The organism is Enterobacter cloacae complex sp. GYL001, from assembly GCF_049237125.1.
Taxonomy (GTDB): domain Bacteria; phylum Pseudomonadota; class Gammaproteobacteria; order Enterobacterales; family Enterobacteriaceae; genus Enterobacter; species Enterobacter hormaechei_C.
In genome coordinates this window covers 1-53422 of the sequence record NZ_JBMKGW010000021.1, presented here as the reverse complement: position 1 = coordinate 53422, position 53422 = coordinate 1, and the positions used below count along the sequence as shown (strand labels likewise).

Below are 53422 nucleotides of genomic sequence, written 5' to 3'. Positions count from 1 at the left end.
GATAACATCGCTTTTAGCGCGTTACCCACTCCGCCAAAGGAATCACGCAGCTGACCACCCTGCTGGATAGCGACCATATAAACCGGCATACCGGAGGCCAGTGAAGTCACAATATCCGTCATTTGCATTGGCAGGTAACGCATGGCATTACGGTACTGCCCCGCACTGATAGCTCCAGATTTCCAGGACTCTTCCTGCTCTTTTAGTCGGGCAATTATTGGCGCAGCGCGGTCCGACACGCCAAGCTGGGCCGCCTTCAGTTCGAGTAACTCTGCACGGGTTTTTCCGATAGCTGCAACCTGGTCCTCAAGTGAGTCGATAAAAGTTTTGCCTGCGGCAGTTGCCCGTTGCGCTGCCTGTGCCTGCTCAATGCGAGCTCGGCCCTCTGCTGTTTCAGATTCCATGACCTGCGCCAGTTTCGCGCGGGTCGTCTCAAGCACGCTGTTGTAACGAGTAAAATCCTCGTCACCCACCAGACCTTTGCTCCGGAATTTAGACAGGCTTTCCTGAATGGTATCCAGCTCGTCCAGCGCCTTGTTAACAGGGCTGATTTTATTCAGCAGGTTTTGCAGTTCCTGCCGTTGCTGTTTCAGGCTTTCGCTGTTTTTTTTCTGGTTGTCGATCCCGGTGCGGAACGTACTGTTCAGGTCATCCGCTTTACCTGCCGCGGCGGACGCAGTCTCCTGAAAGCGATCCAGTGCCTGGTTACCACGCTCCAGCTCAGTGGTATTTACGCGCAGGGAAATCGTGGCGATGTCGTTACTCATTCCGCCCTCTCTTTATGCATAACTTTTAGTGCGGCGCACTCCATGATTCGGATGTCCGAAAGCGCGGTTGCCTCGTCGTCGACGTTGTGCAGGCGCATCACCCAGGGCAGCACGTTGTAATCAAGACCTGATGCGCCTCCCATGCCCGTGCGCCACTGCGTGCTGACAGCCTGAAACACCAGGAATGAAGGCCATACATCTGGCCAGACGTCGATGTATTGATCGTCATAGTCATCCGGCGTAAGCCCATAGGGTGCCAGGTCTGCCGCTGTGGGTTCAGGCGTATAGAATGCAGAGGCAACCGCTATCAGTTTTTTTCGCGCTGCCCCATCAACTCTCGGTAGTAGGTTTCCGGGATTGCCTTCATTGCCGCCGGATAGTTTTCCAGCAGCACCGACAGGTTTTCCGCGTTGAATGCATCGGGAAGTGCCCAGCCAGCAATGATTTCCATCAGAAAATCAGTGGCGGTTTTGCCTTCCATTTTCTCCAGATCCGCCAGTTCTTTGAGTGGCTTGTGATTGAATGTGAATGTCAGCACGCCATCCTCATCGCCAGCGCGCGGGATCGAGACGTTGGCCTTAAAAGTTGGTTTGGGCTGAAGGGTGAATTTAGTCGCCATCGTTGCCTCTTAGTGAAAGAAAGCCTCCATGGAGGAGGCTTAGACTATCGTTATGCCTGGCTTATGCCGCGGCGCCTGTGATTTTGTAGAACGTCATTGCTGGCGATTGCAGGTTCAGCACGACGCTTACCGTTTCGACTTCGTTCACCGCCGTGGTCGGCGTGTCGTCAAAAGATGCCGTGGCCGCCCAGTAACGATTCTCCTTCGCCTTCGGAACGTACATATAAGCCGCCACAGTCTCTTCGTCTTCATCCAGCTGGCGCAGCAACGGATATACCGGGAGACTTGAATCGTGAGCGATCGAGTAAGTCTGAGAGACGGCAGATTTATAGGTATTCAGGTTGCGCTGACGGTCATCGCTGAGGAACTGAATCTGCGTGGTGTTCTGATCACCACCGGATTTCGATACCTCAGTGATTTGTGGCAGTTCGGTCCATTCTTCAATTTTGCGAATAGAGCCGGAACCGCCGCCAGCCGCGTATTTGTTTTTGTTGGTGGTATTGATGTTGCGAAGAGTGACAGCATTCTCCGCAATCGCGTCGATTTTCGCGATAACGTTATCAATACCCGACCAGTTGCAGTTCACGTGAACGATATCACCGACCGCGATATCGTCCGCGGAGCTGACGGTGATCACCGCGTGCTCAGCATTCGTCGCGCCGGTGAAAGTAATGGCTGGGCCGTAGCCCGAGGCCAGATAAACATGAGCGCCGTTAGGCAGTGCGAAGCCCATAATGGTTACTCCTGTGAAATTAGAAAACCGGCACAATGGCCGATGATTTTGACGGGGTCAGTTAATGATGTCGGCCCGGTAGTTCAGGCTGATGGGAATGGTGTAGGAAACAGCTGTCGGGATACCGCGAAAAATTGCTGGCGTGCTGGTGATCCAGCAGGTGAAGTCACTTCCTGCAATTTCCTGCCCCTCAGGGAACAATTCCACTAATCTGCCCGCCAGAGAAACGACTGAGGTACGGCCTAAGCCGGCTGGCGCCACGACATTGATCTGGTACACGCCTGAATAAGTCCGGCAGCGCAATCCGAGATCGATTGTCCGCGGCGTAACGGGCATATCGTGTACGGCCAGGTATATGTCGTTAGCAGGAGGTGTAAACGGCACGTTCTCCCATGCAACTGAAATGCCCTCGGCATCGGCCCAGGTACCCAGTCTGGCGGCCAGTGCAGATGCAATATCAGGAATCACCAGGACACCTCCTTGATAGCTTCCTCAAAGAAGCGTTGAAACTCAGCAGCGGTTATACGGACCATTCCGCCCGGTGCCTGTGTGGAATGCCCCATTTCAAGCGGGTATGCATACGGGACGTTGTTGCAGAAATAAATGGCCTTCATCCCGACTTTGAACAGTGACAGCGTGTAGTTCCCGGCTGCTTTTGTCAGGTCGCCGGTCTTGTCTATTCGTCCCGTTTCATCAGTTGTCGGAGCATCAAACGATACCTGCCAGTTACCGCGAAAGCGTCCGCCCGTATACCCCGGCGGTGCTTTGATATCCATCCCATCCACCACCCGGGCTTTTTTCTTCAGTCGCCCGGTTTTGGTCAGGTTGTCGGGATTTGCCCGCTGCGCCTCGTTATGGTCGTAAACAGCGCGATTATAGGAAACGGCTGTCTGGTTAACTTCCCACAACTCCGGGTTGCCCACTGGGGACATCACCACCAGCTGGTTAAGAATTTTGATTCCGACGGCGCGCACCACTGCTTCCTGATTCGTTTTCGCCTTATTGACGAATGCTGTGATTTCAGCGAGGAATGCCGTGTTCTCTCCCATGCTATGCCCTCAACTGCGCTTTGTAGCAGAGTACCAGCGAGGCAGGTTTTGCCGGGTTGGGTTTGATAACTCGGTGGGCTGTGCCATCAATATCGACTACGTCGCCGATTTTAATTTCCTGCTCTGCCGTAAAAACGATCTGCACGTCGCCGTTAACGATGACCGTTCCATCTATTTCGCCGGGTGCGTATTCCGTTTTAACGCCGATCGCAGTGAACTGAACATCATCCGTTTTATGCTCGACTCCACCGATAACCGTTACTGAACCCTTGCGGGTGACGTTGTATAACGCTCCGTTCTGCCTGAGCATGCGCGTTGTTCTGGCCTGCATACGTAGGTAATCAATCGCCATATCAGACCCTCTCTGCAAATGCATTGATGGCGAAACCTCGACCACCAGCAAGGTCGCCTAACAGCGCCATGACAGCAGGATAGGACGGCGTGAAAACTTCACCATCTGCGACCGCATAGGTCATGGTGACAGCACCTTCCACACGTTCAGTTTTCACAGCGGCTTCGCGCACGCTGGAGAGTAAATCTCCGTCGATTGCCTCTACCGCCAGCATGCACTGCGCGGTTAAAACCTGCCGTGGAACTTCATCCGGCGGGAAATCATGTTCATCCAGAACGACATTCACGCGTGGCCATGCCAGAGCCTGTCTCGGGTCAGCTTTTGAGCCTACCCAGTCCAGCCCCTCCAGGTAATCCATTGCCTTAATCAGCAAAGGTGTGAGCTTGCCAGGCAGTTCAATGCCGCGTATTTCCGCAAATGAGGCAAGATCCTCTTCACTGACGTAGCTGTTGGCATCAGGAGAGGTGATATCGGTATTGATCATCGAATCATCCTGTTTATGGGGCTTTCGCCCCATTCGTTATTCTCCGGCAGGCGCAGTGAAGGTGATCTCATCAGTGGTTTTCGCCACTCCTTCAACCGTGCTGGTTACCGTGAAGGTGCCAGCAACGTCTGATGTGAGTTTCACCGTTGCACCACCAGCAGAGCCGGTTTGAGAACTGGCCGTGCTAAGCGTGCCGCCTGTGGAAGTCCACGCGACGGTTTTACCGGATACACCGGAGCCATTCAGCGTGTACTTAAGAGAAACAGTTACCGCGTCTGTGCTGTCAGCAGTTGCGGAGGTTTTATCCGCTGACAGAGTTACTCCCCCACCGCGGATTCCAGTTTGATGAGAACGCCCGCAGTGGATTTGTTACTGGTGAAGTGTTTCTTCCAGTTGCCCGCGGTACCGATGGCGGTCAGGTCAGGATTATCACCTTTGGCGGTATCCCAGCTGTAGCCCAGCAGTTCAACGTTCACGGTACCTTCAGCGCGATAGCCAATCGCAAGGTTTTCCTGATCGTTGATATCGTAGGAACGGAAGCCTGGTGCCTGAGACTCGGTAACAGTCACTGCGCCGGCCACCAGCCCAAGGATCGCATCAGCGTCCATGGTGTCGGTTACCAGCACAGGTTTACCCAGCGTGCCAGGCTGCCCGCCGTAAACCACCACGCCAGCTTCTTCGTAGATTTTGTTGGCAATCGCCTCATCAACAATGTCGAAGTAGGTCGCAGAGTGCATCACGAACAGAGCCACGCGGTTAAACTTGTCGCCGTATTTACGCAGGCCACGCGTCAGGGTCTTTTTACCGTCGGTCGCAATGTCGGCGGTTACGACCATGTCGGTGTTAGCACCAATCGCCGCAGTCAGTGCTTTCAGACCATATTTCACGTAGCCTTCCAGCGTGGCATCTGCCACATCAACGCCGATCACTTCGGAGAATTCGTCGACAGAGCGGCCGCGGCGTTTGAATGCCTCTTCGGTGGTTTCATACGGGCCATATTTCCACGGTGCTTTGACGGATACGGATTCACCGGCGCCAATCTTCTTGCCGGTCACTTTATCGGTGGAGTTCGTGTCACGCGATTCGATAGAACCGCCCACTTTGTAGAAGGCTCGCTTGCGGAAATCACCTTCAATCAGTTCGTTATCCAGCAAAATCGCACCGTTGGAGGAAGCGTTGAACACTTCCAGGTTGTCCTGGCGACGCTCAAGAAACGCGGTCTGCGCCAGATCGTCATAAATAACCAGGTCGGAATTAACAGTCGTTGCCATGGTTTGAATCCCTTATTTCGGAAGTTTGAGGAAGGCCTGCTGGCCGTGTTTGCGGATGTAGTCCGCTTTGTCGCTGGCGCTCATTTCGGAACGTTTCAGGCTTCCACCACCGTTTGGCTTGTGTACACCCGCGCCCGTGCCTTCTGCGCGCGGGAACAGATGTGGAGCCGTCTCCTTGAGAGACTCCGCCCATTCAAGCGGGCTTAGTGGGGTTTTGCCGTCTTTGCCGAACAGAACATCGCCATTTGCATCAACTGCTACGGCCTCGCCTTCGTCGTTGAGCTGGAATGTGCCTTTGGCACGCAGAATAAGATCGTCAGAAGCTTCAGGCAGCGCGCCCGCTTTGGAGGCTGCTGCACGGATTGCATCCCCGAGAACCCGATCCCGGAATTTGTTGGAGAACGCTTCAGCTTTTTCCGCGCGTTCGTTTGCCGCTTTGATCTGCTTATCAACGTCAGCACGCAGGCGCTCGGTACGCTTATCCAGCACCTCGTCAATTTTTCCGGCGGCGATAAGCTTCGCCTCTTCATCGTCAGAAAAACGCTGGAGAATGCCGCGTACAGCGTCTGGGTCGATACCGTCAAAACGTGACAGGTTTTCTTTTTGCTGCTTGATGGTGCCCAGCAACTCAGAGTTTTTTGATTTCAGGCCTGTAACTTCACTGGTCACACGCTCATCAATCAGCTTCTGGATTTCGGGGGTGATTTCGATACCGCCACCACCACTGCCCTCACCGCCGCTTTCAGATGCGTAATATTTCAGAAGCATGTTTCGAATTAACATAATTTCCCCTCGGGATTTTGTCGGGCCTCGCCCATAAAAAAGCCCCGGCGGATGCCAGGGCGTGTAGAAAGTGATAGTTGCCAGGTTCAAGGACCTGATAGCTGCTTAAGACGTTCCAGGCTGATCCACTCGCCTTTGTCAGTGAACATATCAGCCAGGTCGATTTCACCCGCGCGGAACAGACGGCCACGCTCGGCACCCAGAACCTGATCCTGCCTTTGAGCTGGCTGACGCGCGAGCCATTCAAGATACGTGGTTTTAGCAGGTACCTGCCCATCCATGCTGGCACGAGTGCCCTCGTCCATCTCATCAATATCAATGCCGAGTTCGCGCCAGGACTTGATAATCAGAGTTTCAGTAGAACGGCAACAGAAATGAATTTTCCCGGGCCCTTGCAGGTAAGGTACTTTGTGCCCGATCGGTTTATTATCCAGGGTGTAGCGCAGCAGGTCGCGAATGATGCAGTCGTGACTGGTTTTATTGTCCAGCGTAGACAGCCACTGCTTACCATTCACGATGTCGCTGTTGGCGCTGGTGAAGCTGTTGCGGGCGGTAGCAGCCAGATGATTCACGGCTGTTTTAGCGATGCTTGCGGCATTTGCCCTGCTCATCTGGAGCGCGCCGTCGCGATAGTCTTTATTGGCATGACCGCGCACGCTTCGGGCGATGGTTTCAACCGTGTCGCCAGCAAGATAGCCACGGCGTACAGCGTTTACGATCCGCGCCAGCCTGTCCGATTCCAGATTCTCCGTCCACTCACTCAGCAGGCGCCCCTGAAATGGCTGAGCCATCGCCGCGGCATAAACCATATCAGCGGTGATTCCCTGTAGCGGGTAGCGTGCCAGCACCTGTGAGGGAAGAAGGGAATCGAACAGGCTCAGCTGATAACTGACCTCATTCCTGGAAAGCGCAAGCAGTTCCCCTTCTAGCCCGGACTGCATCGAAGCGACAGCCTGATGGTTAAGTTCGCGTACGCTGCCGAGCAAGCTTTCCAGACGTGTAACCGTGAAGCTATCAGCCGGGAGCCGATCCAGTGCATCCAGCAGGCGGGCAGACAGTTCTGCGTCTGTCTCGTTGAGCAGCTTCACCATTCGGTTAGCCACGCCCGTCGCATAGCGGCTAATCCAGACGGAATGGGTAATGGCCTCATCCCGCAAACTTTCGTTGACTGTTGCCATATCAGCCCCCGGTCAATGAGGGCGCCTGATTGCGGAGCGCATCAATCACATCATCCGGGCTGTCTGCCGGGTTGATGAGGTCGAGTTTCTGAAGCGCCCGAATCATGTCAGTATCACGCAGCGCGCCGGACTGCCAGGCGTTAACAATAGCGGTGACCATCCCGGATTCGGCAACCTTCGCGATGAATTCCTGGTTGATGGTGTAGCTCGTCGATTCGTCCTTAATTCCGAGGTATTTCGCACACCAGCCCAGCGCCAGCGTGTAAGCCTCGGAAACGTTGGAAACACAGATACCCAGCACTGACGTTGATGCGCTCTGTTCACCGCTTGCCTGCGTTGCAGTCTTCGCCGTGGCGTTCTGCTCAATTAACCTGGCGCCCAGCTGCACCATGTAATTGCGTTTGCTGTCCATGGCCTCTTTAGCCAGCATGTTCGGCTGCGCCTGGGCATAGCCAAACGAGCCATCTTTGGGAAGCATTAGCGGTGAACGGGAACCAATTTTTACTCCGGTCTTCTCAAGGTGATCGCGCCAGTTTGTATCAAGCCCAGTAATATACGGCTGCACCTGACCACAGAACCACACGCTGTCCTCATAGTCAGCGCTGTTTCGATAATGGCCATGGTTTATCTCCACCAGAGCGGCCAGCGGAGAGTCATCGATAGTGGGATCGTTGTTCTGAGCACCGACAAAGGTGAACGGGATTTCATCCCAGTATTCCTTCCCTTTAGGCTTCGGATGATATTCACTGTCGACGGCATAGGTTCCGCTTGCAGTGCCACCTGCCCGGCGCCATACCCGGCAGATAAACTTCCCTTGTTCCAGCGCCAGCTCGCGGTACTGAATTTCGTCCTTATAAGCGTAACCATCCGGCTCTTCTACGCATTCGCGCAGGACCACCAGCACCAGCTGATCGCGTCCGTTAATTCGCTTTGTTCGCCAGTTGATGATGTTCTCTGCCGGATAGCGGAGAATGATCGCTTCGTCTGATGCCTCTGCATAGTCAACATAAAGCCCATCACGCGCCACCTCCAGCACGTTTTCAACCACCATCTGCGACTGCTGATAAATGCTGGTACCCGCCCCGTCAGCATTATCCAGCAGGTATTTCAGCTTCTCCGGGCCGTTAAACGTTGGGTCTTTGCGATACGCCATGCCAAGCATGCCGATTTTCGTGTTGCCGGCAATGGCATAGAACACCGCGCGACTCAGATAGTCTTCGTTGCGTTTGCGGTTACGCGTGGATTTATCGGTTGGGTCGAGATACGGCAGATACTTATTACCTGCCGCTTTTACGGCCTCAGCCCCTTTGCAAAAGTCCCTGTATTTCCGCCAGGCAGCAGAAGCCGCCCGGTGTTCTGGTCGAACCCAGGTGATGTCGTCGTTTGCCATATCAGAAAGTGGTATCCATGGTGATTGAGTATGCCGGTTTCACGATGGGGTAATCCTTCACAATGAAGTACCCACCAGCATCATTAGGGTGATCGTTATCAGCTGATTTGTCCGGTTCGCCATTAGCCGCCCAGATTTGCTGCTCGAGGCTCTCGGTGTAAACCGGGCAGTTTTGAACGTTCACAAGGTAGCGGCGCTCGCCGTTGGCGTTGCAGAACATGGCGTTCATTGAGTTAATGCGGTCTTTAACCGGCGGGTTGGCATCATCAACGATGACACTGAAGCCGGCATCGTTAAGCTGGGCAATATCCGTCTTGCTGGCGTTCTGCGATTTGCGGGAGTCGCCTGACGCATCCGGGTAGATGTAAATCTCCCGGCTCTTCACATAACGCCCATCCTCATATCGCCAGAACTCTTCCTGGATACGCTTAATCATCGCCGGCGTGTCGTAGACTTTCACCAGTTCGCGAACCGCGCGCGGTAGCCCGTTACGCTTTACGTGAACAATCGCGGCCATTTTCCCTACGTTGAAGTCCATACCGATAAACAACGGATCCCCATCCTGAATCTCGTCAGAACAGTTGTTCAGTTTACGGTTAAAGGTGTGGTAAATGGTCCCACTGTTGAGGTTGGTGAACTTCCCGCGCAGGTATGCCTGAATCAGTTCATCAGGATAAGAACTCAGCAGCGAGGAAATGTAATCCGGGGGCAGGTTCTTCGCGTTGTCGAACGTGCTGGCCTGAATCAGCCCATACAGAGCAGAAAGCTCAGGCTTTTCGCGGACCGCCTTCACGAACTGCTGGTAGACGAACTTGAAGCCCTCCGGCGTAGTCGTTACATCGATGCCGTTACGCAACCCGTCGACTTTGTAACGCATACGGGCGATGATTTTTCGCCAGGCCTGCTGCGCTTTGGCAGCCGCCATGACGTCCAGTTCATCCACCATCGCATTACCGATTTTGAAACCAACTATCGAGCCTGGCTTCTCCATTGAGCGGCAGATTGTGGTTCCGCGGTATCGTCGCCCCTCGTAGAAGTGAACCTCTTTGTTCCCCTCATTGATTATGACGCTCAGCCCCCAGTCAAAGGCCACTTCCTCAATCGTCGGGTAGAAGATGTCACGGATCTGCGGGTACGTCGGCGCGAAATAACCCTGGTTGATTTTAGGGTGCTCCCACATCCCCTTACAGATGCCGCCACAACCCACCCACGTCTTACCGGAACCGAACCCGGCAACGTAGGCTTTGAATTTGTGCTGCATCGCGAGGAAACGCGCCTGAGGAATGTTAAGTGTCGGGCTGATCCCCATCTTCCGCCCTCGCGTCCACTACGTTGATATTGATCTGAACTGGGGTCGGTTCGTCACCATCACCATCACCGGCCAGCTCTTTGCGGAGTTTCTCAACCTCCAGCTGCCGGCGGTCGATTTCGATCTGCTGGAGACGCTGAGCGAACTCGCTATCCGCCAGGCCAAGCCGTTTCATTACGGCTTCGAACATACGCTCACGGCTGATAGCGGTTATCTCGACGCCGTTCTTTCCGACCTTTACGCCGGAGTAAGCGAGTCGCGAGACTGGCGAGAGTTTACGCGTATCAGCGAAGTAAGGCTGGCCGATACCATCGCCGTTACAGCGTGGGCAGGCAGGGTTAGGCTCACGATTATGGTCATAGCCATAGCCACCAACATCAGCGGGCTCGCGACTTTTCCGCTCAAGCGCTTCGAGTCGTTTCTCTTCGAACTCCACCATATCGCGCCACTGGTACTGGTGACCGAATCCCCAGCAGTAACGACACGCGCCGCGGCGATACTGCGATAGCTGGTTTGCATCGAAGGTGGCAAGCTGCCACATCTGCGCGAGGACTTCATCGGCACCGCCAAGCGTGCGCGCAATGGAGGCTTTCTGTTGTTGTGCAATAGCCTGGGCAACTGAAGTTTTCTGAAGGAGTTGATAACCAATTTGTTCAGCGGATTTTTTGCTGTAACCCGCCCTGATAGCTGCTTGTGTGGCGTTACCATCCTTTAGGTATTCCGCAACAAATAAGCGTTGCTGAGCAGTAAGTCCATCATCATCCATCAGCTCATTTGCGCTTTGTTCTTTCTGCGCAATGCGCACTTTTTTCTGCGCAGGTTTTTGCGCAGAAGTTTTTTTGATATATCGACGGGCGGTAGCGTAGTTCAGTCCCTGCGCTTCACACCATTCCTTTGGTGATACGCCGGTTGCGGCATGTTCGGACAGGAACCGTTGCTGAAGCTCTCCCCAGTCCGGTTTTGCCATTATTCACTCCAATAAAAAAAGCCACCAGCGAGTGCCAGTGGCTTGAATGTGGTAATCAGAAATGGGTTCGAACCGTTGGGACAAACAATATTAAGCGCTCACCCGCTGGATTAAAGTAGCATCACGCTTCGTCTGGCCGATATGAACTCCTGTATCACTCTACTGACGTATAGAACCAAGCATGACCCATCCTACTGCTACGCGCCAGTCTCGCTGCTTTCAACCAATCAGAGCATCATAAGCCTCGATAATTTCTTTCCTGCTCACGTATCTGTCGGCTGCCACCAATATGGCTCCACTTTCGCCTTTCAGAAAAGTTGAAAAAAAAATCACCACATCCAAACACCTCACCTCATCATTAGCATACAGATAAAGAATCTTGCTCCGATAACTTCGAATTTTCAGCAACTTAGCAGGCTCATCATCAGCAAAAATCAATAGCTGTGCCATAAAATCTCCTTCTACACATAATTCCTTACAAGAGAAGATTGTTAGTCCCATGAACACTCAATCACATTGACGAATCTTTTGCCTGTGATTTACGTTACCTTTAATATCCCAAAAGTCTTTTTTAACTCATACACCTGAATTCAATTCTGAAAGAAGTGAAAATGGCAGCAAACAAATCACCAGGAGTTTAAGTTTATTTAATTAGTTATAGTGCAGAATGCTTAACCCTGTATATAGAGTTCGCTTCTTCGCACTTTTCTTTCAAGTATATGAACCGGGTGGATACTTCACTGTTTGAGCAGTTCGTCACAATGCAGTAACCCTCTACCCACGCCTTTTCATCCTTTTCGGCAAACAAACTTTCGAAAATGGCAACCCAAGTGCTGTTAGGCATGCGTTCCAGTTCAAAATACTTCATTGTCCCTCCCTCACGAAGGGTTCTGTACTCATCCAATCCTAAGATTTTCATACTGCATCTCACGGTCTTTTTAATGTTATGATTTCTAGCATCATATCCAGGCTTTTCCTACCCCAAAATCCATGGGACTCTGCATTTTATCATCATTAGCAACCAGCAGATGAGCTTTGTAATAGATGAAGAATGCGCATAAGAAAGCCATAGCTATTCATGTGACATGCCTGTCCTCAGTATTGGATTTAGGTTACCTTCTGGATAAAAACTTACCCATCAACATTAAAAATACAACGATTCCAACAGGCACTCCAACAATAGGTGTAGCGAACGCGCTTACTCCCACGGCGGCAACCATACCTCCCAAAGTACTAAACATGATGGGTATGATTAACATAATGATAGCCTGGGGTATTCCTGCCTTCCAGAGGAATAACACCATAATGACAACAAAGAACACCATGAGAAAAGGCATTGTTTGCCCCCTTAATTAAACACACTCTCTATATAACGACCATTTGGAAAATTTATTTAGTTATCTTTCAATTAAGGCCTACTTGCAGTTCGCCTGCCACGCTTTGTTATGCGCCAGGATGTCGCGCTTCGTCTGCCTGTCCAGTACATCCCAGTCGTGCGCTGTGCAGTAGATGGGTTTAACCCAGTCGCAAGACGTATCGGCTACCTCAACCCTTACGGGTCCAGTTGTCCCGCAGCTCGCGATCAACATCGTCGTCAGACATATGGTTAACAGTCTGCTGTACATTGCTGGCCTCTTTCGTTGCTTCTACCCGGCGTTCGGCTGCTGCGACCGTTGCCGCTGCGTTATCTTTGGTGCGCTGCTGGTCGGCTTTCGCTTCAGCTTTGCTGGTGCCGCGAATATGGCCCAGGCCAAAAGCGCCTGCAATGGCGGAAATCACCAGTGCGGCCAGCCCGATTATCGTTTCGATACCCACTCTCACCTCACACCAAAACTGATTTCGCCAGATTAAACAGCGCACGGCGTTTATCCAGCCCGTTGCGGCCGCCATTGATTAACAGTGTCACGCGCTCAATGTCGCCGGAATGAAGAAGGCAACCGCGGGAGGCATAGAACCATGCGGCAGAGCGCGCGGCGTATTCATCCTTTTCAAGCAGCTCCGGATGAGTAACAAGGTCCAGTTTCAACGCCTGGCCACAACTGCGATAGTTGCTCAGGCCGGTAATCTGTTTCAGCCCACGACCGCGATATTTCCAGCCATCACCAGCGACCTGATTGCCAAGGTGTTCTTTTCCCCACTCACCACCGTATACCAGATTGGCGATCGCTTTCTGGTTTGCCGGTTGCGTTGCCGTTCTGCCAAGTGCGGCGGATTGCTGTTGAGTGATGCGGTGGCTGCCGAACGTCGGTACCAGGTTTTCAACCGCGTAATTCAGGTTCTCCACCAGTCGGGTAAATCTGGTGCTTTCATGCCCCATCTGGGCAATAAACATGGCCTGATCAAGCGGTGCGGTGATGCCGTATTCCTTCATGGCGGCGTCGATATGCGGAAACCAGCGCGCAGCTAATCCGGCGCTGATACCAGCCGCCTTCTGAAATTGTGATTGGTTCATTAGTGCCTCAGATGATCAACCAGACGTGCAACGTTGCCTTTGACGGCCACCAGCACGGAAAGGAATATGATATTGGCCGCAATGGTGGCCCATGATGAATGCGGGTAGATCCCACACAGGTACGCCAGCGGTACAGCGCTGTAAGTGACGGTAATCAGCCAGGCTAAACGCGAAATCCATGGCCGATGCCGCGAATCACCACGGCGGTAAAACATCAGAGTAATTACAACTCCGGCGCAGAGCAGCGCGTTGATAGTTGCTGTTGGGTCATTTAGTACCACCTGAACCTCCCCGGCGCGTTATCAGCGCCACCAGCGAGCCGATGTCCTGCTTGTTCAGGAACGTAAGGATTTGAACGGCTAACGCAGAAGCTATTACGGCACCAATAGCATCCAGAGGCTTCTCGGTGTACCCCGTCCAGGATGTGAGTTTTGCCCCCAACAACCCCGAACAAAGAATGCCGACGATATACGACACGAAGAAGTATGCCAGGCGACGTAACACACTCAGGTCAGCCGCTGTCGCTATGTAGAATACTGCGCCTGCAAATGCTCCAAAAACAACACCGTAATCAGTTCCGGTCAATAGACCGTAAACACTGGCTCCAGTCAAAGCTAAACCGGCCAGCCCTGTGCCGGAAAATGGATCGGACATAGGTCTCCCCTCATATAGCTGTGTATCCTCTCAGTAATGAGGGGAATAAAAAAAGCCCGCACGGGAGCGGGCAACGAATGCAGATATTTATTTTTTTCAATTTCAGAACGAAGATTATCGGCAGTATTGGGAAAGACTTTAGACAATAAAAACCCGGCGCGGTGGCCGGGCAGAAAGTTTATAATTCTGGCTTGATACGGCCAAAAACTTTTTCAATGCCGGCCTCATACTCCTCTTTGTTGTCGCTCATTGCTGCAACGCCAAGAAGTTTGCCGATGTGTTGTCGTAAGGCCTTGACGCCAATTTCAGAAAGGAAGAGGTGTAACTTATCTGATTGCTTTCCATTCTCATCCCTACTGGCGCGAATTTGCTCTAATATCTTCCCCTTACTCTTAGCCAGTGGGACGTAAATTTGCATATTAGTCAACTGTCCAAAGCGGATCGGCCTGCCTTTTTCCGGACGATTAAGTCCATATAACCGATACCATTCCTCATACAACTCGTCGGGAAACTCTTTCTCATATTGGCGGGCTTCCTCTCGTACAAATGCCTTAAAAGCATCGATTACCTCTTGAACTTCAGGTCGATAACCGGCCAATGCATAGGCTACGCCTTTTATACCTGATTTAGCGGAAGCATTTATTAGTTTTTGAGCTGTATCGGCAGCAGGGATTCTAGACGGTGGCAGAGCATCGGCACTTTTTGCATCTATCAGCGCCTTTCCGATATCAACGATCACATCAATATCAAACCCATGAGCGTTATTGATGTTTTTGGACTGCCCACTATATTGAAAATTAATAGGATTTTCAATTTTCGCTTTTAAACTTGGACCACCAAACTCCTTCATGTAACCAGCGCTTAGTAGTTTATCGACATCCCTTGCGAAGTTGCCGATACCTAAAAGTCGAGCAAGTCCAGCCTTAGTAACTACTGCGGTTTTCGATTCATCACTTAAGACATAACACTCAGCATCTATTCCAAATTCATCTTTGAAATTACCCATATGGGTGGCTTTGTGAATTTTATCCCTCCACCTTGCAGCAGCAGCCTTTTTGGCAATGTCAGAACGCTGCTCTTTAGTAAGAGACTTCGCCCTGGCAACCCCGCCCTTAGCTTTACCCTTTGGATCTTTCTTGTCGCCTGACATATGCAAGCACCTTTCTGTAAAACATGCTTGCATAGTCAAGAGCATATAAAAGGCCGACGGATGGTAGCCTTCAGTAAACGAATGTTGTAGTGCTTAATGGTCCACCATCGAGGATTCGAACCTTGAACCACAGAGGTAGAAGCTCCGTGCACTGACCAGTGGAAAAAAAAGACCAGCATTGGGTTGCTGGTCATGGGTCATGCAGTTGTCTCTGCGAAGCGGGTGTCTCCCCACCCAGTATTTTCAGTATCGAGAGCATTATCGAATGCCACTTTAACTATAGCATCGCGGTAAAAAATCGCTTTGCCATATTCCTATGGCTCACACTCGGAAGGTTCTGTGACCCATCGTGTAACTCATGACGCGGATATGGCAAAGGCACGCCGGATCACGACCAGAAATTTTAATTAAATAGCTTGCGAATGGTGCCGATAACCTGATCACCAAATGATGATGTGTCATCTTTAAGCGTACCAGTCAAAAATGGATAACGAGGAAAACCATTAATGCATAAAAAATTGAAGTTAGCAGGAGCATTTTTATTAGCTATTTCTTCTCTTCCTGCATACACAGCTGACAAAATTGACGGCTGGATCTTTCTGACAAATACAAACAATTTCAACTTCTATGGTAAGGAACGTTCATTGACTGAAAACAAAGGTATTCGGTCAATAATCATACAAGAAGTTCCAATTTCCAAGAACTCCAGTGCGAAAATTCTCTACTCTCATTTCACCATTCCTTCTAAAGCATGCAAAAATGAGTTTGGTGAAATAACAATGTATGAAATGAGCGGAAAAGTTGCTGGAAAATATGATTATGTTAAAGGTGGCTCAAGTGCAGCCGCTTACATAGCTGATCTTGTCTGTGGAAATTAATGAATTAGCTACAAAAACCCGCACTAAAGCGGGTTTAATTTCATTTGGTCGCAATAATCAACTGTGGAAATCATACAGGACATTTTTATGCAAAGTCAACCCTAACATGCAAAAATGCGTCGTCATTTGCTTCGATCATATTATTAAGTTGTTGCCTTCTCGAATTCGACAGCCGCTTGACATTCCCACTTGCGCAGCGTGTCCACAAGCATTTCAAAGAGTGGTTTCCAGTTACGCGACCATGATGACTGATGAAGGTCAGGGAGTCGCTTCAGAATGACGCGATATACCGTCGCCGAGGAGATAGCAGAGAAGCCAATACCAGAGCAACGTTCACACGTTTTGAAAACTGGTACGCCACGTTCCTTCGTTGCTTTACGGTCCACCACTTCACCTATGCCGCCGCAACGACAACGGGCGCTTATCGTTCCCTTGCCTTCGCAAACATCACAGACCGCCGGTACAACCTCTGTTACCTCTGTCCACAGCTCCCAGTCAGACGGACGAACGGCACGGGAGCGGCTGGCCCAGTATGGCGCTTTACCCCAAGGGTACGAAACCTTGCGGGTGACCTGCTCTTTAGTGGTCCGGCCGGTACCACAACAGCTGTGACACATCACGCTGGTAGCCGCCGAACAGGAATACTCCGCGAAAGCAAACTGCGCCAGCGTCAACATGCAGGCTCCGAGCTTATCGCCAGCGGCTTTGCGGACATTTTTAGGGGCGTTTTTAATGGCAAACTGCGCCAGCGCCTGAACTGCGAGTTGTTCATCTGTTTTGCTAATGCCGGCTTTGCCGAAGAAAGCAGCCAGGCCGAAGCGCGCACGGCTGCTGGTGGTGCCAATGGCCGCCATAACATCAGTGCCGGTGAGACGATCCGGAGAGGTTCCCTTTACATCTTCGCTGATATGCATTCCCTGAGGACTAAAATGTTTAAGTGCTGCTTCCAGTTTCATGTGCCCCTCTGCTTTGATTCAATTCTGATGTAATTACGGAAGATGCGGTAATCCACCAGCACCGATCCCCGGTAGCGGTAAATCCGAAGGCGCTGCCAGCGCGCGCGGAGTATCTCAAGCGTTTCTGGCTTCATCTGGCCTCCTCTATGATGATTTGCCCGGTTTCTCCCCAGATTTTGGTAACCCGTCCGTCCCAGACATGGCTATCCTCGTCAAACACTGCATCCAGCAGAGCTTTTTCCAGATTGTCTTTGTCAGGCTTTTGTTGGTGAGGACGGCCGACATATTGCGCCCGCTTCGTCTTACTCCAGCTCTTTGGCATGGGGATGACGAACGTGACGTGATATCCGGACTCAGGCAGACGGATGCCCAGCAACCTGACATGTTCTTTGTATGCCCAGTACGCTGCTGTTGCTGGCCGTTTATGCCATCGGTCGCGCTGAGTCATTCGGGGTTTGCCAATCGGCGTAATTTCGTAAATTTTCATGCGGGCACCACCAGCCCGCGGCGGGCAACTTCAATCACTGTCAGAACAATCGCGCGGTCCATAAGCTGCCGACGCTCATCTCTGTTCAGCTTATTTCCGTTATCAATGCTGTCATGACAGCAAACGCAGAGCGCAGCTGTCGCACAGTCATCGGTTTTTAATCCCATGCCTTTCCCTTCGTTCCGGTGTGCCACCTGCGTCCCCCATGCTCCACAAAGAACACAACGCTCGATCTGGCCGACGGCGGCGAGCCATTTTTTGCTGCGATAAATAGCCATGCTCACCCCCATATCCGGTTTTGCCACCGGCGATTTATACGCGGTGGTTTATTGCCTTCAGGCAGCCGGGCGCTGACGGTCCAGGTGAGATAATCTGAGTTCAGGTTGCGCTCTACCTTCACGCCGCGGCGCTGGTATTCCGCAATAAGTTCTTCGGACTGCTGGGTTGTGCAATCGGTATGATGGAACCAGGTCTTCTTCATTCCCGTCACCCCGCGAAGCTCATGAGTTGCGCAGCGGCGTTCTCCGCCTCGCGCTGGTCCCTGAATGCCTTGGATAATATCCAGCGCCAGAGGACATCAAGCGCGGCCTTGTACAGCTGCTGGATCTCAATTTCGTCCATGTTGGCGAATGAAATACTGCGTGGGTGCTTCTGAAGTGTGCCATCCGGAAGTTTGATAGCGTCATGATGCCCGGCCTGAATAGTCACCCAGGCGCGGTATGCATCGAAAGATTTACAGAGGCTGATCCCGTTTGTTACGCGGCGGCTCGCAACCTGCACAAGATAGTGCTCAGCGGCATCGAGCAGTGCGCTTTCGTTTCCGCCATAGGAAGCCAGGAATTTAGCGTAGCCGGTAACCAGCTTGCGCTCGTTGGAGGAGATTGCGCCGCCGGTAGGCTCCCAGTATTCGAAGCCCAGATTCAGCAGAGCGAAGAAGCGGCGATGAAACGCAGGATTGCGTACCTGTTTGAAGTCGGCCACCAGCACGGCGCCGAGCTTGATTTTTGATTGCAGCAAATCGCTGGTCTCCGGCGTAGCCGGGATCAGGATCCCTGAGGACTGCTTAATGAGTTGTAACTGCGCCATGGTGTTCACTCCGTGGCGCATCGCGGTCAGGTTGCTGGTTGTTCAGGCCAGCTCAAGAATTATGATTGCGTACGTAGTGACAAGTCAATTTTTAGAAGCCATTTCCCTTACAACTTCCATAATGGTTTCTTTGGACCAGTAATGATCATCCCTGCTTAGTTTTCTGTGAGTTATGGAGCAATCTTTGGTGGAAATTATATAGCGCTCTTCCGCCCCCAACTTGAAGGACAGCAACTCCCTTCCTTTCCCATCGGTTATGGTCACTCGCAGATCTGACTGAACTACACCCTCCACGGAATCCCCCTGAGCGACATACAGACGCGATTAGAAATTGTCGGCAGCAGCATCAAAGGGATTCGCAAATTGCGGTATTCTGAAAATGCGCGCTACCCCTGAGTACACCCTTAATAGAACCAGTCGTCTGCACTTTCCCAGGTTTCCTGAAGGATACCTTCAACCGTCTTCTTCGCTTCCTTTGCCCCACCATAAACGCTTAACCCATCCGAACCAGCACGACGAACAACCAGACTGCAATCCTCGAACTGATTCCGCAGCCGTTTTAGCAGTTCTTTTTCCAGCGCTGGCATTGCTCCATCTGGAAGTTTCTTTGTGCGATCAATGGTTAACTCAATTTTCATGGTGGCCTCCTTTGCACATACTGTGTTTTTATACAGTAACCCGCAAACTCAGAATGATCAACCTGTTAAGAGCACAAAATGTTAAAAATAGAAGGCTTTGGACATAAAAAAACCTGCCGAATAAGGCAGGTTATTAGTTGCTTTAACATACGTTGCTCAATAGCACTGGAATATGGTGTTGAACTTTGAATCTGTATTATACGTTCCGTAAAACCCAGCCATCTTTCCTATTCCCTTGCTATACATCATGCTTCCTGAATAGCCAATAATCATATTTTCTTTCGCAATATTCAGTATGGGACTATGGAAAACCTCACCGTTCCCAAAATTTTCAAACATGATATCGAATCGATTACCGTAATCAATAATCACAGTCCCTGACGGAGACTGGCTATCTAGTTTTGCTTCTTTATAATTCGTAATGCTGCATTTTTTTGTGGCAGCACCAGCCTGATTATTGGTCGCATTGTTGAGATTGGTAGCAACTGGAGATTCTACATATCTTGTTTGTTCTTTAATCACGCAACCTGATAACACTGGAAGCACCATGCCCAGAAGAAGGAATTTTTTCACGATTAGTCCTTTGATATATTTCTGACAAGATTATTCCTCAGCAGAGTGCCGAGACAAAGCTGAAGCCTAATAATTAGGATTTTCCTTAGATAGGATAGCGATATTAACCACAATACGTTATCGCTTATCATCAGGCCACCAACTCTCTCGACACACAAAGTTCAGGGAGATTCGCCCTCACCAGCGCCTCAGCGAATGGCGGAGGAACTGCATTTCCACAACGTGCCACCTGCTTATCCTTCGCGTACTTCCTGCCCCGAAAATCCTGGTCGATGATGTACCACTCCTGGAAGCCCTGCGCCCGGTATAGCTCATGCGGTTGCAGCATGCGCATGCCAATATCGACTATGCGATAATCTAGGACTTTGATAAGCAGTTAGGGCCGCACTGTTTGCGCAGAAATTCTTAGTCCTGCTGTGGGCGCTGCTCGTTGTCCCCATACACAGCCATCAATGTTTTCCCTTTACCGTCGTGCGCCCCGCCTGCGATACAGTCGCCATTTGCTGGTAGATGCGCTGCCCATCCCGGCAAATCAAAAGTAGTTTCTTTAGATGAGATATGATCGATGCGTGGCGATTGTTGAAGGGCATGCTGTTGACAAATTATCAACAGACTCTCATAGAGAGTGAAAACTTTGAATTACACGACTCAAAGAACTTGGAAAAGGGTGTCAACGGTTAAGGATGTTAACTATATGTTACACGCAACTTAAAAATAAACACCTGTCGTTGACGATTCTTACGCAGATTGCGCGATATCATGTTGCGCAATTCTGACCTTTCATTGAAGAAATCATCACTCGATCAAATTTTGAATTTTTTTTCTTAATTATTGACATGTCTTCCAGGCCTTACGGTACGAGGACTTAGCCTTTTTTACTCTTTTACAACCTCAATTTAACGTCAAAATCAACCCTTGTGCTGAAAAGATTCCTTACTAGAATACTCATCATATAGCGCAATTATTTTTTGCAAGCCCTATATATAGTATTTAAACATTTAAATTTTTACGGCCTGCCGGAAATGAAAAAACCCGGCTGATTAGACCGGGTTCTTCAATCGGTAACTGGAGGTGAGAACTCCACTTACCGTGCCAAATGTATCTGGCGACTGAAGTTAGCTTAAACAAATGAACTGAATTCTTCAAGCGAGGGGACGGAACAAGAACGCTTCCGGACACTTTAGATAACCTTGAAGATTGATATGCAAGTAAAATTTTTTGCCAGGGTTTTTGGTGATTCTTGAACCCCACCCAACCCAAAATCGTGCTGAATGTATCTGGCGACTACTGATACAGCAACTGCAAAGGCAAGCCCAGGGGTATTTGCGGCGAGGCGCGATGAACAAAGAGGAAGCTGCATAGCATTGCTCCTGTTGATCTTAAAACTCGCGCCCCCGGTGACGGCCATCATTACGGCCCTGCGGGGATACTTCAAAGACCGCTAACCCTAAGCCTAGGAGGCTATTATGGTTGCATTGCTGTTGAAAATCGTACCGCCGATGTTCGTGATCATTAACGCGATCATTGAGTACGTAAACCAGCGTCCTTAAGCCTGGTTTTGAAAAGGCCCGGAGTAGTGGGCCTTATTAACTTCGTTACAGCAGCTCATCTGGGATTGGTTTCACACCTGAGCTTTCAATGAACTGGATTATCTCCTGCCCAGTTGTGCTACGACCAATGGCTACCGCGTAGACGTGCCCGTTATGCTGAATATGGTCAACCTCAAAGGTTTTGAGGGGAGTGCCATTGTTTACACAACCAGCAGCCTGAACGGTAACTTCTCCTACAAGCAACTTTTGTTTGGGATAATCGTCCATCTTGATCATCCCATCGAGACCGCGACCAATCAATAGATATTCAACTTTCACCTAGCATCCTCCTGCTTCTGATAACCGGTTCGTTGCCTTTCGGCAAAATGATAGAACGTTCCCGATAATATCTTAGACACTCAATAAAATACTCTCGGTACTGCTCAGGTTGTTCTCAGGCCATCTGCTCCGCGATGACGGGTATATTCAAACACTCTTTGTAAACAACGCTGAGGCGGAAAGATCAACGTTAACCTTATCGCGATCTTCCTGCGGCTTTGCAGCAATGTTCCATTCAGACATCAGTCAGCAGTCCTCCCTCTCTTCTTTCTGGTCTCATAAGGAGATCTAAAACCATCAACAGATTCAACCTCTCCAGCATCAAACCGTTTCGCATTTGCAATTTGTGATTTCCTCCAGAACTTTTTATGTCTTTTCATTGAAGCTTTATATTTTTCTGCTGGAGTCATTTCTTCGTTAGACATAAAACCCCCTCGGTTATTTGAGGGGATTATAGATCACTTCTGCTGCGGTGATGCCGCTATCATCCGGCGATACACATCGTAAGTTCCGAATTGTTCATCACCAGCCTCAAGCATTTCATGGGTGGGTTCTTCTGGCACCATCACCCAACCATCCGGAATCACCGGAGAGTTGCCGCTCACAGCCTCCTGAAAGCGTCCAAGCTCCACGTACTCCTGACATGACCACCGCCATCAATGAAATCGCGAGCTTCAACAGCGTCGAATGTGAATGATGTTTCGCTGCCGGTTGGCGAGGTTAAGCCGTACAGGTCTGCTACCGGCTTAAACTGCGTGACCAGAATATTTTCCGTAATATTTTGTTGTGAGTTTTGTTGTCGATTGGCAGCTCGCTCAGCCTTCAACGACAGAGCAAGATACTGCTCCATCGACGTTTTGGCTCCGGCAATAATCTCGTCCAGCACATCATCAGTCAGGTCTTTATCTGTCATCATCGCAGTATATCCTCCACGCCAATCAACCCCTTCCTGCTCAAGTAGTCCATTGCATCGCTTTGTAACTTACTATCAGGATTGGCCTTTCTGAGTGAATGGGCTAAACGCTTAACCCACATGACCAACTCGCCCACGCTTTTGGTATCCTCATTAGTGAGGGCACCATCGGCACCCTGAAGAATGGCGGTGACAGCGTTGATAGCCTCAACTTGAGGCATCTCCATCATGCGATGATCGCTCGTTACTATGAATGGCGCAGAGTGCTTAAGCATGGCGGCGCGGTGGGCTTTCCAGCCGCCACGGAAAGTGTCGTCAAAGTCGTCATCTTCCATGAACCGACGCTTGTACTCTTCTCGTGTCAGCTCGTCCGGCACAAATACTGGCGCTGGCTGAGCGGTGTAAACAGGCATAACGTCGCTTTGCCCTTTATTGCTCTCGTCAGTCAAAGACCAGAACAGCCTGCCTGCCGGATGCTTGAAGATGTACGCCACCGGCTCCGCTTCGAGCGTTGACAGCGCTAGCTTCATCGCAGCAAGCGCCATCGCCGCATCTTCGTTTACTGCGCCGGGCACAGCATCGCACTCTTCTTCAAGCTCTGCGATAGTCTGATTTAGCCATTCTTTTAGGGGAGTATTCATCATTTCAAACCCTCCAACATTGGCAGCCGGTACGCAGCTACCGCTTTGTATTCTTCTCCCGGTGATTCTGCCATTTCGTTGAGGGCGCTAATTTCTGAGACTAAGGCGTCCTCGCCATAAGCAACGCAGAACTCATCTAAATGCGCCTCACCTTCAGAATCAGCTATGGCATACAGGAATGGCTCGGCCTTCAACACTGCCTGCGCGATTTTAGCCAAGCATTTATCCATCTGCGCCAGCTTGCTCTCAGGGAATCCGGCAACCATAGCGAGTCGCATTTCTGTGCGCGCAATCAACTGCTCTTTGGTGAATTCTTTGGTAATTGTGCTCTTGCAGCCGCCTTGTTGTGTGAAAAACGTTTCAGGTCAAAGTCGATAGTTGCCCGCTGGTCACGGAAAATTCCGCAGCGCCCGTGGCGAACTAGACCACCCTGCTCTACCGCTACGCGGAGATATTTCTCCGCCGTGGTCCGGTGCAGGCCGAACATCGCAACGACGTCATTCGTGGTGATGCGCCCCTGCTCCTTCACCAGTTCGATAATTCGGTTGATGATCAGAGCGCGTTCTTTGTCGGTTTTCTTTCTGGCCATCGGTTATTCCCTCCCTGTCAGCTGATGCACGAGATTTCTGTGGCGACCAATAACACGAACCGCGTCACGCAGTTTGGTCAGTTGCTCCAGCTTGTTTCTGGTGCGGCGGATTTCGCGAGAAATGTCCCTCACCGCTGGTACAGCTTCGACTGCGGCGCGCCCTTCGGTGAACGAGGGGATCTCACTCACGATCTGTTCGACTGGTTTTGCTTCTTCCGGCGCGGCAGGTGCCTCCGGTACCGGTTCTTGCTTAACGGGTTCTGTAACAACAGCAAGGGACCAGGTAACGCCTTTACCCTTCCCGTTCTTCACCACAACGCCCTGGCGCTCCAGCGCGCGAAGAACAGAGACCATTCCGCGGGCATTGCGATTGACGGCCGCAGCCAGCGAAACTGTCGTCATTGCCCCCTGCTCACGCAGCTGCAGTCGGACGACATTAGGATCAACGGGTTCCGGCTCCTCACCTTTCAGACGCGGGGCCTGATGAACAGGTGCCTTTGGCGTTGACTGCTGAGACTGACCTTTCACGGTACCGAGGAACCAGCCGCCGTCTCCAAAATCGCATAACCCCTGATCACGCTGCTCACGTAACATGGTGAGCGCATCAACCGGGTCGATTTCAAGACGGTCAGCAACTTCGCGGTATGTCGCCCGCCCCATTTTTTCCAGTACCTGAATTACGGTTTCCATGTGATTTCCTCTCAAATCAGTCCAGCGTCTTTCCGCTGTTTGTATTTCGCCATCAGCATCTGCGCTGGAGTCGGGCCTCGATCCTGAGCTGGTGCGGTTAGTGCCCGGCGTACTGGTGGAACAGGCTTTCCATCAAGAACACGCATTTCCCAGTCGTGGAGTAGATCACCAGCAACGCGAACAAGTTCTTTCTCGCTGAGCTGCCCGTCAGTACCGCGTCTGCGCAGTTCAAGGCAGATGTGATAGAGCACGGGCTGGCTCCACGGATATTGCTCACTGGTCGGGTAGCGAAATACCAGCTTTCGCCAGCGCCAGTATTCGGACATGACATCGTCAACGGTGATACCTAGGGCGCCATGACCTTCCCGGCACCATGCGATGAACTGACCTGGCGACGGCAGGAACGGGCGTTCCTGGCGACGTGCAATGCGCAGCCCGGCGTTCACCTGTTCCATGGTGGTGATCCCGTTTTCACGAAATGCCAGAGCCCACTGGCGGCGCAGTTCGTCAAACTCAGACTGGTCGCTGAAGCTATGCACGCTGGCCGGGAATGCTGCACGCAAGGCGCTAAACAGCGCGTTGAAGATTTCAGCGGTCTGCTCGGCAGGCGTGTCCTGCGCATCCGGCAATTCAGGCATGCCGCGTGCTATGCGCGCAAAATTTTCACGGTCTATGCTGACCATCTGCTCAGAAAGACTTTTCATCGAACACCCCGTTGATCCAGTCTGTGTTGTTGAAATCGACCTTGCCCTTCGCAGTGGTCTTCGTTGTCTGTCCACCGCTGCGCAGGCGCTTGGTAGTTAGGTCGTCCCACTTCCTGCGCAGGCTTGACGGGCTCAGGATGTTGTCTTTCCAGAAATCATCCTTGTTGGCCCACTTGAACAGATCGCAAATCTCGAAGTGCGTACGTTTGTCCTGGACGCGCATCAGGCGGATTGTGTTAGCCCATTCGACCCATTTCGGTTCGCTCAGGCTGGCATTGACCATCAGGCGCAGAGAATGAATCCAGCGAGCGGCTTTGAGATCGTCAGCAGTTCCCCATGATTTACCTGCCGGGGTGTAAATTCCGTCAGCAGCTTCAGGGTGACGAGAGAGGAATTTTTGAGTCGCCTCGTTTCGGGATTCTTCAGAATTCCGAGACGAAGAGATCTTATTATTTATATTGTTGTTATTATATTGTTGTTCATGATGCGCGGGGAATTGCGCGGTCTTATGCGCGGGTAAATGCGCGGCATGTCCCTCGCAAGCCGCGCCACTACTGGCTTCGTCATGCGCGGTGAAATGCTCGCCGTTATGCGCGGGGAATTGCGCGGGTAAATCGTCTATTTTTTGAGCATATTACTCATAATTTGTGATGGTTATCACAGTGCCTTTTCGCTTCTCTCCAGAACGAGAAATCATTCCTTCGCGCTCGAAAACATCAAGCATCCTGTCCACGGCGTGGCGACTACTCGGCTTCCCTTCCCGGTCGCATAATTTCAGCCCCAAATTGGCCGTTGTGGTTACCAGTTGTCCGGTTTGTAAGGGCCATTGACGGCCTTTAAAGTTCGCCGTGTAGGGCTGACGTGCAGCACCCAAAAGAAGGTTCTCCCACAACGTGCGCAGGAACACATCTTTCGCCCAAGGCTTCTTCAGTACGCTCCGGTACAACGGGATGAATCCGGTCTTCTGGTTCTCCATCCGGTTGCTCCTGATGGCACTACGTGCCGCAAAATCGGCATAAGCGACATTTGACATGCTATGCCCCTTTAGCCTGGTGTTTAGTACATGCGTTTGTCATAATGACCTCGCAATTACGTCCCGTTTTTGCACCCGAAAGCCGTTGGTGTTCGCGCACCGCGGCTTTCACCTTAAATTCGACATGATTCACTGCACACCTCACATTACGCCCGGGCTTATGACCGCAAGACCACTCAGAACCTGAATAACAGCCTCCCCAGGCAGAAGCGCCAGCAGGTGTTCAATGCCCTCCCTCACCTCTTTCACCAGCTGGTGCTGCGGCGCCCTCAGAATCACCGCGCGTTTCGCTTCGCCGATTACCTTCTCCATCGCTGCATAGCGCGTCATAAAGCAGTCCTGAGGTACCAGGCGTCCACGGAACTCAAGCGGTAGAACGGCGATGATCGCGGGCGACAGCTGGCTGATGTTTTTGCGTGCATACTCCGTATCACCATCGAGCCAGCGGAAGAGTTTCTGACGCTTACGGCTCAGGTCTTCAGGAAAATCGAGCCCGGCGCCGCCCTGTCGCTCCCATTCCTCAACAATGATTCCGGCAACGACATCCTGGTTATCCAGTGACGCGGCCCAGGCACGAACGGCGTCGCGGATCTGTTCGTGCTTATCTGCCGCGCTTGGCTGATTGCGATTTATCATCGCCGCCGGTGTTATTCCGGTATTTTGTTGATATGAAATGCCGTGCATGGTCAGGACTCCTGTTTTGGCAGCCCGTCAGTGGGATTTGGATATGCCACTGGGTCGATTTCATGAGGGGTAACCTGCCACTCAAGAATCCGACAAAGGGGCAAAATTCGACCGTGAGGAATTTTTCCTTTCCGAAGCCACTTACCGACAGCCTGCGATGAAATGCCGAAGCACTCTCCAATGCCTACTTGCGTCATGTGGCTGCTGATTTTGACTTTAAGTTGGTTATCCATTTGTTGTCCTGCATGTTGGTGAATGTTGGCAGGAGAATAACATTTAAAACTTTTGGTTCCAACAAAAATCAAACCAATAGTTCTGATGAACTATAAAACCATTGGTTGTAAAATGAAAATATGAATAAAACTCCTCACCCTGTGTTTGCCAAAAGAATCCATCAAGTGATGGAGGAAAACGGCTGGAGCATGGCTGATTTAGCCAGGCGCGTGATGCTTTCACATACTTCAGTGCGTAAATGGGCGAATGGTGCAGCAGCAGCAAGCGGCGAGCGCCTAAAAAGGCTGTCAGCCGTAACCGGCAGACCTGAGTACTGGTTCTTTATGGAACCGGGCACAGAAGGGGAGAATGGAGAAGAACTTCCGACATTACCTCGCGTTCTTGATGAACAGGAACAAACGTTGTTATCTCTGTTTAATCAGTTGCCTGAAGCTGAAAAGCTCCGTTTGATCATTCACACCAGGGGTGTGGTGAAAGAAATGGACCTACTGAAGAATGATGTCTACGACATAATGAACGATCTCAAGAAATAGCCACATTCCCGCTCTAAACAAAAAAGACACCGCATTGGTGTCTTTTTTTACCCCCCCCAAATAGAACTATTGGTTCCATTCGCACTTTACTTATCGAACTTATGGTTGTACTCTTCATTCCATCGACAACACGCGCACCGTTGTCAGGTTAAGAAATGTTCCGCCAGCCTGGCGACAAGGGCAAACAAGGGGATTGAGATGAAAGGCAACCCATCAGTACCAAACAGCGGTCGCGCTGTTCCAATGCGCAACCAGCGAACCGGAGCAGCATGGCTGGTCTCTTTTAACTACAGCGACGGCACTTACTGGCATGAACCGCAGGGAAATCTGCGTCACATACGCCGGCCATATGCCTCACGCAGCATCGAACCGCATCTGGTCCCGGCAGGTACGCACTGATGAATACTCTTTTTGCATTAGTGCTGACCATTGGCATGACCAATGGCGATTTCCAGGAGGTAGTTCTGGATGTCTATGAAAGCCAGCAGCAGTGCGAACAAGCAGCTGTTGAACAGCAAGTAACAGGGAACTGTTACCCGGTAGAAAAAGTTGTACGCGCCGATGAGGTTCCAGCTGACACCACGGCGAAATTCTGAGGAGACGATGATGCTGAAGAAATGCGCGTACTGCCGCAAGCCGATCGAGCAAGGGAAGGAAGTTAAAAACGAACTACTTTTCATCCACGGCTCGCAGCTGAAACGCGAACAACGCGATTACTGCTCTGTACGTTGCGCTTCGTTCGACCAGATGGCTCACGAAGCATAACGAAAACCCCGCGCAAGGCGGGATTTACGTCCGGTGCCACCGACCAAAGTTACACCGGAATTTATACCAAACCAAAAACACACCCTATGGGCGCTATTTCTGGCCCGGGGATCTTACATCCAAAAATGAGGATCTGACATGGAATTTTTCCATCTGCTCAAAGCCAGTCAGAAATCTGGCAAGAAAGATGCGGTGATTTGGTTCACTGCGAAAAGTGCAGCCCGCGCCAATCTCCAACTCGATGTTGCACTGGAAGAAGCAGGCATTGAAGAAACTGGCCGCGGTAAAGACTACGCCAAACCGATCCGCACCGATTTCCCCGTATATAACGACCTGCCGGAAGAAGGCACTGTGGATTACACCTGGTGCGAACGCTACGCACTCCAGGACGATGGACGCACGTGGCTGCCAAAGGCAGGAGCTGAGTCTACTGGATCCGTGGATAACACTGCCGCTCCGGAAACGACCGTTAAAGTCGAAACTATCGACGAGAGTGTTACGCTTGAAAACCGTACTCCAGCAGTCCGTTTTGCCTTCCACCTGGCCAGCGACAAATATCAGACGCATATCAGTAAAGAGCAGCAGTTGGCTGCCAGCGAAATGTCACTTGATGAAGGCAACACCTATCTCCAGAATCTGCTACTGGCGAAGAACGACACCCCTGAAGTTGCCGAACTCAGCCTGAACGCTGAGTGGAAACTGGTACAGGCGATTAAGCAGGTATTCGCGCCAGATGAAGAGCACGAAGTAAAGCTACTCGCTGCTTTTATGGCCGACTGGTTGAGAGTAGATGCTGGCGACCGCAATGAGGTAGTAAGAGAGTGGAGGAGCGGAAAGCTTACTCTGCTCAAATCAGAAAGAACCAGCGACGCCGGGGTTGAAACTGGCCAGCATATCGCTACTGATGACGGTATCCAGATCGGCGAGCACGACGATGAAAACACCCGTTATCCAGTGTGCAGAATGCCCTTCCGTAAGCAGCTTCTTGCACAGTTCACCGCCGACGAACTGCGCCACCACGTTACCCGCGAAGAGTACGAAGCTATCAGCATGCTGGAGATGGACACTGACAACAGCTACGTCCAGAACCTACTGCTGGCGGCAGAAAACTGCGAAGAGGTTAAGGGCTACGATACCAAAGACCTGTGGCGCTACACCGACGCCATTCGCAAGGTATTCAGCCAGGAGAAGCGTCACGAACTCGCGTTGGTTCTTCGTTTCACCAAAATATGGGCAGAAACTGATTACATTGACCGTGGCATCCTGGCGCGTGAATGGGCTGCCGGTAACCGCATCAGCAGCGTGCAGCGTACTGATTCCGGCACTAACGCTGATGGCGGCTATGTTACTGACCGCGGCGAAGGCGCGCATCATACGATGGACACACTCGATCTTGAGATCGCATGCGCCCTGCTGCCTATGGATTTTCATCACTTTGAAATCCCCTCCAGCGTTTTGCGCCGCGCCAAAGAGATCGTGGCGAAGCGAGAAGAACCATGGAAATCATGGAGTGCCATTCTGCGCAACCAGCCTGGGGTTTTGTCGGTAAACCGCGCGGCTATCTTCAACGTGATCCGCATCGCTCCAGAAAACATTCATCACACGCCAGTGGCTCATCTTGAGTTCGTGAATAAAACCATGACGGCAGAGTTTAACTCCGCGGTTGAGCTTCTTCCGTTATCTGAGCCAGTTGTTGAGGTGGAAGCTCAAGCAGCTCAACCGAAAGTTGAAAACCTCGGAGGTGGAATTTTCTCCATCGATGCCCTATTGGGTGGAACTACCGATCCGGTTATCAATACCTCCTCAAATGAAGTCCAAAAAACGGAAAACGCAGCGGAGACCACCAGCGATGTGCAGATGGAAACGACTCAGCCAAAGAAAGTCGAAAATACTGATCCGGTACAACCAGGCGAAGGCGCTGATGCAGCTGATACGCAAGCAGTTACCGTAGCTCCGGCAGAGATACTGGCCGCAGCCGCACCAAGCCTCACTAACCAGGAGCAGGCTGGGGATCACCAAAAAACAGATTCTGTCAGCCAGGAAGAGCCAGAACCTGCTCAAAGCGAACCAAAATCGGCACAAAACGAACCAGAAGTGCATCAGGAAGAACCAGCTGTTGAATATCCTGCTTATTTCGAGCCAGGCCGCTATGAAGGTCTTCCGAACGAGGTTTACCACGCCGCCAACGGCATCAGCTCAACTCAGGTGAAAGATGCGCGCGTATCGCTGATGTACTTCAATGCGCGCCACGTTGAGAAAACCATCGTGAAAGAGCGCTCCGCAGTTCTGGACATGGGCAACTTAGTGCATGCGCTGGCGTTGCAGCCTGAACAGCTGGATGCAGAGTTCAGCATTGAACCGGTTATCCCTGAAGGCGCATTCACCACCACGGCGACACTGCGCGCCTTTATTGATGAGTACAACAACGGCCTGCCTGTACTGCTGAGCGCAGACGATATCAAAAGATTTCTTGAAGAGCATAACGCCACGCTGCCCGCTCAGGTGCCGCTGGGCGCTAGCCTGGAAGAAACAGCGCAGAACTATATGACGCTGCCAGCTAACTTCCAGCGTATCGATGCAGACCAGAAGCAGACGGCAACGGCAATGAAAGCCTGCATCAAAGAGTACAACGCCACCCTGCCGACGCCGGTTAAAACTAGCGGCAGCCGTGACGCGCTGCTCGAGCAGTTAGCGATCATCAACCCTGACATGGTGGCGCAGGAAGCGCAGAAGCCACAACCACTGAAAGTCTCTGGCACGAAGGCCGATCTGATTCAGGCCGTGAAAGCAGTCAAACCAGATGCTGTTTTTGCCGACGAGTTGCTGGATGCCTGGCGCGATAACCCGGAAGGGAAAGTGCTGGTCACCCGCCAGCAGTTGAGCACCGCGCTGAACATTCAAAAAGCACTTCTGGCTCACCCGACCGCCGGCATGCTACTGACCCACCCGAGCCGCGCCGTCGAGGTGAGTTACTTCGGCTTTGACGAGGAGACGGGCCTGGAAGTTCGTGTGCGCCCGGACCTCGAGATCGACCTGGACGGTGTGCGTATCGGCTCAGACCTGAAAACTATCAGCATGTGGAACGTAAAGCAGGAAAGCCTGCGCGCCCGGCTGCACCGGGAAATTATTGAACGTGATTATCACCTGAGCGCGGCTATGTACTGCGAAACCGCAGCGCTGGACCAGTTCTTCTGGATTTTCGTCAACAAAGACGAGAACTACCACTGGATCGCCATCATCGAGGCATCCGCTGAATTACTGGAGCTGGGCATGCTCGAGTACCGTAAAGCGATGCGCGCTATCGCAACCGGATTCGACACAGGTGAATGGCCAGCACCTATCACTGCCGACTACACCGACGAACTGAACGACTTCGACCAGCGCCGCCTCGAAGCGCTGCGTACTCAGGCATAAGGGGAATGATGATGGAAAACATGAATATCGTAACTGCTGAGCAGCAGGCTCCAAACACAATCTCTGCCAGCAATGCAATTTTCAATGTGCAGGCTCTTGGGCAGCTTACCGCCTTTGCAAACCTGATGGCTGACTCTCAGGTTACTGTTCCTGCACACCTGGCAGGGAAGCCTGCCGATTGCATGGCGATTGTCATGCAGGCTATGCAATGGGGTATGAATCCTTACGCAGTGGCGCAAAAAACACATCTGGTTAACGGCGTACTGGGATATGAAGCTCAACTGATCAACGCTGTGATTGCCAGTTCAAGCGCTATTCGCGGACGCTTCCACTACCGCTACGGCGGCGAATGGGAGCGATGCGCAAAAACGAAAGAGATTCAGCGTAAAAAGCATGGGAAAAACGGGGAATACACTGTCACAGAACGCATCCGTGGCTGGAATGATGAAGATGAAAACGGCTTATTTGTACAGGTTGGCGCCATTTTGCGAGGTGAATCTGAAATCACCTGGGGTGAACCTGTTTACCTTTCAGGAATTGTCACTCGCAACTCACCGCTCTGGGTTTCCAATCCTAAGCAACAGATCGCTTATCTGGCGGTGAAGTACTGGGCTCGCCTGTATTGCCCTGAAGTCATCCTCGGCGTCTATAGTCCGGACGAAGTTGAGCAGCGCACTGAGAAAGAAATAAATCCGGCGCCGCAGCGAATGAGCATGGCTGAAATTGCTGCGGACAACGTATCTAGCCCACAGAATACGCATCAGTCTTCAGAAAATATCGACACTCTGGCCAAGGATTTCCGCGACCGCATTGAAGCCGCTCAGGACGTAGATAGCGCCAAAGCGGTCCGTGCCGACATCGAAACCGCTAAAGCGACGCTTGGATCCGCACTGTTCACCGAGCTGAAAAACAAAGCCGTTAAGCGGTACTACCTGGTCGATGCACGTAACAAGGTTGAGGCGGCTATCAACTCCCTACCTTCTCCGGAAGAACCGGACGCGATAGAGCGGTTCACGGAAGCCGAGCGTGTGCTCGCATCTTCAAAGCGTCACCTAGGCGACGAGCTGCACGATCAGTTCAGCATCACCCTGGCGGATATGAAACCGGAATACGTGGACTAAGGGAGGCGGGAGGGTCCGCCCTCCCAGTAACGATATGACGAAAATTATTGAACGTGGGATGATTTTTAACGGCGAGATGGTGCGCGCCATCCTCGACGGCCGTAAGACCCAGACACGTAGGATTATTAAGGACTGCACGGTCGGAAGAGACCCAATTTCAAAATTCATTCAGATCGGGAAGAAGTTTATCGGTTGTTACCCGGAAGATGTTCCCGAACTAATCAGGGAATGCTGCACGTACGGAGTACCAGGCGATCGCATATGGGTGCGGGAGACCTTCCAAGGGCCTCTCTTTGATTTCGAGCAAATGGAAGCCTATCAGGAAGATTCTTCGAAATTCAAAAAGCCAGAATTTTGTGTCTACAAAGCTGATGGAAAGCCAGCTCCTGAGTTTTTTGACGCTGACGACAATCTGCATTGTGGCTGGCGCCCGTCAATCCACATGCCGCGCTGGGCGTCCCGCATCACGCTGGAGATTACCGGCGTTCGGGTCGAGCAGTTAAAGAGCATCAGCGAAGAGGAGGCCCGATCAGAAGGTGTTGCCCGATTGCGTGAAGGTTTTTGGAAACATTACCAGCCGGGCTGGACGCAGCATCAGCTAAGCGCCAGGGGATCATTCGCTACGCTCTGGGATTCCATTTACGGCTCTGGTGAATGGGATAGAAATCCTTGGGTCTGGGTGGTCGAGTTTAACCGTATCGAAGGAGATGAGCATGCGACTAATTAATCGTGGTAGTCAGCAATCCCCGTTAGCGCGTCAGGCATGCGAAATCGCGCTGGCTGCTCACCAGCAAAGATACGGCGACTATGGGCGCAGCAAGATGAAAGAGACGTATACGGTGAAGGTTGAAGGCGTGAAGGTCTGGGTGGAGGTGGTGAACCGCAAGGCGAGCTATGTGGCCACGGCAATGACAGGCATGCGCCGCTTGCGTGCCCTTCCCGGCCAGGCGTCCTGATAAAGAATTATCAAACGGCCCCGGTTGGGGCCCTTGGAGAACGAAGATGAGCAAAGCAACGAATAAATTTGAGCTGATGAGCACTAAAGACATCTGCGGGCAGCTGTGTATTTCCTCACGTACGCTCGAACGCTACAGGAAAAGAGCCCCAAACGAGAACCCTTTCCCTGAGCCAGATTGCGCTTACATGGGTGGACCCAATAAATGGCTCAGAACCAAAGTCACCGCCTGGCAGATTAAAGAGATGTCACGATCAACCCGTAAGCCGATGTCTCACCTGAACCTAACCCGTGATGATAAAGGCCGTCTCACCCGACCTGACGCGGCGTGAACTCCAGAATGTCGGGCTCGACGATGCTCATAAGTCGGGCCCACCACTTACCATATGCCACTCTCATTTCCTCAACATAGGTGTGCTTGTCGTACACTGACCACACACCAGGCAGTTTGTGGCCAAGCATTATTTCGGCGATATGCGGCTCGGTTAGCTCTGAGAAATTCGTTCGCGCAGTCCTGCGCAGATCATGAATAGTAAAGTGTGGGACCTGCTCGTTATAGGCCTTGAGCATGAACTTAACCAGGTTACTGCTGATGCTCATATGGAAGCCTTCACTCATCGGCTTGTCTTCATATTTTGAAAAAACAAAGCGTCCTGGCGCCAGCTCAATGGCCCGTTTTATCAGCGGGAGCATTTCCGGGATGATAGGTCGAATTATCGGTTTCTTTGTCTTCCGCCCTGTCTTGTGGTTTTCCCATGGAACAGTCCAGATCCCTTCTTCAAAATCAAAGTGTGCGACTTCAGCCTGCCGGAGTTCGCCAACCCTGCACGCCCATATCAGAGACAATTTATAGAGGATCTTGTTTCGCTCAATGAGGCGGGAATCCTCAATGGCTCGCCAGACAATCGCCAGTTCTTTACGGTCCAGGGTTCGCTCACCCATTTGTTTCTGGATGCCGAAATCACGCCCAGACATTTCTGACAGCGGGTTAACTTCCAGCAGTTGCCGTTTCACTGCCCAGGAATAACACTGTCGGCCGTTGCTGATCACGCGCCGGGTGATCTCGCTGTAACCCTGGGCCAATCTGTCCAGGACAGTGAGCCAGTTGTGTAGCGTGAGCTGATGCGCAGGGTATTTCCCGAGCTTGGGGAAAACGTGCAGTTCAAACGAGCGGAGGACCTGCCCGGCTGATTCTTTCTGAATGCAGACCATTGAGTGCCATTCACGGAACAGCTCTTCGAAGGTGTACTGGCTGTTAATCTTGGCTTTATCGAGGCTTTGCCTGATCCGAGGGTTTTCGCCACGGGCAAGAATAGCTGCCCACTTTGCGACTTCATCGCGCGCGGCTTTTAATCCGAACTCCGGATAGCTGCCGATCGTCATCTTGTCCTGTTTGCCCAGGAAGCGGAATCGGTAGAAAAAAGTAACGGCCCCCTTTTTGGAGATGCGTACCCACAGACCATCACGGTCTGCCTTTTCTTCAACTTTGTCTCGTTCGCGCCCAAGGCACGACTTTAGATAACTATCTGAAATAGCCATGATTTGTCCCTGCGTGTGTCCATCAGAACGGGAGGTTATGTGTCCATCATAGAATATGGACGCACTGGTGGACACAAAAACCATGACTTATGATGTCGTAGGTTGACTGTACATGCAAACAGTATAATTTTTGGAAAGGCTGATTTGATGGGGATCTTGAGGCGTTTTTGTCGGAGGTTTGCGAAGGCTGGCGGGGTATCAATTATCGATGTGAGCAATGATCGAAAAGTTACGTATGTTCTTCATATAGTTAAATAATTATGCCTTACGAATTCCTGGAGGCCGCTGTTCTTAGCCTGACGTTTTTCAGTGCGAAAACGCAGCATTCTACACTACATCCTTGTCAGCTGGAAATGCACTTAGAGCCAGGTATAGCGCGAAGAGACGGCGTTTTCTTTATTGCGATGTAAATAATAATAAAGCCCGGCAGATTACCGGGCCTCAGAAGAGAGCGTCTCAACACGAAGTTGGTCGGGTGCCAGTGCAACGCTGAGGATAACGGGCTGCCACGCTTCCCGGGCGGCAAGCCTTGGGGAAACGCCTTTAGCAAGCCAGAACCCGCCCACCCCGCCCAACGCGGCACCGCACAAGGCGGCCAAATCTGTGCCGAACAGCATCTGGAAAACCCCGCCCATCACGAACAGACCTGCCAGCGGAGAAAGGTAAACCAGCATGGCGGAAGTGAGCAGGCTACCTTCAGCGATGCCCAGCTCCACTTTTTGCCCTGCCACCAGCGGCTGATCGCTCGGCACAGCAATAGTGTGCGACGTTTGCGGCCCCAGCTTATTCAACACGCGGCTGCCGCAACCGGCTCGCGAAGCGCAGCTGCTGCATGATGCTTTAACGTCACAGCTGACAAGCGCTACGCCATCCTGCCAGGATACGACCGTGGCCCACTCTTTAATCATTGCGCAGCCCTGAATTTAATGCTGTCTGAAATACGTTTTGCCGTTGGCGGCGGTAATTCACCGACAATGGTAATTTCCGCATTATCGCGCACCGTCGTGCTGACCGTCCGGCGACCGGTACGGAGCATCTGTTCGGAACTGTTCGCCGTAGCGCGATTGATATTCACCGAGAAGCTAAACAGCCCATCGGAATAGAGTCGCGACTCAACTGGTGTTTCGATGGTTGGGAGCTGGCGACGGCTGCTGGAAACTTCGCTGAACCCTTGCGGGATCCAGGATGGTACCCAGTTAAAATTGACAGAATCGCCGGCAGGCACGGAAAGCAAAGGCGGCAGGCTGGCTTTGGCCAGATTCTGCATGCTGTTGCCAACCTGACTGTTCACATCGAAGGAGATCACGCGGAACTGCTCCAGCGTCTCACCGTCGCGATCGAGCAGATCAACGCGCATCGGCAGCTTCGTCTCTGCGTCAATCCAGACGATATAGCTGTAACGTGTCCCATCCCGCGCAACAACGCGGATCACTTCGCACAGCCTGTCGGCAATACGCGTTCGTCCCACCGAGATAAAATCATAGTAGGGGGCGAGACGTTTAAAATCGGTGTAAATGAGCGACGGCAGGGAGTCAACGATGTAGTCACCATTGAGCGTAAACGGCTCAAGGCCAGGCTCGAAATAGCTGATTTCGTTCCCACGCTGGACCACTTCCCGACGCGGGCCATCCATCTGTAAAAGCTGGGCGAGCGGCTGGTTATCAAGGCGGGCGTGGCGATAGCGTAACGATTCGACACCCTGCTTATTGATGCTGATAAATGCCAACTCGTAATTGAGTGACTGGCTGGCCAGATTCATTTGCTGCAACAACGCCCCGGATGAAACATCAGCCGAGGCGTTAGCAGAGAAGAACAGGCTACCCGCCATCAAAGACATGGCGAACCAAAGTTGCTTCATTACTGCGATTGCGTTCCTAAAGTTTGGTTTCCTGGCACCTGCACAGCAGCCTGCTGGGTTTGGGCCTGCTCAAACTGAAGCTGCTCGGAGTGCAGACGGCGCTGCAACTCGTAATCCTGCAACATCGCATTAATGCGACGGCGCTGCTCCTGTACCTGCTGTTGTTGTCCGCCGCTTGCGGAGGCATCTGCCGGTACGCCCAGGCTAACCGGGCTGGCTTTACCCATCATCGGCAGCGTATTGAACACTGGCGCTTCAGGCTGCTGATTGGCTTCAGACTGAGTATTATAGTGCTGGACCCCAACGATAACTGCAAGCGATACGCACGCAGCGACCCCCATTTGGGTGAGCTGGCTGGCCCATGGACGCACCTTGTGCCAGAACGGCATTTTCTGCCATTGGTGAGGTGCAGGCTGCGCTTCAGGAATCAGCGGCGTGGTCTGATGAACAGGTTCGTTCTCAATGGCCGCCATAACGCGTGCTGAGATATCGAAATGGAGAACCTCGCTGGTATCACCGCGCAGAGAGTCGCGGATAAGATGATAGCTCTCCCAGGTCTGTTGCATTTCGGGAGAATGAGACAACTCATCGAGCAGCTCATTATCCAGCGTTTCACCATCCATTAAAGCGGAAAGTTTTTCTTTCTGCATGCCTAATACCTTTTCCAGTATCCCGCTATCGTCAACGCCTGATAAGCGGTTGAACTTTATTATCAATGGCTTCTCGCGCACGGAAAATTCGTGAACGAACCGTGCCGACCGGACAATCCATGATGGCGGCTATCTCTTCATAGCTTAGGCCATCCAGCTCCCGTAACGTAATTGCCATGCGTAAATCTTCCGGGAGCGACTCGATCGTGCGAAAAACGATTTGTCTCAGTTCTTCTGACAACATTAAGTTCTCAGGGTTCGAAATTTCTTTCAGCGCGCCACCACTTTCGAAGTTTTCTGCGTCGATAGCGTCAACGTCACTAGAAGGCGGACGACGGCCCTGAGCAACCAAATAATTCTTAGCCGTATTGACTGCAATACGATACAGCCAGGTATAAAAAGCACTATCCCCCCGGAATGAATCCAGCGCGCGATAGGCCTTAATAAAAGACTCTTGCACCACATCAGGAACATCGCCTGACGGTACATAGCGGGAAACCAGACTCGCTACCTTATGCTGGTAGCGCACCACCAGTAGGTTAAAAGCTTTCTGATCTCCCTTCTGGACCCGTTCAACCAGGACCTGGTCCGTTAACTGCTCGCTCATCCGAGGTAATGTCTCCCCAAACCAAATTCCACGCGTTATCGAAACGCCACTCTAACAACATTGCACTTTGAGCAAGCACCGAATTAGAGTGTCTGTTCTTCAATAAGTTCCGTAACGCCTTTGTTTTTGTTCATCGCGCCGCAGACCGTTCATTTTCTCTCATTATAAGTCTGTTCACGATACGCACCCGCTTTCTGACAAGAATCATCAACTTTATCGTCAGAAGAGTAACGCAACACAGGCTTTATTTCACCACAAAATCTGAAGCTAACGATCTGCTTCGCAAAATATTTCCGGCCATTTAGCGCAGATTTAACTTCTGGCCTTCCGTTTAGTCATTGCAACACACAACAAAAAAAACGTGCGATATCTCGCATCACAATGCTATTCTCCCCACACCATGTTTAGTAAATTAAACAAACATCATGAACACGACGCCTGAACTTCATTGTGATGTACTGATCATCGGCAGCGGTGCTGCCGGCCTATCCCTCGCACTGCGCCTGGCGGAACATCAGAACGTAATCGTGCTGAGTAAAGGGCCGATGAGCGAAGGTTCCACCTTCTATGCACAAGGCGGTATTGCCGCCGTGTTTGATGAAACGGATAGTATAGCCTCGCACGTAGAAGACACCCTGATTGCCGGCGCCGGGATCGTGGATGAGCATGCGGCAGAGTTTGTCGCCAGCAATGCCCGCCACTGCGTGCAATGGCTTATCGATCAGGGCGTGCTGTTTGATACGCATGTTCAGCCTAATGGTGAAGAGAGCTATCACCTGACCCGTGAAGGCGGGCACAGCCACCGCCGTATTCTGCACGCTGCTGATGCAACCGGAAAAGCGGTTGAAACCACGCTGGTCAGCAAAGCCCTCAGCCATCCTAATATTCGGGTGCTGGAGCGCAGCAACGCCGTCGACCTGATTATTTCCGATAAGATTGGCCTGCCCGGCACGCGCCGTGTTGTCGGCGCATGGGTGTGGAATCGGAATAAAGAGAAGGTGGAAACCTGCCAGGCAAAAGCCGTTGTGCTGGCGACTGGCGGCGCCTCCAAGGTTTACCAGTACACGACTAACCCGGATATCGCCTCCGGAGACGGTATCGCCATGGCCTGGCGCGCAGGCTGCCGCGTGGCGAATATGGAGTTTAATCAATTCCATCCTACCGCCCTGTTCCACCCGCAGGCACGTAACTTCCTGTTAACTGAAGCGTTGCGCGGCGAAGGCGCGTATCTGAAGCGTCCGGACGGTTCCCGGTTTATGCCGGACTTCGACCCCCGAGGTGAACTTGCCCCGCGGGATATCGTGGCCCGCGCCATTGACCACGAGATGAAGCGGCTTGGCGTCGACTGTATGTATCTGGACATTAGCCATAAACCGGAAGACTTTATTCGCCAGCACTTCCCGATGATTTATGAAAAGCTGCTGAGTCTGGGTATTGATTTAACCCGCGATCCGGTGCCGATTGTACCTGCCGCACACTATACCTGTGGCGGGGTGATGGTTGACGATCATGGTCGTACCGACGTGGATGGTTTGTATGCGATCGGCGAGGTCAGCTACACCGGCCTGCATGGTGCGAATCGCATGGCCTCAAACTCGCTGCTGGAGTGTCTGGTGTATGGGTGGTCGGCTGCGGAAGATATTACCAAACGCATGCCCTATGCACGTCCGACAACACACTTGCCGGCATGGGATGAAAGTCGGGTAGAAAACCCGGACGAACTGGTGGTTATCCAGCATAACTGGCACGAGCTGCGGCTTTTCATGTGGGATTATGTCGGGATTGTACGCACAACGAAGCGTCTGGAACGCGCGTTACGCCGCATCATGATGTTGCAGCAGGAAATTGATGAATATTACGCCAACTTCCGCGTTTCTAATAATCTGCTGGAGCTGCGCAACCTTGTGCAGGTTGCCGAGCTGATTGTGCGCTGTGCGATGATGCGCAAAGAGAGCCGTGGCCTGCATTATACGCTGGACTATCCCGAACCGCTTGAAATGTCCGGCCCGTCGGTGTTGACGCCGCAGGTTCACATAAACAGATAAAAGGCCTGGGTCAGGGCAGTGTAATCTTCGGAATAACGCTGGTCTGGCCCACGAATGACCAACCTGTCGATAAAGCATTCCCCCTCTTTCGGCGAGAGCGCCAGCAACACGCGGTGCGGTAAGCGTCCTTCCGTATCCGAAATATCGGTACGAAGACGCAGATTCCAGCCGATCCCCCGTGCGATCTCAATGAAGGTATTACCCGTGCTTTCAGGCAAGACCACGCAGAAAAATCCCTCTTCCGAGATGAGCTCCGCCGCACTGGTCAGTAGCGCCTTGTGATCGAGCGAGCCGGTGTAACGTGCCTGCTCGCGTTCTGGCGTTCCACATTCCACGCCTGGCGTGAAATACGGCGGATTGCTGACAATCAAATCGTAACGCGCGGTTTGCTCCGACGCCCAGGTCAGGACATCGGCGCATTCTACCCTGATGCGATCTGCCCACGGAGAGTCGGCAGCGTTTTCACTTGCCTGCCGGGACGCCTGAGGATCAAGCTCAACGGCGTCGATCGTGACGTGTTCTTCCGTTCGCTGCGCCAGCATCAGCGCCTGAAGTCCGCTGCCCGTACCAATATCCAGAATGCGTTTTACACCTGCGACAGGCGCCCATGCACCCAGTAAAATACCGTCTGTACCGACTTTCATCGCACAACGATCGTGCGCCACAAAAAACTGTTTAAACGTAAAACCATCGCGGCGCAACTGCGCTTTGAGTTGAGACATGTCAGGGCAACCTTCTGAGTGAAACTGGAGTAGCATAGGGGAAAGCGAAGTGGTCGAAAAGCGATATCCATACAAACAGATGAAGATTACAGCCGTAACGTCTATAATCAGCGCCCCACACAGAGGTAGAACATGACTGTAACGACTTTTTCCGAACTTGAACTCGATGAAAGCCTGCTCAATGCCCTTGAGAGCAAAGGCTTTACACGCCCGACCGCCATTCAGGCCGCGGCCATTCCGCCTGCGCTTGAGGGCCGCGATGTGCTCGGTTCTGCGCCAACCGGCACGGGGAAGACAGCAGCCTACTTGCTGCCTGTGTTGCAGCATTTGCTCGACTTTCCGCGTAAAAAATCAGGCCCGCCGCGCATTTTGATCCTGACCCCGACCCGTGAACTGGCGATGCAGGTTGCCGAACACGCGCGTGAGCTGGCGGCGAACACCCATCTGGATATCGCGACCATCACCGGTGGCGTAGCGTATATGAACCACGCCGAAGTGTTCAGCGAAAACCAGGATATCGTTGTCGCGACGACAGGCCGTCTGCTGCAATACATAAAAGAAGAGAACTTCGACTGCCGCGCGGTGGAAACGCTGATTCTCGATGAAGCTGACCGCATGCTGGACATGGGCTTTGCCCAAGATATCGAACACATCGCGGGTGAAACGCGCTGGCGTAATCAGACAATGCTGTTCTCGGCAACCCTTGAAGGGGATGCCATTAAAGATTTCGCCGAACGTCTGCTGGAAGATCCGGTGGAAGTGTCCGCTACGCCATCGACCCGTGAGCGTAAGAAGATCCACCAGTGGTACTACCGCGCAGATAACCTTGAGCATAAGGTTGAGTTGTTGAAACACCTGCTGAAGCAGGAAGAGGCAACCCGTACCATCGTCTTCGTACGCAAACGTGAGCGCGTGCATGAGCTGGCAGAAATGCTGCGCAACGTCGGCATTAACAACTGCTATCTCGAAGGTGAAATGGCGCAGGTTAAGCGAACCGAAGGGATTAAGCGCCTGACCGATGGCCGCGTGAATGTGCTGGTTGCCACCGATGTTGCCGCGCGTGGGATCGACATCCCGGACGTGAGCCACGTAATCAACTTTGATATGCCGCGCAGCGGTGATACTTACCTGCACCGTATTGGTCGTACCGGCCGTGCGGGCCGCAAAGGTATTGCTATCTCTCTGGTAGAAGCGCACGACCATCTGCTGCTACAGAAAATTGGCCGCTACGTTGAGGAGCCGCTGAAAGCTCGCGTGATTGACGGGCTTCGTCCGACCACACGTGCGCCGAGTGAAAAAATGACGGGTAAACCGTCCAAGAAAGCGCTCGCGAAACGTGCTGAGAGAAAAGAGAAAGAAAAAGAGAAGCCGCGCGTTAAACAGCGCCACCGCGATACCAAAAATATTGGTAAGCGCCGTAAGCCAAGTTCTGCTGCGCCAGAGACAAAAACTGAAGAGTAAAAAAAAGCCGGGACATTCCCGGCTTTTTTATTCCACCCCCGAAGCTGAACTTTACAGGCTTTCAGTAAAGGTACGCGCGATAACGTCGCGCTGCTGTTCCGGGGTCAGAGAGTTGAAACGCACCGCATAGCCAGACACACGGATGGTCAGCTGCGGGTATTTTTCCGGGTGCTCAACGGCATCCATCAGCGTTTCGCGACGCAGGACGTTAACGTTCAGGTGCTGACCGCCTTCCACGCGTACTTCTGGTTGCACTTGCATTGGAATTTCACGGTATTCAATTTCGCCCAGTTTGCTCACCGGAACGATTTCGTCTTCCGCAAAACCTGCTTTCGCTACTACACAGCGCGCTTCGTTTTTCTCGCTGTCCAGCAGCCAGAAAGAGTTCAGCAGATCGTCATTTGCAGCTTTAGTAATCTGGATACCTGTAATCATGTGTTGCCTCCCTTAGGCTACATTAACTGATGCTGGCCTTTTGCGGCCAATTGGTAAAACCATTGTTTGTTGTGTGTATATATAACATTCAGACCCGGGTGATTTATTGATTAAAATCAACAAAACCACCAACCACACAAAGAGTGTGGTCTGTATTTTTTGTTTTAGATCAATTTTAAAGGTTTACCAATTCGACTTATCCTGCCTGGTTTTCAACATAAATTGAGTCACTTAGCCTGGTTTTCCGCGGGTAATTTTGCTCATTGGGGTTTAACAGGTAAGCTAGACACAGAATGAGATTCGCAGGAGAGCGAGATGACAACACCTTTAACCTGGCATGACGTGCTGGCAGAAGAGAAGCAGCAGCCCTATTTTATTAACACCCTCAGTACCGTTGCGGCTGAACGGCAGGCCGGCCAGACAATTTATCCGCCGCAGAAAGATGTGTTTAACGCCTTCCGCTACACCGAACTGAGCGATGTAAAGGTGGTTATCCTGGGGCAGGATCCATACCACGGCCCCGGGCAGGCTCACGGACTGGCATTTTCCGTGCGTCCGGGCGTAGCCATCCCCCCTTCTCTGCTGAATATGTATAAAGAGCTGGAAGGAACGATTCCGGGTTTTACCCGCCCTAATCACGGTTATCTGGAAAGCTGGGCGCGCCAGGGCGTGCTGTTGCTGAATACCGTATTAACCGTCCGGGCGGGTCAGGCACACTCCCACGCCAGTCTGGGATGGGAAACCTTTACCGATAAGGTTATCAGCCTGATCAATGAGCATCGTGAAGGCGTCGTGTTTTTACTCTGGGGATCGCACGCACAAAAGAAAGGGGCGATTATCGATCGTCAGCGTCATCACGTGCTGAAGGCACCGCACCCGTCGCCGCTGTCTGCGCATCGCGGTTTCTTTGGCAGTAATCATTTTGTTCTGACGAATGAGTGGCTGGAAAAGCGCGGCGAAAAGCCGATTGACTGGATGCCTGTGTTACCGGCAGAGAGCGAGTAGGGTTTGAATGTGCCGGGTCAGGCCCGGCACATAAAAGGCTTATGCCTTGTTCTGACGCCACCATTCCGCCAGCAGCACGCCGGTCGCAACGGATACGTTCAGGCTTTCAACGTTGCCAGTGCCGTCGATAGAGACGCTCAGGTCAGCGCTGGAGAGTGCCGCATCAGACAGACCATCACGCTCCTGACCTAACACCAGCACCATTTTGCGCGGCAGCGTCGCTTTAAACAGCGGCGTAGCGGCACGGCTTGAGGTGGTGACAATGGTGTAGCCCGCTTTACGGAATTGCTCCAGGGCTTCCAGCACGCTGTCGCCGGTGATCGGCTGAACGTGCTCTGCACCGCCTTCCGCGGTACGAATCGCCGCACCGGATTCCAGCAGCGCGGCATCCTGCAACAGAACGCCTTTCACGCCAAAGTGCGCGCAGCTACGCATCATAGCGCCCAGGTTATGCGGGTTACCCACATCTTCCAGCGCCAGCACGCAGTCATCGGCATCCGCCTGGCTAACCCACTGCTGCACGGTAGTGCCGTTACGTTTTTTGATCAGGAAGCAGACGCCGCCGTGGTGTTCTGTACCGGACGCTTTTGTCAGCTCGGCATCGTCAACCACGTGGTAGGCTTTGCGGTTCGCCGCCATCCAGCGCAGCGCTTCTTTGAAGCGCGGGGTCACGCTCTGAATAAACCATGCACGAACGATACACTCCGGGCGGCTCTGGAACAGGGCCTGACAGGCGTTCTCACCGTAGACACGGGTCTCTTCCGCACGCTGACGACGCAACACTTCCGGATCGATAAAGCTTTTTCCGCTGATACCGCCGTGATCGGCTTTTTCGGTCGCCTCTTCACCGGGCGCGCGAGAAACGGTACGCCATGGCGATCCACCGTCACGGACAACATCATCGCGTTTGCGATCGTCACGCTTACGGTCATCACGTTTGCGGTCATCGCCGCGGTTATTTCTATCATCGCGGGCGGGGCGACGGCCACCGTCTGCACGAGAAGACGCCGGACGCCCGCCACCTTTTCCGGTACGCGGATTTTGGGTGCGTTTATCAGAGTCATCATCACTGCGGACATACATCACTTTGACCTTGCCGCTTTTGTTTTTCATTTCGTCGTTCATGCTTTTCTCCACCAGCGCTGCGCGAAGCGCGCAGATTACCCGATGTGCAAGCTCATAGCCATAATTTCGTACAAAAGCCTGTGACTATTGTTCCCATTGAATAAAACGCATTGTCGTTTCATACAAGCTCACTGATAATATGTAACATATCAGAAACATTATCGGCGTTCTGCCGTTGTTCCACGGCTCTATCAGAGGTTAGTTATGAATACCGTATGTGCCAACTGTCAGGCTGTAAACCGCATTCCGGACGACCGGGTGGATGACGGTGCGAAATGCGGGCGTTGTGGCCACGAATTATTTGATGGCGATGTCATTAACGCGACGGGTGCTACGCTGGACAAACTCCTCAAGGACGATCTGCCTGTTGTGGTCGATTTCTGGGCACCGTGGTGCGGCCCCTGCCGTAACTTTGCGCCCATCTTCGAAGACGTGGCTGAAGAGCGCAGCGGGAAAATGCGTTTTGTCAAAGTGAATACCGAAGCGGAACGTGAACTCAGCGCCCGTTTTCGCATTCGCAGTATTCCAACCATTATGATTTTCAAAAATGGTGAAGTGATCGATATGCTCAATGGTGCAGTACCGAAAGCGCCTTTCGACAGCTGGTTAAACGAATCCCTGTAACATTCGCGGGGCATAGCTTGTGCCCCGTTCGCTCCTCTGCGAAAATGAGGTTTTTCCTGCCTTTTCGCCCATGACTGATAACGCTGTACTTCAATTACGCGCCGAGCGCCTTGCGCGCGCCACCCGCCCTTTTCTGGCCCGAGGCAATCGTATTCGCCGCTGCCAGCGCTGCCTTTTACCGCTGAAAGTGTGTCTGTGCGAAACGCTTGCACCGAGCGAGGCGAAAAGCCGCTTTTGTCTGGTCATGTTCGATACCGAACCGATGAAGCCCAGCAACACGGGGCGTTTGATCGCCGATATTCTGCCCAACACCGCAGCGTTTCAGTGGTCGCGCACTGAGCCACCTCAGGCTCTGCTCGACCTGGTGGCAAGCCCGGACTATCAGCCTATGGTCGTTTTCCCGGCATCATATGCAGGCGAACAACGTCAGGTGCTTACGGCGCCACCATCCGGTAAGCCGCCGCTGTTTATTATGCTCGACGGCACCTGGACCGAAGCGAGAAAGATGTTTCGCAAAAGCCCTTACCTTGATGCGCTGCCGGTGATTTCCGTCGATCTGTCGCGCGTTTCGGCCTATCGCTTGCGTGAAGCGCATGCCGACGGTCAATATTGCACCGCTGAAGTCGCTATTGCGCTACTGGATCTGGCGGGCGATACCCAGGCGGCCGGCGCGCTGGGCTCCCACTTCTCCTGCTTCCGTGAACGTTATCTTGCGGGAAAAACCGTTCATAAGGGTAGCGTCACAGCAACAGAGACAGAAAGCGTTTAAAATCATCAGGTCGCTTGCATTCACGGGAGGCCTGCATGAGCCAGAGAGGGTTAGAAGCGCTACTCCGTCCGAAATCCATTGCCGTTATTGGCGCCTCGATGAAACCGGACCGCGCAGGGTGTCTGATGATGCGTAACCTGCTGGCTGGCGGGTTTAACGGCCCGGTCATGCCCGTTACGCCCGCTTATAAGGCGGTACAGGGGGTACTGGCGTGGCCGGATGTGCAGAGCCTGCCTTTCGTTCCCGACCTCGCCGTGCTCTGTACGCATGCGAAACGAAACCTCGAACTGCTTGAGTCGCTCGGTCAGAAAGGCTGTAAAACCTGCATTATTCTTTCCTCGCCTCCTGAACAGCAGCCCGAACTGCTGGCCTGCGCCAGCCGCTACCAGATGCGCATTCTTGGTCCAAACAGCCTCGGTCTGCTTGCGCCCTGGCAAGGGCTGAATGCCAGTTTTTCCCCGGTTCCGATCCGCAAAGGCAAACTGGCCTTTATTTCGCAGTCGGCTGCGGTATCCAATACCATCCTCGACTGGGCGCAGCAGCGTGAGATGGGCTTTTCCTACTTCATCGCTTTGGGCGACAGCCTGGACATTGACGTCGATGAGCTGCTGGATTTCCTGGCGCGTGACAGCAAAACCAGCGCTATCCTGCTCTACCTTGAACACCTGAGCGACGCCCGTCGTTTTGTGTCGGCGTCGCGTAGCGCATCGCGAAATAAACCGATACTGGTCATCAAAAGCGGGCGCAGCCCCGCGGCTCAGCGCCTGCTACATTCCCGTTCCGGGATGGATCCCGCATGGGATGCAGCGATCCAGCGCGCCGGTTTACTGCGGGTACAGGATACGCACGAGCTTTTTTCCGCCGTCGAAACGTTAAGCCACATGCGCCCCCTGCGCGGTGAAAAGTTGATGATTGTCAGCAACGGTGCCGCTCCCGCCGCCCTGGCGCTGGACGAGCTCTGGCTACGCAACGGCAAGCTGGCCACTCTGGGTGAAGAGACGCTACAGCGCCTGCGGGACGCGTTACCGGGAAGCGTTGTTCCCGATAATCCCCTCGATTTGCGCGATGATGCCAGCAGCGATCGTTACATTAAGGCGATCACGATTTTGCTCGATAGCCAGGACTTTGATGCACTGATGATTATCCATTCGCCCAGCGCGGTTGCGCCAGGCAGCGAAAGTGCGCGTGCGCTGATTGAGGCAGTCCGAAAACATCCCCGCGGCAAATACGTTACCCTGCTGACCAACTGGTGCGGCGAGTTCTCCTCCCAGGAGGCACGGCGTCTGTTTAGTGAAGCCGGGTTGCCAACCTACCGTACCCCGGAGGGCACCATTACCGCGTTTATGCATATGGTTGAATACCGCCGCAACCAGAAGCAGCTGCGTGAAACGCCTGCCCTGCCGGGCAATCTCACCGCAAATTCAGTGGATGTGCACAGGCTTTTGCAGCAGGCCATCGAAGAGGGCGCCACTTCTCTTGATACACATGAGGTACAACCCATTCTTGGCAGCTATGGGATGCAAACCCTGCCCACCTGGATTGCCGGCGACAGCGCTGAGGCGGTACATATCGCTGAGCAGATTGGTTATCCGGTCGCGCTGAAGCTGCGCTCTCCCGATATTCCGCACAAATCGGATGTACAGGGCGTCATGCTGTATCTGCGCACCGCGACAGAAGTACAACAGGCCGCGGATGCCATTATCGATCGCGTAAAAATGACGTGGCCACAGGCCCGGATCCACGGCCTGCTGGTGCAGAGCATGGCCAACCGTGCGGGTGCACAGGAGCTGCGCGTGGTTGTCGAACACGATCCGGTTTTTGGTCCGCTCATTATGCTGGGTGAAGGCGGCGTTGAGTGGCGGCCAGAAGAACAGGCGGTTGTCGCGCTTCCTCCTCTAAACATGAACCTGGCGCGTTATTTGATTATTCAGGCCATCAAAAGCAAAAAAATCCGCGGGAGAAGCGCTCTGCGGCCGCTTGATATCGCCGGATTAAGCCAGTTTCTGGTGAAGGTCTCCAACCTCATTGTTGACTGTGCGGAGATCCAGCGCCTGGATATTCACCCCCTTCTTGCCTCCGGAAATGAATTTACCGCGCTGGACGTGACGCTGGATATTGCGCCCTTTATCGGTGATCGGGAAAGCCGTCTCGCCATTCGTCCTTATCCTCTTCATCTGGAAGAGTGGGTGGAGATGAAAAATGGGGAACGGGCGCTGTTTCGCCCTATCCTGCCGGAAGACGAGCCGCTGCTGCGGGCGTTCATCTCGCAGGTGACGAAGGAAGATTTGTACTATCGCTATTTCAGCGAAATCAATGAATTTACCCACGACGATTTAGCCAATATGACCCAGATCGACTACGATCGAGAAATGGCGATTGTGGCGGTCCGCCGTTCCGGAGCGGGAGAGGAGATCCTCGGCGTGACGCGTGCCATTTCCGACCCGGATAACGTGGATGCGGAGTTTGCCGTACTGGTGCGTTCCGATCTTAAGGGTTTGGGGTTGGGCAGACGGCTGCTCGAAAAACTCATTGGTTATACGCGCGATCACGGATTGTCACGCCTGAATGGCATTACTATGCCAAACAATCGGGGTATGGTGACCCTGGCGCGGAAGCTCGGTTTTGACGTTGATATCCAGCTGGATGAAGGCATTGTCTCTCTGTCCCTCAGCCTGATTTCGACGGATAAACAAGAGTAAGCTGCTGGAAATGTTACCCACTTTTCGCGGCACTGGGGTATCATTGTCCGCTTATGTTGTTTGCCTGGTACAGACAACCCTTCAATGAACAGAGAAGAAACGCACTGTGATGTTGTCAAAATTTAAGCGTAATAAACATCAACAACACCTTGCTCAACTACCGAAGATTTCTCAGTCAGTTGATGATGTAGAGTTCTTTTATGCTCCCGCTCATTTCCGGGAGACGCTTCTTGAAAAGATTGCCAGCGCTACGCGACGTATTTGCATTGTGGCGCTCTATCTTGAACAAGATGAAGGTGGGCGTGCGATCCTTAACGCGCTCTATGAAGCGAAACGTCAGCGTCCGGAACTGGATGTTCGCGTGCTGGTTGACTGGCACCGTGCTCAGCGCGGCCGTATTGGTGCGGCTGCCTCGAATACCAATGCTGACTGGTATTGCCGCACGGCCCAGGAAAATCCGGGTATTGATATCCCGGTGTATGGCGTACCGGTAAATACCCGTGAAGCGCTTGGCGTTCTTCATTTTAAAGGATTTATCATTGATGACAGCGTCCTTTATAGCGGTGCCAGCCTGAATGATGTGTATCTCCATCAGCTCGATAAATACCGTTACGATCGCTACCATCTGATCCGCAATCCGCAGATGGCCGACATCATGTTCAACTGGGTTGATAAAAACCTGGTTCATGGCCGGGGTGTGCACCGTCTTGACGATCCTCATCGTCCGAAAAGCCCGGAAATCAAAAACGACGTTCGCTCCTTCCGCCAGGAACTGCGCGATGCGGTTTATCGTTTTCAGGGGGATGCCAGTAATGAAGAACTGTCCGTTACGCCTCTGGTAGGCCTGGGAAAATCCAGCCTGCTGAACAAGACCATCTTCCATTTGATGCCGTGCGCGGAGCATAAGCTCACCATCTGCACCCCGTACTTCAACCTTCCCGCCGTTCTGGTGCGCAATATCATTCAGCTGCTGCGTGATGGTAAAAAGGTGGAAATTATTGTCGGGGATAAAACGGCAAATGACTTTTTCATTCCGGAAGATCAACCTTTCAAGATCATCGGCGCACTGCCTTATCTCTATGAGATTAACCTGCGCCGCTTCCTGAGCCGTTTACAGTACTATGTGAACACGGACCAGCTGGTTGTGCGTCTCTGGAAAGATGAAGACAACAGCTATCACCTCAAAGGAATGTGGGTGGATGATGAGTGGATGCTGCTGACCGGTAATAATCTCAACCCACGCGCCTGGCGTCTGGATCTGGAAAACGCCATCCTTATTCACGATCCTCAGCATGCGTTAGCCGCGAAACGCGATCGTGAGCTGGAGCTTATACGCACGCATACTACAGTGGTTCGTCATTATCGCGATCTGCAAAGCATCGCTGATTATCCGGTGAAAGTTCGCAAACTGATTCGCCGTCTACGTCGGATCCGTATCGACCGCCTCATCAGCCGCATTCTGTAATACACGAGCCCTGTCATCGACGGGGCTTTTTTATGGAGTCTGTTAATGCGTACGCCTTTCCTGATAATCCCTCTTTTCCTGACCGGTTGCAGCCATATGGCTAATGATAACTGGTCGGGTCAGGATAAAGCTCAACACTTTCTGGCGTCTGCAATGTTGTCCGCTGCGGGTAATGAATATGCGCTGCACCAGGGTTATAGCCGGGATCGAAGTGCCACAATGGGGCTGATGTTCTCCATCAGCCTGGGGGCATCAAAAGAACTTTGGGATAGCCGCCCCTCGGGAAGCGGCTGGAGCTGGAAAGATTTTGCCTGGGACGTAGCCGGGGCAACAACCGGCTACGCCGTCTGGCAGATGGCGCATTATTAAAGGCGGATCCCTTTTCCTTTACGATGCAGCATCAGGGAGACAATAAACGCCAGCGCCCCCATGATGGTGACATACCAGAAAAAGGTCGATTCACTGTCCCATGACTTAAGGGATAGCGCGACATACTCTGCCGAACCGCCGAACAGGGCGTTAGCGACCGCATAAGAGAGGCCTACGCCCAGCGCCCTCACCTGTGCGGGAAACATTTCCGCTTTCAAAATGCCACTGATTGCCGTGTAAAAACTAATAATAATAAGTGCCACCATAATCAAAGCGAAAGCGGCATAGGGAGAGGTTGTATGCTGTAGCGCCGTCAAAAGCGGAACAGTCCCCAGGGTGAGCATGCCACCAAAGATCAGCATGGAGGTGCGGCGACCTATTTTGTCCGACAGCGCGCCAACAATCGGCTGGATGAGCATAAAGACCAGTAACGCCACCGTCATGACGACACTCGCAACGTTAGCATGCATGCCCGTGGTGTTGACCAGATATTTTTGCATATAGGTGGTGAAGGTATAGAAGCTTAGCGAGCCTGCGGCGGTAAAGCCTAATACCATCAAAAACGCTTTGCGGTTTCGCCACAGCCCTTTCATCGAACCGGCTTCTTTCAGCGCCCTGACCTCCTGCTGGGAGGTTTCATCAAGCTGACGGCGTAACCACAGCGCCACAACCGCCAGGGCAGCCCCCAGGGCAAACGGGATGCGCCAGCCCCAGACGCGTAAATCTTCATCGCTAAGGATTTGTTGAAGGATCACCACAACCAGTAACGCCAGTAGCTGTCCGCCAATGAGGGTTACATACTGGAATGATGCATAGAAACCTTTGCGCCCTTCAACAGCTACTTCGCTCATGTATGTCGCGCTGGTGCCATATTCGCCACCCACTGACAGCCCCTGGAACAGGCGTGCCAGCAGCAACAACGCCGGTGCCCATGTTCCGATAGTGTCATATCCGGGAAGGCAGGCAATCACCAGCGAGCCGACGCACATCATGCACACGGAGATGAGCATGGATGTCTTGCGCCCTTTCCTGTCCGCGATCCTGCCGAACAGCCATCCACCAATGGGACGCATCAGGAACCCGGCGGCAAAAACGCCTGCGGTTTGCAGAAGCTGCGTTGTGGTGTTCCCTGACGGGAAGAAGATATGTGCAAAGTAGAGTGAACAAAATGAATAGACGTAAAAATCAAACCACTCTACAAGGTTCCCCGATGAAGCTCCAACGATTGCCCAAACCCGACGGCGAGTATCCTTGCCTGCTAAACTTGTGTTATCCGTATCTGCACTGGCTACGGTTTCTGTCATTTTAAAATCCCCTGTCTCACATTGCGGGCCATTGCCCACAAACAGTAAAACCGGATTTAAAACGAATCGTTAGGTAAATAAAATGTTTCCAATATGTTTCATTGGATTTTGTGAACTCGATCAGGTATCGAATTATTAGCGGACGTAGTAATTATCCCCACGCTTGCTGGTGAGCCTTTTTTCGCTGCAAATAATCTTCATCAGCACGAATTTTATCCCACCACGTTTTGAACACCGCAGCGGCTTCTGCTTTTACTGGATCGTGATCGAGGGGTTTGACCTGGCGCTTCTCATCATATTTTTTACCGCCTTTATGATTGGCGTATCGTCGGGCACGGGTGTATCCCATCTGAATGAATTTACGCGCCATATCCATGCCTACAAAATCGTTATTCCTGCGGTACTCTTCAAAGAGGGCGTAGATCTCTTCTGCCGAACGCGCTGCGACTTCAGCATTTTTATAACGCCAGTGCGGCAGGATTTCGCTTTTATAAGGCTCGACCATCAATACGCCCTGCTCACCCCGGCCCACCTGATACCGTTCGGGATGTTCGCGAAAATTAATATTGGCAAAATCTTGTTGATAATCAAAGGGACGAGTCAAAGCGGCACCATTGTTAAAATTGTTTTAACAATTGTAGGCCGGATAAGGGGAAGCCGCCATCCGGCATGTTTTCTACGTACAAAGCAAAAAACCCCGCACCTTACGGTACGGGGTTCTTCTTAATTAATGCCTGGCAGTTCCCTACTCTCACATGGGGAGACCCCACACTACCATCGGCGCTACGGCGTTTCACTTCTGAGTTCGGCATGGGGTCAGGTGGG

At 52.3% G+C, this 53422-nt stretch carries 69 protein-coding genes, 1 rRNA gene and 3 pseudogenes (1 of these 73 cut by a window edge); 18 read left to right on the top strand and 55 right to left on the bottom strand.

Annotated elements, in window-relative coordinates:
- The 21 genes from ACOTWU_RS22895 to ACOTWU_RS22795 form a co-directional block, all read right to left on the bottom strand.
- Nucleotides 1-767, bottom strand: the 5' portion of a protein-coding gene (locus tag ACOTWU_RS22895) for a phage tail tape measure protein (protein WP_220719654.1). Its footprint begins 2146 nt before the window's first position; the window shows 767 of its 2913 coding nt (coding positions 1-767); its start codon is at nt 765-767; the stop codon falls past the left edge of the window.
- Nucleotides 764-1027 (bottom strand): DUF1799 domain-containing protein, encoded by a 264-nt coding sequence (locus tag ACOTWU_RS22890; protein WP_045911865.1) that lies wholly within the window; start codon nt 1025-1027, stop codon nt 764-766. The genes ACOTWU_RS22895 and ACOTWU_RS22890 overlap by 4 nt, the downstream gene beginning before the upstream one ends.
- A 47-nt stretch (nt 1028-1074) precedes the next feature.
- Complete coding sequence (locus tag ACOTWU_RS22885) at nt 1075-1386, bottom strand: phage tail assembly chaperone (protein WP_022651271.1); 312 nt, start codon at nt 1384-1386, stop codon at nt 1075-1077.
- Between the two features lie 61 nt (nt 1387-1447).
- On the bottom strand, nt 1448-2119 hold the full coding sequence (locus tag ACOTWU_RS22880) for a phage tail protein (protein ID WP_045911866.1): 672 nt from the start codon (nt 2117-2119) through the stop codon (nt 1448-1450).
- Between the two features lie 57 nt (nt 2120-2176).
- The gene (locus ACOTWU_RS22875; protein ID WP_045911867.1) at nt 2177-2587 is read right to left on the bottom strand and encodes a DUF4128 domain-containing protein; all 411 of its coding nucleotides are present in this window, start codon (nt 2585-2587) and stop codon (nt 2177-2179) included.
- Nucleotides 2584-3168 carry a hypothetical protein gene (locus ACOTWU_RS22870; RefSeq protein WP_045911868.1) on the bottom strand — a complete coding sequence of 195 codons (585 nt, stop codon included), beginning with the start codon at nt 3166-3168 and terminating at the stop codon, nt 2584-2586. Before ACOTWU_RS22870 ends, ACOTWU_RS22875 begins: the two co-directional genes overlap by 4 nt.
- 1 nt (nt 3169) lies before the next feature.
- Nucleotides 3170-3520 carry a hypothetical protein gene (locus ACOTWU_RS22865; RefSeq protein WP_045343118.1) on the bottom strand — a complete coding sequence of 117 codons (351 nt, stop codon included), beginning with the start codon at nt 3518-3520 and terminating at the stop codon, nt 3170-3172.
- A 1-nt stretch (nt 3521) separates the two neighbouring features.
- Entirely contained in the window at nt 3522-4004 is a 483-nt protein-coding gene (locus ACOTWU_RS22860) for a DnaT-like ssDNA-binding protein (RefSeq protein WP_045343117.1), read from the bottom strand.
- Between the two features lie 36 nt (nt 4005-4040).
- On the bottom strand, nt 4041-4319 hold the full coding sequence (locus ACOTWU_RS22855) for an Ig-like domain-containing protein (protein WP_198922624.1): 279 nt from the start codon (nt 4317-4319) through the stop codon (nt 4041-4043).
- 2 nt (nt 4320-4321) lie between these two features.
- Nucleotides 4322-5275: a major capsid protein gene (locus ACOTWU_RS22850; protein ID WP_045911869.1), complete on the bottom strand. Its 954-nt coding sequence runs from the start codon at nt 5273-5275 to the stop codon at nt 4322-4324.
- Between the two features lie 12 nt (nt 5276-5287).
- The gene (locus tag ACOTWU_RS22845) at nt 5288-6058 is read right to left on the bottom strand and encodes a hypothetical protein (protein ID WP_047654296.1); all 771 of its coding nucleotides are present in this window, start codon (nt 6056-6058) and stop codon (nt 5288-5290) included.
- A gap of 86 nt (nt 6059-6144) precedes the next feature.
- Nucleotides 6145-7236, bottom strand: a complete 1092-nt coding sequence (locus ACOTWU_RS22840; RefSeq protein WP_045331452.1) for a phage Mu F like family protein — start codon at nt 7234-7236, stop codon at nt 6145-6147.
- A 1-nt stretch (nt 7237) separates the two neighbouring features.
- Nucleotides 7238-8626, bottom strand: coding sequence for a DUF4055 domain-containing protein (locus ACOTWU_RS22835; protein WP_180240931.1), 1389 nt, complete (start codon nt 8624-8626; stop codon nt 7238-7240).
- Nucleotide 8627: 1 nt separating this feature from the next.
- Entirely contained in the window at nt 8628-9935 is a 1308-nt protein-coding gene (locus ACOTWU_RS22830) for a terminase large subunit domain-containing protein (RefSeq protein ID WP_045349479.1), read from the bottom strand.
- A complete protein-coding gene (locus ACOTWU_RS22825) occupies nt 9913-10902 on the bottom strand; it encodes a terminase small subunit (RefSeq protein WP_023314672.1) in 990 nt (329 codons plus the stop codon). The genes ACOTWU_RS22830 and ACOTWU_RS22825 overlap by 23 nt, the downstream gene beginning before the upstream one ends.
- A gap of 219 nt (nt 10903-11121) precedes the next feature.
- On the bottom strand, nt 11122-11352 hold the full coding sequence (locus ACOTWU_RS22820; protein WP_003859853.1) for a hypothetical protein: 231 nt from the start codon (nt 11350-11352) through the stop codon (nt 11122-11124).
- Nucleotides 11353-12447: 1095 nt separating this feature from the next.
- Nucleotides 12448-12717 (bottom strand): hypothetical protein, encoded by a 270-nt coding sequence (locus ACOTWU_RS22815; RefSeq protein ID WP_023314673.1) that lies wholly within the window; start codon nt 12715-12717, stop codon nt 12448-12450.
- Between the two features lie 7 nt (nt 12718-12724).
- Complete coding sequence (locus ACOTWU_RS22810) at nt 12725-13354, bottom strand: glycoside hydrolase family 19 protein (protein ID WP_023304238.1); 630 nt, start codon at nt 13352-13354, stop codon at nt 12725-12727.
- Nucleotides 13354-13635 (bottom strand): phage holin family protein, encoded by a 282-nt coding sequence (locus tag ACOTWU_RS22805; RefSeq protein ID WP_022651286.1) that lies wholly within the window; start codon nt 13633-13635, stop codon nt 13354-13356. Before ACOTWU_RS22805 ends, ACOTWU_RS22810 begins: the two co-directional genes overlap by 1 nt.
- A complete protein-coding gene (locus tag ACOTWU_RS22800) occupies nt 13622-14008 on the bottom strand; it encodes a phage holin family protein (RefSeq protein ID WP_006811578.1) in 387 nt (128 codons plus the stop codon). The genes ACOTWU_RS22805 and ACOTWU_RS22800 overlap by 14 nt, the downstream gene beginning before the upstream one ends.
- Nucleotides 14009-14186: 178 nt before the next feature.
- Nucleotides 14187-15158, bottom strand: coding sequence for a P63C domain-containing protein (locus tag ACOTWU_RS22795; protein WP_006811579.1), 972 nt, complete (start codon nt 15156-15158; stop codon nt 14187-14189).
- A gap of 506 nt (nt 15159-15664) precedes the next feature.
- Here ACOTWU_RS22795 and ACOTWU_RS22790 point away from each other — a divergent pair.
- Nucleotides 15665-16036, top strand: coding sequence for a hypothetical protein (locus ACOTWU_RS22790; protein ID WP_006811580.1), 372 nt, complete (start codon nt 15665-15667; stop codon nt 16034-16036).
- Between the two features lie 143 nt (nt 16037-16179).
- Here ACOTWU_RS22790 and ACOTWU_RS22785 read toward each other — a convergent pair whose 3' ends face one another.
- The 23 genes and pseudogenes from ACOTWU_RS22785 to ACOTWU_RS22675 all read right to left on the bottom strand — a co-directional run bounded on the left by ACOTWU_RS22785 (nt 16180) and on the right by ACOTWU_RS22675 (nt 27131).
- Nucleotides 16180-16992 (bottom strand): antitermination protein, encoded by an 813-nt coding sequence (locus ACOTWU_RS22785; RefSeq protein ID WP_006811581.1) that lies wholly within the window; start codon nt 16990-16992, stop codon nt 16180-16182.
- The gene (locus tag ACOTWU_RS22780) at nt 16989-17126 is read right to left on the bottom strand and encodes a YlcG family protein (RefSeq protein WP_017692888.1); all 138 of its coding nucleotides are present in this window, start codon (nt 17124-17126) and stop codon (nt 16989-16991) included. Before ACOTWU_RS22780 ends, ACOTWU_RS22785 begins: the two co-directional genes overlap by 4 nt.
- A complete protein-coding gene (locus tag ACOTWU_RS22775; protein ID WP_045332203.1) occupies nt 17123-17479 on the bottom strand; it encodes a RusA family crossover junction endodeoxyribonuclease in 357 nt (118 codons plus the stop codon). Before ACOTWU_RS22775 ends, ACOTWU_RS22780 begins: the two co-directional genes overlap by 4 nt.
- On the bottom strand, nt 17476-17757 hold the full coding sequence (locus ACOTWU_RS22770) for a hypothetical protein (protein WP_017692886.1): 282 nt from the start codon (nt 17755-17757) through the stop codon (nt 17476-17478). The genes ACOTWU_RS22775 and ACOTWU_RS22770 overlap by 4 nt, the downstream gene beginning before the upstream one ends.
- A gap of 2 nt (nt 17758-17759) precedes the next feature.
- Entirely contained in the window at nt 17760-17960 is a 201-nt protein-coding gene (locus ACOTWU_RS22765; RefSeq protein WP_017692885.1) for a hypothetical protein, read from the bottom strand.
- Between the two features lie 5 nt (nt 17961-17965).
- The gene (locus ACOTWU_RS22760) at nt 17966-18565 is read right to left on the bottom strand and encodes a DUF1367 family protein (protein WP_252049240.1); all 600 of its coding nucleotides are present in this window, start codon (nt 18563-18565) and stop codon (nt 17966-17968) included.
- A gap of 404 nt (nt 18566-18969) precedes the next feature.
- Complete coding sequence (locus ACOTWU_RS22755; RefSeq protein ID WP_045332197.1) at nt 18970-19203, bottom strand: DinI family protein; 234 nt, start codon at nt 19201-19203, stop codon at nt 18970-18972.
- A gap of 156 nt (nt 19204-19359) precedes the next feature.
- On the bottom strand, nt 19360-19776 hold the full coding sequence (locus tag ACOTWU_RS22750) for a hypothetical protein (protein WP_045332196.1): 417 nt from the start codon (nt 19774-19776) through the stop codon (nt 19360-19362).
- 130 nt (nt 19777-19906) lie between these two features.
- Nucleotides 19907-20104, bottom strand: a complete 198-nt coding sequence (locus ACOTWU_RS22745) for a hypothetical protein (RefSeq protein ID WP_370968250.1) — start codon at nt 20102-20104, stop codon at nt 19907-19909.
- Nucleotides 20105-20956: 852 nt separating this feature from the next.
- Nucleotides 20957-21136, bottom strand: a complete 180-nt coding sequence (locus ACOTWU_RS22740; RefSeq protein WP_223862071.1) for a hypothetical protein — start codon at nt 21134-21136, stop codon at nt 20957-20959.
- 235 nt (nt 21137-21371) lie between these two features.
- Nucleotides 21372-21644 (bottom strand): hypothetical protein, encoded by a 273-nt coding sequence (locus ACOTWU_RS22735; RefSeq protein ID WP_063155754.1) that lies wholly within the window; start codon nt 21642-21644, stop codon nt 21372-21374.
- A pseudogene (locus ACOTWU_RS22730) lies at nt 21634-21887 on the bottom strand (DNA polymerase III subunit theta). The gene ACOTWU_RS22735 and the pseudogene ACOTWU_RS22730 overlap by 11 nt, the downstream one beginning before the upstream one ends.
- Nucleotides 21887-22069, bottom strand: coding sequence for a hypothetical protein (locus tag ACOTWU_RS22725; protein ID WP_006808975.1), 183 nt, complete (start codon nt 22067-22069; stop codon nt 21887-21889). The pseudogene ACOTWU_RS22730 and the gene ACOTWU_RS22725 overlap by 1 nt, the downstream one beginning before the upstream one ends.
- Before the next feature lie 33 nt (nt 22070-22102).
- Nucleotides 22103-22249: a hypothetical protein gene (locus tag ACOTWU_RS22720; protein WP_162269082.1), complete on the bottom strand. Its 147-nt coding sequence runs from the start codon at nt 22247-22249 to the stop codon at nt 22103-22105.
- Nucleotides 22246-22560 (bottom strand): hypothetical protein, encoded by a 315-nt coding sequence (locus ACOTWU_RS22715; protein WP_063155755.1) that lies wholly within the window; start codon nt 22558-22560, stop codon nt 22246-22248. The genes ACOTWU_RS22720 and ACOTWU_RS22715 overlap by 4 nt, the downstream gene beginning before the upstream one ends.
- Complete coding sequence (locus ACOTWU_RS22710; RefSeq protein WP_063155756.1) at nt 22557-23201, bottom strand: hypothetical protein; 645 nt, start codon at nt 23199-23201, stop codon at nt 22557-22559. The genes ACOTWU_RS22715 and ACOTWU_RS22710 overlap by 4 nt, the downstream gene beginning before the upstream one ends.
- Entirely contained in the window at nt 23198-23464 is a 267-nt protein-coding gene (locus tag ACOTWU_RS22705; protein ID WP_063155757.1) for a hypothetical protein, read from the bottom strand. Before ACOTWU_RS22705 ends, ACOTWU_RS22710 begins: the two co-directional genes overlap by 4 nt.
- Before the next feature lie 26 nt (nt 23465-23490).
- Complete coding sequence (locus tag ACOTWU_RS22700) at nt 23491-23787, bottom strand: DUF977 family protein (protein WP_220719646.1); 297 nt, start codon at nt 23785-23787, stop codon at nt 23491-23493.
- Nucleotides 23788-23790: 3 nt separating this feature from the next.
- Nucleotides 23791-24477 carry a DUF1627 domain-containing protein gene (locus ACOTWU_RS22695; RefSeq protein ID WP_086598713.1) on the bottom strand — a complete coding sequence of 229 codons (687 nt, stop codon included), beginning with the start codon at nt 24475-24477 and terminating at the stop codon, nt 23791-23793.
- Between the two features lie 11 nt (nt 24478-24488).
- Complete coding sequence (locus ACOTWU_RS22690) at nt 24489-25181, bottom strand: replication protein P (RefSeq protein WP_047736760.1); 693 nt, start codon at nt 25179-25181, stop codon at nt 24489-24491.
- Nucleotides 25165-26214: pseudogene (locus ACOTWU_RS22685) on the bottom strand (replication protein). Before ACOTWU_RS22685 ends, ACOTWU_RS22690 begins: the two are co-directional and overlap by 17 nt.
- Before the next feature lie 141 nt (nt 26215-26355).
- Nucleotides 26356-26898 (bottom strand): toxin YdaT family protein, encoded by a 543-nt coding sequence (locus ACOTWU_RS22680; protein ID WP_252049238.1) that lies wholly within the window; start codon nt 26896-26898, stop codon nt 26356-26358.
- A gap of 2 nt (nt 26899-26900) precedes the next feature.
- Nucleotides 26901-27131 carry a hypothetical protein gene (locus ACOTWU_RS22675; RefSeq protein WP_117500397.1) on the bottom strand — a complete coding sequence of 77 codons (231 nt, stop codon included), beginning with the start codon at nt 27129-27131 and terminating at the stop codon, nt 26901-26903.
- 120 nt (nt 27132-27251) lie between these two features.
- Between ACOTWU_RS22675 and ACOTWU_RS22670 the strand changes: the two genes are divergently transcribed.
- The 9 genes and pseudogenes from ACOTWU_RS22670 (at nt 27252) to xis (ending at nt 34252) form a co-directional block, all read left to right on the top strand.
- Entirely contained in the window at nt 27252-27665 is a 414-nt protein-coding gene (locus ACOTWU_RS22670; RefSeq protein WP_044704637.1) for a helix-turn-helix domain-containing protein, read from the top strand.
- Nucleotides 27666-27863: 198 nt separating this feature from the next.
- Nucleotides 27864-28064: a hypothetical protein gene (locus tag ACOTWU_RS22665; protein WP_032682189.1), complete on the top strand. Its 201-nt coding sequence runs from the start codon at nt 27864-27866 to the stop codon at nt 28062-28064.
- Complete coding sequence (locus ACOTWU_RS22660; RefSeq protein WP_144427817.1) at nt 28064-28261, top strand: DUF1482 family protein; 198 nt, start codon at nt 28064-28066, stop codon at nt 28259-28261. The genes ACOTWU_RS22665 and ACOTWU_RS22660 overlap by 1 nt, the downstream gene beginning before the upstream one ends.
- A 7-nt stretch (nt 28262-28268) precedes the next feature.
- Nucleotides 28269-28430 carry a YdaE family protein gene (locus ACOTWU_RS22655; RefSeq protein WP_087878463.1) on the top strand — a complete coding sequence of 54 codons (162 nt, stop codon included), beginning with the start codon at nt 28269-28271 and terminating at the stop codon, nt 28428-28430.
- 138 nt (nt 28431-28568) lie between these two features.
- Nucleotides 28569-31844, top strand: a complete 3276-nt coding sequence (locus ACOTWU_RS22650; protein WP_220719644.1) for a RecE family exodeoxyribonuclease — start codon at nt 28569-28571, stop codon at nt 31842-31844.
- A pseudogene (locus tag ACOTWU_RS22645) lies at nt 31807-32965 on the top strand (RecT family recombinase); the annotation flags it as partial. The gene ACOTWU_RS22650 and the pseudogene ACOTWU_RS22645, both read left to right, overlap by 38 nt.
- Nucleotides 32966-32999: 34 nt before the next feature.
- A complete protein-coding gene (locus ACOTWU_RS22640) occupies nt 33000-33692 on the top strand; it encodes a hypothetical protein (RefSeq protein WP_241866034.1) in 693 nt (230 codons plus the stop codon).
- Complete coding sequence (locus tag ACOTWU_RS22635) at nt 33679-33921, top strand: DUF4060 family protein (RefSeq protein ID WP_045896629.1); 243 nt, start codon at nt 33679-33681, stop codon at nt 33919-33921. Before ACOTWU_RS22640 ends, ACOTWU_RS22635 begins: the two co-directional genes overlap by 14 nt.
- 46 nt (nt 33922-33967) lie before the next feature.
- Entirely contained in the window at nt 33968-34252 is a 285-nt protein-coding gene (gene xis, locus ACOTWU_RS22630; RefSeq protein WP_022651668.1) for an excisionase Xis, read from the top strand.
- Here xis and ACOTWU_RS22625 read toward each other — a convergent pair.
- The 5 genes from ACOTWU_RS22625 to rpoE form a co-directional block, all read right to left on the bottom strand.
- Nucleotides 34230-35459 (bottom strand): tyrosine-type recombinase/integrase, encoded by a 1230-nt coding sequence (locus ACOTWU_RS22625; protein WP_006811608.1) that lies wholly within the window; start codon nt 35457-35459, stop codon nt 34230-34232. The genes xis and ACOTWU_RS22625 overlap by 23 nt on opposite strands.
- 431 nt (nt 35460-35890) lie before the next feature.
- The gene (gene rseC / locus ACOTWU_RS22620; protein WP_015572140.1) at nt 35891-36367 is read right to left on the bottom strand and encodes a SoxR-reducing system protein RseC; all 477 of its coding nucleotides are present in this window, start codon (nt 36365-36367) and stop codon (nt 35891-35893) included.
- Nucleotides 36364-37317 (bottom strand): sigma-E factor regulatory protein RseB, encoded by a 954-nt coding sequence (gene rseB, locus ACOTWU_RS22615; protein ID WP_003860717.1) that lies wholly within the window; start codon nt 37315-37317, stop codon nt 36364-36366. Before rseB ends, rseC begins: the two co-directional genes overlap by 4 nt.
- Nucleotides 37317-37967, bottom strand: a complete 651-nt coding sequence (gene rseA, locus ACOTWU_RS22610) for an anti-sigma-E factor RseA (protein WP_015572138.1) — start codon at nt 37965-37967, stop codon at nt 37317-37319. The genes rseB and rseA overlap by 1 nt, the downstream gene beginning before the upstream one ends.
- A 31-nt stretch (nt 37968-37998) precedes the next feature.
- The gene (rpoE, locus tag ACOTWU_RS22605; protein WP_006176728.1) at nt 37999-38574 is read right to left on the bottom strand and encodes an RNA polymerase sigma factor RpoE; all 576 of its coding nucleotides are present in this window, start codon (nt 38572-38574) and stop codon (nt 37999-38001) included.
- Nucleotides 38575-38999: 425 nt separating this feature from the next.
- Between rpoE and nadB the strand changes: the two genes are divergently transcribed.
- The gene (nadB, locus tag ACOTWU_RS22600; protein ID WP_017692868.1) at nt 39000-40619 is read left to right on the top strand and encodes an L-aspartate oxidase; all 1620 of its coding nucleotides are present in this window, start codon (nt 39000-39002) and stop codon (nt 40617-40619) included.
- Here the strand turns inward: nadB and trmN are convergent.
- Entirely contained in the window at nt 40604-41341 is a 738-nt protein-coding gene (gene trmN / locus ACOTWU_RS22595; protein ID WP_017383553.1) for a tRNA(1)(Val) (adenine(37)-N(6))-methyltransferase TrmN, read from the bottom strand. The two genes, nadB and trmN, sit on opposite strands and share 16 nt — an antisense overlap.
- 132 nt (nt 41342-41473) lie before the next feature.
- On the opposite strand from trmN, the gene srmB reads away from it, so the two are divergent.
- Nucleotides 41474-42802 carry an ATP-dependent RNA helicase SrmB gene (srmB, locus tag ACOTWU_RS22590; protein ID WP_045911879.1) on the top strand — a complete coding sequence of 443 codons (1329 nt, stop codon included), beginning with the start codon at nt 41474-41476 and terminating at the stop codon, nt 42800-42802.
- 51 nt (nt 42803-42853) lie between these two features.
- On the opposite strand, the gene grcA is transcribed toward srmB, so the two are convergent.
- Complete coding sequence (gene grcA / locus ACOTWU_RS22585) at nt 42854-43237, bottom strand: autonomous glycyl radical cofactor GrcA (RefSeq protein WP_003860727.1); 384 nt, start codon at nt 43235-43237, stop codon at nt 42854-42856.
- 315 nt (nt 43238-43552) lie between these two features.
- Between grcA and ung the strand changes: the two genes are divergently transcribed.
- Entirely contained in the window at nt 43553-44242 is a 690-nt protein-coding gene (gene ung / locus ACOTWU_RS22580) for a uracil-DNA glycosylase (protein WP_003860729.1), read from the top strand.
- A 39-nt stretch (nt 44243-44281) separates the two neighbouring features.
- Here the strand turns inward: ung and ACOTWU_RS22575 are convergent, their stop codons facing one another.
- Nucleotides 44282-45367, bottom strand: a complete 1086-nt coding sequence (locus ACOTWU_RS22575; protein ID WP_017383555.1) for a tRNA/rRNA methyltransferase — start codon at nt 45365-45367, stop codon at nt 44282-44284.
- 204 nt (nt 45368-45571) lie between these two features.
- On the opposite strand from ACOTWU_RS22575, the gene trxC reads away from it, so the two are divergent.
- The 5 genes from trxC to ACOTWU_RS22550 all read left to right on the top strand — a co-directional run bounded on the left by trxC (nt 45572) and on the right by ACOTWU_RS22550 (nt 51293).
- Nucleotides 45572-45991 carry a thioredoxin TrxC gene (gene trxC / locus ACOTWU_RS22570; RefSeq protein ID WP_015572133.1) on the top strand — a complete coding sequence of 140 codons (420 nt, stop codon included), beginning with the start codon at nt 45572-45574 and terminating at the stop codon, nt 45989-45991.
- A gap of 70 nt (nt 45992-46061) precedes the next feature.
- Nucleotides 46062-46760: a tRNA-uridine aminocarboxypropyltransferase gene (gene tapT, locus ACOTWU_RS22565; protein ID WP_015572132.1), complete on the top strand. Its 699-nt coding sequence runs from the start codon at nt 46062-46064 to the stop codon at nt 46758-46760.
- Nucleotides 46761-46795: 35 nt separating this feature from the next.
- A complete protein-coding gene (locus ACOTWU_RS22560; RefSeq protein WP_023304258.1) occupies nt 46796-49459 on the top strand; it encodes a bifunctional acetate--CoA ligase family protein/GNAT family N-acetyltransferase in 2664 nt (887 codons plus the stop codon).
- A 109-nt stretch (nt 49460-49568) separates the two neighbouring features.
- Entirely contained in the window at nt 49569-50924 is a 1356-nt protein-coding gene (gene pssA, locus ACOTWU_RS22555; RefSeq protein ID WP_026094276.1) for a CDP-diacylglycerol--serine O-phosphatidyltransferase, read from the top strand.
- A 45-nt stretch (nt 50925-50969) separates the two neighbouring features.
- Nucleotides 50970-51293 carry a YfiM family lipoprotein gene (locus tag ACOTWU_RS22550; protein ID WP_003860739.1) on the top strand — a complete coding sequence of 108 codons (324 nt, stop codon included), beginning with the start codon at nt 50970-50972 and terminating at the stop codon, nt 51291-51293.
- Here ACOTWU_RS22550 and ACOTWU_RS22545 read toward each other — a convergent pair.
- The 3 genes from ACOTWU_RS22545 to rrf all read right to left on the bottom strand — a co-directional run.
- Entirely contained in the window at nt 51290-52597 is a 1308-nt protein-coding gene (locus ACOTWU_RS22545) for an MFS family transporter (RefSeq protein WP_126498898.1), read from the bottom strand. The two genes, ACOTWU_RS22550 and ACOTWU_RS22545, sit on opposite strands and share 4 nt — an antisense overlap.
- A gap of 151 nt (nt 52598-52748) precedes the next feature.
- On the bottom strand, nt 52749-53201 hold the full coding sequence (locus tag ACOTWU_RS22540; RefSeq protein WP_006811623.1) for a DUF4385 domain-containing protein: 453 nt from the start codon (nt 53199-53201) through the stop codon (nt 52749-52751).
- 128 nt (nt 53202-53329) lie between these two features.
- Nucleotides 53330-53422 (bottom strand): 5S ribosomal RNA (gene rrf, locus ACOTWU_RS22535); the annotation flags it as partial.

What these genes read in the sequence shown, in the direction of transcription:
- ACOTWU_RS22885 (WP_022651271.1), bottom strand. Translation starts at nt 1,386, where the DNA reads ATGGCGACTAAATTCACCCTTCAGCCCAAACCAACTTTTAAGGCCAAC.
- ACOTWU_RS22880 (WP_045911866.1), bottom strand. Translation starts at nt 2,119, where the DNA reads ATGGGCTTCGCACTGCCTAACGGCGCTCATGTTTATCTGGCCTCGGGC.
- ACOTWU_RS22870 (WP_045911868.1), bottom strand. Translation starts at nt 3,168, where the DNA reads ATGGGAGAGAACACGGCATTCCTCGCTGAAATCACAGCATTCGTCAAT.
- ACOTWU_RS22865 (WP_045343118.1), bottom strand. Translation starts at nt 3,520, where the DNA reads ATGGCGATTGATTACCTACGTATGCAGGCCAGAACAACGCGCATGCTC.
- ACOTWU_RS22860 (WP_045343117.1), bottom strand. Translation starts at nt 4,004, where the DNA reads ATGATCAATACCGATATCACCTCTCCTGATGCCAACAGCTACGTCAGT.
- ACOTWU_RS22850 (WP_045911869.1), bottom strand. Translation starts at nt 5,275, where the DNA reads ATGGCAACGACTGTTAATTCCGACCTGGTTATTTATGACGATCTGGCG.
- ACOTWU_RS22845 (WP_047654296.1), bottom strand. Translation starts at nt 6,058, where the DNA reads ATGTTAATTCGAAACATGCTTCTGAAATATTACGCATCTGAAAGCGGC.
- ACOTWU_RS22840 (WP_045331452.1), bottom strand. Translation starts at nt 7,236, where the DNA reads ATGGCAACAGTCAACGAAAGTTTGCGGGATGAGGCCATTACCCATTCC.
- ACOTWU_RS22835 (WP_180240931.1), bottom strand. Translation starts at nt 8,626, where the DNA reads ATGGCAAACGACGACATCACCTGGGTTCGACCAGAACACCGGGCGGCT.
- ACOTWU_RS22830 (WP_045349479.1), bottom strand. Translation starts at nt 9,935, where the DNA reads ATGGGGATCAGCCCGACACTTAACATTCCTCAGGCGCGTTTCCTCGCG.
- ACOTWU_RS22825 (WP_023314672.1), bottom strand. Translation starts at nt 10,902, where the DNA reads ATGGCAAAACCGGACTGGGGAGAGCTTCAGCAACGGTTCCTGTCCGAA.
- ACOTWU_RS22820 (WP_003859853.1), bottom strand. Translation starts at nt 11,352, where the DNA reads ATGGCACAGCTATTGATTTTTGCTGATGATGAGCCTGCTAAGTTGCTG.
- ACOTWU_RS22810 (WP_023304238.1), bottom strand. Translation starts at nt 13,354, where the DNA reads ATGAACCAATCACAATTTCAGAAGGCGGCTGGTATCAGCGCCGGATTA.
- ACOTWU_RS22800 (WP_006811578.1), bottom strand. Translation starts at nt 14,008, where the DNA reads ATGTCCGATCCATTTTCCGGCACAGGGCTGGCCGGTTTAGCTTTGACT.
- ACOTWU_RS22795 (WP_006811579.1), bottom strand. Translation starts at nt 15,158, where the DNA reads ATGTCAGGCGACAAGAAAGATCCAAAGGGTAAAGCTAAGGGCGGGGTT.
- ACOTWU_RS22790 (WP_006811580.1), top strand. Translation starts at nt 15,665, where the DNA reads ATGCATAAAAAATTGAAGTTAGCAGGAGCATTTTTATTAGCTATTTCT.
- ACOTWU_RS22785 (WP_006811581.1), bottom strand. Translation starts at nt 16,992, where the DNA reads ATGAAACTGGAAGCAGCACTTAAACATTTTAGTCCTCAGGGAATGCAT.
- ACOTWU_RS22780 (WP_017692888.1), bottom strand. Translation starts at nt 17,126, where the DNA reads ATGAAGCCAGAAACGCTTGAGATACTCCGCGCGCGCTGGCAGCGCCTT.
- ACOTWU_RS22775 (WP_045332203.1), bottom strand. Translation starts at nt 17,479, where the DNA reads ATGAAAATTTACGAAATTACGCCGATTGGCAAACCCCGAATGACTCAG.
- ACOTWU_RS22770 (WP_017692886.1), bottom strand. Translation starts at nt 17,757, where the DNA reads ATGGCTATTTATCGCAGCAAAAAATGGCTCGCCGCCGTCGGCCAGATC.
- ACOTWU_RS22765 (WP_017692885.1), bottom strand. Translation starts at nt 17,960, where the DNA reads ATGAAGAAGACCTGGTTCCATCATACCGATTGCACAACCCAGCAGTCC.
- ACOTWU_RS22760 (WP_252049240.1), bottom strand. Translation starts at nt 18,565, where the DNA reads ATGGCGCAGTTACAACTCATTAAGCAGTCCTCAGGGATCCTGATCCCG.
- ACOTWU_RS22755 (WP_045332197.1), bottom strand. Translation starts at nt 19,203, where the DNA reads ATGAAAATTGAGTTAACCATTGATCGCACAAAGAAACTTCCAGATGGA.
- ACOTWU_RS22745 (WP_370968250.1), bottom strand. Translation starts at nt 20,104, where the DNA reads ATGCTGCAACCGCATGAGCTATACCGGGCGCAGGGCTTCCAGGAGTGG.
- ACOTWU_RS22740 (WP_223862071.1), bottom strand. Translation starts at nt 21,136, where the DNA reads ATGCAGCTTCCTCTTTGTTCATCGCGCCTCGCCGCAAATACCCCTGGG.
- ACOTWU_RS22725 (WP_006808975.1), bottom strand. Translation starts at nt 22,069, where the DNA reads ATGTCTAACGAAGAAATGACTCCAGCAGAAAAATATAAAGCTTCAATG.
- ACOTWU_RS22715 (WP_063155755.1), bottom strand. Translation starts at nt 22,560, where the DNA reads ATGATGACAGATAAAGACCTGACTGATGATGTGCTGGACGAGATTATT.
- ACOTWU_RS22710 (WP_063155756.1), bottom strand. Translation starts at nt 23,201, where the DNA reads ATGATGAATACTCCCCTAAAAGAATGGCTAAATCAGACTATCGCAGAG.
- ACOTWU_RS22705 (WP_063155757.1), bottom strand. Translation starts at nt 23,464, where the DNA reads ATGGTTGCCGGATTCCCTGAGAGCAAGCTGGCGCAGATGGATAAATGC.
- ACOTWU_RS22700 (WP_220719646.1), bottom strand. Translation starts at nt 23,787, where the DNA reads ATGGCCAGAAAGAAAACCGACAAAGAACGCGCTCTGATCATCAACCGA.
- ACOTWU_RS22695 (WP_086598713.1), bottom strand. Translation starts at nt 24,477, where the DNA reads ATGGAAACCGTAATTCAGGTACTGGAAAAAATGGGGCGGGCGACATAC.
- ACOTWU_RS22690 (WP_047736760.1), bottom strand. Translation starts at nt 25,181, where the DNA reads ATGAAAAGTCTTTCTGAGCAGATGGTCAGCATAGACCGTGAAAATTTT.
- ACOTWU_RS22680 (WP_252049238.1), bottom strand. Translation starts at nt 26,898, where the DNA reads ATGCACGGCATTTCATATCAACAAAATACCGGAATAACACCGGCGGCG.
- ACOTWU_RS22675 (WP_117500397.1), bottom strand. Translation starts at nt 27,131, where the DNA reads ATGGATAACCAACTTAAAGTCAAAATCAGCAGCCACATGACGCAAGTA.
- ACOTWU_RS22670 (WP_044704637.1), top strand. Translation starts at nt 27,252, where the DNA reads ATGAATAAAACTCCTCACCCTGTGTTTGCCAAAAGAATCCATCAAGTG.
- ACOTWU_RS22665 (WP_032682189.1), top strand. Translation starts at nt 27,864, where the DNA reads ATGAAAGGCAACCCATCAGTACCAAACAGCGGTCGCGCTGTTCCAATG.
- ACOTWU_RS22660 (WP_144427817.1), top strand. Translation starts at nt 28,064, where the DNA reads ATGAATACTCTTTTTGCATTAGTGCTGACCATTGGCATGACCAATGGC.
- ACOTWU_RS22655 (WP_087878463.1), top strand. Translation starts at nt 28,269, where the DNA reads ATGATGCTGAAGAAATGCGCGTACTGCCGCAAGCCGATCGAGCAAGGG.
- ACOTWU_RS22650 (WP_220719644.1), top strand. Translation starts at nt 28,569, where the DNA reads ATGGAATTTTTCCATCTGCTCAAAGCCAGTCAGAAATCTGGCAAGAAA.
- ACOTWU_RS22640 (WP_241866034.1), top strand. Translation starts at nt 33,000, where the DNA reads ATGACGAAAATTATTGAACGTGGGATGATTTTTAACGGCGAGATGGTG.
- ACOTWU_RS22635 (WP_045896629.1), top strand. Translation starts at nt 33,679, where the DNA reads ATGCGACTAATTAATCGTGGTAGTCAGCAATCCCCGTTAGCGCGTCAG.
- xis (WP_022651668.1), top strand. Translation starts at nt 33,968, where the DNA reads ATGAGCAAAGCAACGAATAAATTTGAGCTGATGAGCACTAAAGACATC.
- ACOTWU_RS22625 (WP_006811608.1), bottom strand. Translation starts at nt 35,459, where the DNA reads ATGGCTATTTCAGATAGTTATCTAAAGTCGTGCCTTGGGCGCGAACGA.
- rseC (WP_015572140.1), bottom strand. Translation starts at nt 36,367, where the DNA reads ATGATTAAAGAGTGGGCCACGGTCGTATCCTGGCAGGATGGCGTAGCG.
- rseB (WP_003860717.1), bottom strand. Translation starts at nt 37,317, where the DNA reads ATGAAGCAACTTTGGTTCGCCATGTCTTTGATGGCGGGTAGCCTGTTC.
- rseA (WP_015572138.1), bottom strand. Translation starts at nt 37,967, where the DNA reads ATGCAGAAAGAAAAACTTTCCGCTTTAATGGATGGTGAAACGCTGGAT.
- rpoE (WP_006176728.1), bottom strand. Translation starts at nt 38,574, where the DNA reads ATGAGCGAGCAGTTAACGGACCAGGTCCTGGTTGAACGGGTCCAGAAG.
- nadB (WP_017692868.1), top strand. Translation starts at nt 39,000, where the DNA reads ATGAACACGACGCCTGAACTTCATTGTGATGTACTGATCATCGGCAGC.
- trmN (WP_017383553.1), bottom strand. Translation starts at nt 41,341, where the DNA reads ATGTCTCAACTCAAAGCGCAGTTGCGCCGCGATGGTTTTACGTTTAAA.
- srmB (WP_045911879.1), top strand. Translation starts at nt 41,474, where the DNA reads ATGACTGTAACGACTTTTTCCGAACTTGAACTCGATGAAAGCCTGCTC.
- grcA (WP_003860727.1), bottom strand. Translation starts at nt 43,237, where the DNA reads ATGATTACAGGTATCCAGATTACTAAAGCTGCAAATGACGATCTGCTG.
- ung (WP_003860729.1), top strand. Translation starts at nt 43,553, where the DNA reads ATGACAACACCTTTAACCTGGCATGACGTGCTGGCAGAAGAGAAGCAG.
- ACOTWU_RS22575 (WP_017383555.1), bottom strand. Translation starts at nt 45,367, where the DNA reads ATGAACGACGAAATGAAAAACAAAAGCGGCAAGGTCAAAGTGATGTAT.
- trxC (WP_015572133.1), top strand. Translation starts at nt 45,572, where the DNA reads ATGAATACCGTATGTGCCAACTGTCAGGCTGTAAACCGCATTCCGGAC.
- tapT (WP_015572132.1), top strand. Translation starts at nt 46,062, where the DNA reads ATGACTGATAACGCTGTACTTCAATTACGCGCCGAGCGCCTTGCGCGC.
- ACOTWU_RS22560 (WP_023304258.1), top strand. Translation starts at nt 46,796, where the DNA reads ATGAGCCAGAGAGGGTTAGAAGCGCTACTCCGTCCGAAATCCATTGCC.
- pssA (WP_026094276.1), top strand. Translation starts at nt 49,569, where the DNA reads ATGTTGTCAAAATTTAAGCGTAATAAACATCAACAACACCTTGCTCAA.
- ACOTWU_RS22550 (WP_003860739.1), top strand. Translation starts at nt 50,970, where the DNA reads ATGCGTACGCCTTTCCTGATAATCCCTCTTTTCCTGACCGGTTGCAGC.
- ACOTWU_RS22545 (WP_126498898.1), bottom strand. Translation starts at nt 52,597, where the DNA reads ATGACAGAAACCGTAGCCAGTGCAGATACGGATAACACAAGTTTAGCA.